This window comes from Cellulomonas sp. EB106-03-03-XG116 (assembly GCF_058792015.1).
Map to the genome: position 1 here is coordinate 1 of NZ_JBYTEP010000029.1, position 50,870 is coordinate 50,870.

44 protein-coding genes and 1 pseudogene are annotated in these 50,870 nt (G+C 74.8%); 18 read left to right on the forward strand and 27 right to left on the reverse strand.

Annotated elements, in window-relative coordinates:
• A partial coding sequence (locus AC3WUG_RS11915) for a DEAD/DEAH box helicase (protein WP_492327845.1) occupies positions 1-1,232 on the reverse strand: 1,232 nt, incomplete at its 3' end.
• Between the two features lie 77 nt (positions 1,233-1,309).
• Positions 1,310-1,996 (reverse strand): PilZ domain-containing protein, encoded by a 687-nt coding sequence (locus AC3WUG_RS11920; RefSeq protein WP_492327846.1) that lies wholly within the window; start codon positions 1,994-1,996, stop codon positions 1,310-1,312.
• 334 nt (positions 1,997-2,330) lie between these two features.
• Between AC3WUG_RS11920 and AC3WUG_RS11925 the strand changes: the two genes are divergently transcribed.
• From AC3WUG_RS11925 to AC3WUG_RS11950, 6 genes are all read left to right on the forward strand, one after another.
• A complete protein-coding gene (locus tag AC3WUG_RS11925) occupies positions 2,331-4,235 on the forward strand; it encodes a putative bifunctional diguanylate cyclase/phosphodiesterase (protein ID WP_492327847.1) in 1,905 nt (634 codons plus the stop codon).
• Positions 4,236-4,318: 83 nt separating this feature from the next.
• The gene (locus tag AC3WUG_RS11930) at positions 4,319-4,960 is read left to right on the forward strand and encodes a hypothetical protein (RefSeq protein WP_492327848.1); all 642 of its coding nucleotides are present in this window, start codon (positions 4,319-4,321) and stop codon (positions 4,958-4,960) included.
• Between the two features lie 25 nt (positions 4,961-4,985).
• On the forward strand, positions 4,986-5,720 hold the full coding sequence (locus AC3WUG_RS11935; RefSeq protein ID WP_492327849.1) for a S24/S26 family peptidase: 735 nt from the start codon (positions 4,986-4,988) through the stop codon (positions 5,718-5,720).
• Positions 5,701-6,018 carry a hypothetical protein gene (locus AC3WUG_RS11940; RefSeq protein WP_492327850.1) on the forward strand — a complete coding sequence of 106 codons (318 nt, stop codon included), beginning with the start codon at positions 5,701-5,703 and terminating at the stop codon, positions 6,016-6,018. The genes AC3WUG_RS11935 and AC3WUG_RS11940 overlap by 20 nt, the downstream gene beginning before the upstream one ends.
• Before the next feature lie 190 nt (positions 6,019-6,208).
• Entirely contained in the window at positions 6,209-6,985 is a 777-nt protein-coding gene (locus AC3WUG_RS11945; RefSeq protein WP_492327851.1) for an SDR family NAD(P)-dependent oxidoreductase, read from the forward strand.
• A 180-nt stretch (positions 6,986-7,165) separates the two neighbouring features.
• The gene (locus AC3WUG_RS11950) at positions 7,166-7,912 is read left to right on the forward strand and encodes a phosphoribosyltransferase (RefSeq protein WP_492327852.1); all 747 of its coding nucleotides are present in this window, start codon (positions 7,166-7,168) and stop codon (positions 7,910-7,912) included.
• Positions 7,913-7,919: 7 nt separating this feature from the next.
• Here AC3WUG_RS11950 and AC3WUG_RS11955 read toward each other — a convergent pair whose 3' ends face one another.
• From AC3WUG_RS11955 to AC3WUG_RS11980, 6 genes are all read right to left on the reverse strand, one after another.
• Positions 7,920-8,939 carry a glycosyltransferase family 2 protein gene (locus AC3WUG_RS11955; protein WP_492327853.1) on the reverse strand — a complete coding sequence of 340 codons (1,020 nt, stop codon included), beginning with the start codon at positions 8,937-8,939 and terminating at the stop codon, positions 7,920-7,922.
• Positions 8,936-9,577, reverse strand: coding sequence for a hypothetical protein (locus AC3WUG_RS11960; protein ID WP_492327854.1), 642 nt, complete (start codon positions 9,575-9,577; stop codon positions 8,936-8,938). The genes AC3WUG_RS11955 and AC3WUG_RS11960 overlap by 4 nt, the downstream gene beginning before the upstream one ends.
• Positions 9,578-9,600: 23 nt before the next feature.
• Positions 9,601-12,003, reverse strand: a complete 2,403-nt coding sequence (locus AC3WUG_RS11965) for a glycoside hydrolase family 3 C-terminal domain-containing protein (protein ID WP_492327855.1) — start codon at positions 12,001-12,003, stop codon at positions 9,601-9,603.
• A 114-nt stretch (positions 12,004-12,117) separates the two neighbouring features.
• Positions 12,118-15,111 carry a glycoside hydrolase family 3 protein gene (locus AC3WUG_RS11970; protein ID WP_492327856.1) on the reverse strand — a complete coding sequence of 998 codons (2,994 nt, stop codon included), beginning with the start codon at positions 15,109-15,111 and terminating at the stop codon, positions 12,118-12,120.
• A gap of 163 nt (positions 15,112-15,274) precedes the next feature.
• Positions 15,275-15,697 carry a hypothetical protein gene (locus AC3WUG_RS11975; protein WP_217616498.1) on the reverse strand — a complete coding sequence of 141 codons (423 nt, stop codon included), beginning with the start codon at positions 15,695-15,697 and terminating at the stop codon, positions 15,275-15,277.
• A gap of 91 nt (positions 15,698-15,788) precedes the next feature.
• Positions 15,789-18,185: a glycoside hydrolase family 3 protein gene (locus AC3WUG_RS11980; protein WP_492327857.1), complete on the reverse strand. Its 2,397-nt coding sequence runs from the start codon at positions 18,183-18,185 to the stop codon at positions 15,789-15,791.
• 503 nt (positions 18,186-18,688) lie between these two features.
• Between AC3WUG_RS11980 and glf the strand changes: the two genes are divergently transcribed.
• Positions 18,689-19,873 carry a UDP-galactopyranose mutase gene (gene glf / locus AC3WUG_RS11985; RefSeq protein WP_492327858.1) on the forward strand — a complete coding sequence of 395 codons (1,185 nt, stop codon included), beginning with the start codon at positions 18,689-18,691 and terminating at the stop codon, positions 19,871-19,873.
• A gap of 19 nt (positions 19,874-19,892) precedes the next feature.
• Here glf and AC3WUG_RS11990 read toward each other — a convergent pair whose 3' ends face one another.
• The 4 genes from AC3WUG_RS11990 to AC3WUG_RS12005 form a co-directional block, all read right to left on the reverse strand.
• Complete coding sequence (locus AC3WUG_RS11990) at positions 19,893-21,236, reverse strand: ATP-binding protein (RefSeq protein WP_492327859.1); 1,344 nt, start codon at positions 21,234-21,236, stop codon at positions 19,893-19,895.
• 2 nt (positions 21,237-21,238) lie between these two features.
• Positions 21,239-21,952, reverse strand: coding sequence for a LytR/AlgR family response regulator transcription factor (locus AC3WUG_RS11995; RefSeq protein ID WP_492327860.1), 714 nt, complete (start codon positions 21,950-21,952; stop codon positions 21,239-21,241).
• Between the two features lie 186 nt (positions 21,953-22,138).
• A complete protein-coding gene (locus AC3WUG_RS12000; protein WP_492327861.1) occupies positions 22,139-23,569 on the reverse strand; it encodes an ATP-binding protein in 1,431 nt (476 codons plus the stop codon).
• Positions 23,570-23,634: 65 nt separating this feature from the next.
• A complete protein-coding gene (locus AC3WUG_RS12005; RefSeq protein WP_492327862.1) occupies positions 23,635-24,369 on the reverse strand; it encodes an alpha/beta fold hydrolase in 735 nt (244 codons plus the stop codon).
• Positions 24,370-24,514: 145 nt separating this feature from the next.
• Between AC3WUG_RS12005 and AC3WUG_RS12010 the strand changes: the two genes are divergently transcribed.
• Positions 24,515-25,546, forward strand: a complete 1,032-nt coding sequence (locus tag AC3WUG_RS12010; protein WP_492327863.1) for an NAD(P)-dependent alcohol dehydrogenase — start codon at positions 24,515-24,517, stop codon at positions 25,544-25,546.
• A gap of 102 nt (positions 25,547-25,648) precedes the next feature.
• Here AC3WUG_RS12010 and AC3WUG_RS12015 read toward each other — a convergent pair whose 3' ends face one another.
• Positions 25,649-25,918 carry an acylphosphatase gene (locus tag AC3WUG_RS12015; protein WP_492327864.1) on the reverse strand — a complete coding sequence of 90 codons (270 nt, stop codon included), beginning with the start codon at positions 25,916-25,918 and terminating at the stop codon, positions 25,649-25,651.
• A 53-nt stretch (positions 25,919-25,971) separates the two neighbouring features.
• Here AC3WUG_RS12015 and AC3WUG_RS12020 point away from each other — a divergent pair, with 53 nt between their 5' ends.
• Positions 25,972-26,391: a DoxX family protein gene (locus AC3WUG_RS12020; protein WP_492327865.1), complete on the forward strand. Its 420-nt coding sequence runs from the start codon at positions 25,972-25,974 to the stop codon at positions 26,389-26,391.
• A gap of 69 nt (positions 26,392-26,460) precedes the next feature.
• Here the strand turns inward: AC3WUG_RS12020 and AC3WUG_RS12025 are convergent, their stop codons facing one another.
• Positions 26,461-27,855 (reverse strand): FAD-binding oxidoreductase, encoded by a 1,395-nt coding sequence (locus AC3WUG_RS12025; protein WP_492327866.1) that lies wholly within the window; start codon positions 27,853-27,855, stop codon positions 26,461-26,463.
• A 137-nt stretch (positions 27,856-27,992) separates the two neighbouring features.
• Between AC3WUG_RS12025 and AC3WUG_RS12030 the strand changes: the two genes are divergently transcribed.
• A complete protein-coding gene (locus AC3WUG_RS12030; protein WP_492327867.1) occupies positions 27,993-29,132 on the forward strand; it encodes a helix-turn-helix transcriptional regulator in 1,140 nt (379 codons plus the stop codon).
• Positions 29,133-29,167: 35 nt separating this feature from the next.
• Here the strand turns inward: AC3WUG_RS12030 and AC3WUG_RS12035 are convergent, their stop codons facing one another.
• The 12 genes from AC3WUG_RS12035 to AC3WUG_RS12090 all read right to left on the reverse strand — a co-directional run bounded on the left by AC3WUG_RS12035 (position 29,168) and on the right by AC3WUG_RS12090 (position 41,095).
• On the reverse strand, positions 29,168-29,596 hold the full coding sequence (locus tag AC3WUG_RS12035; protein WP_492327868.1) for a hypothetical protein: 429 nt from the start codon (positions 29,594-29,596) through the stop codon (positions 29,168-29,170).
• A gap of 41 nt (positions 29,597-29,637) precedes the next feature.
• Positions 29,638-30,783 carry a GNAT family N-acetyltransferase gene (locus AC3WUG_RS12040; RefSeq protein ID WP_492327869.1) on the reverse strand — a complete coding sequence of 382 codons (1,146 nt, stop codon included), beginning with the start codon at positions 30,781-30,783 and terminating at the stop codon, positions 29,638-29,640.
• Positions 30,784-31,057: 274 nt separating this feature from the next.
• Positions 31,058-32,161 (reverse strand): oxidoreductase, encoded by a 1,104-nt coding sequence (locus AC3WUG_RS12045; RefSeq protein WP_492327870.1) that lies wholly within the window; start codon positions 32,159-32,161, stop codon positions 31,058-31,060.
• Positions 32,158-33,570, reverse strand: coding sequence for an MFS transporter (locus AC3WUG_RS12050; protein WP_492327871.1), 1,413 nt, complete (start codon positions 33,568-33,570; stop codon positions 32,158-32,160). Before AC3WUG_RS12050 ends, AC3WUG_RS12045 begins: the two co-directional genes overlap by 4 nt.
• Complete coding sequence (locus AC3WUG_RS12055) at positions 33,567-34,523, reverse strand: polysaccharide deacetylase family protein (RefSeq protein WP_492327872.1); 957 nt, start codon at positions 34,521-34,523, stop codon at positions 33,567-33,569. The genes AC3WUG_RS12050 and AC3WUG_RS12055 overlap by 4 nt, the downstream gene beginning before the upstream one ends.
• Positions 34,520-35,458, reverse strand: coding sequence for a polysaccharide deacetylase family protein (locus AC3WUG_RS12060; RefSeq protein WP_492327873.1), 939 nt, complete (start codon positions 35,456-35,458; stop codon positions 34,520-34,522). Before AC3WUG_RS12060 ends, AC3WUG_RS12055 begins: the two co-directional genes overlap by 4 nt.
• Positions 35,455-36,117, reverse strand: a complete 663-nt coding sequence (locus AC3WUG_RS12065; protein WP_492327874.1) for an isochorismatase family protein — start codon at positions 36,115-36,117, stop codon at positions 35,455-35,457. Before AC3WUG_RS12065 ends, AC3WUG_RS12060 begins: the two co-directional genes overlap by 4 nt.
• Before the next feature lie 129 nt (positions 36,118-36,246).
• Entirely contained in the window at positions 36,247-36,957 is a 711-nt protein-coding gene (locus tag AC3WUG_RS12070) for an ABC transporter ATP-binding protein (protein WP_492327875.1), read from the reverse strand.
• Positions 36,950-37,678, reverse strand: a complete 729-nt coding sequence (locus AC3WUG_RS12075) for an ABC transporter ATP-binding protein (RefSeq protein WP_492327876.1) — start codon at positions 37,676-37,678, stop codon at positions 36,950-36,952. Before AC3WUG_RS12075 ends, AC3WUG_RS12070 begins: the two co-directional genes overlap by 8 nt.
• Complete coding sequence (locus AC3WUG_RS12080; RefSeq protein ID WP_492327877.1) at positions 37,675-38,742, reverse strand: branched-chain amino acid ABC transporter permease; 1,068 nt, start codon at positions 38,740-38,742, stop codon at positions 37,675-37,677. The genes AC3WUG_RS12075 and AC3WUG_RS12080 overlap by 4 nt, the downstream gene beginning before the upstream one ends.
• Entirely contained in the window at positions 38,739-39,743 is a 1,005-nt protein-coding gene (locus tag AC3WUG_RS12085; RefSeq protein ID WP_492327878.1) for a branched-chain amino acid ABC transporter permease, read from the reverse strand. The genes AC3WUG_RS12080 and AC3WUG_RS12085 overlap by 4 nt, the downstream gene beginning before the upstream one ends.
• 89 nt (positions 39,744-39,832) lie before the next feature.
• On the reverse strand, positions 39,833-41,095 hold the full coding sequence (locus AC3WUG_RS12090) for an ABC transporter substrate-binding protein (RefSeq protein WP_492327879.1): 1,263 nt from the start codon (positions 41,093-41,095) through the stop codon (positions 39,833-39,835).
• Between the two features lie 210 nt (positions 41,096-41,305).
• On the opposite strand from AC3WUG_RS12090, the gene AC3WUG_RS12095 reads away from it, so the two are divergent.
• From AC3WUG_RS12095 to AC3WUG_RS12120, 6 genes and pseudogenes are all read left to right on the forward strand, one after another.
• Positions 41,306-42,076: an IclR family transcriptional regulator gene (locus tag AC3WUG_RS12095; RefSeq protein ID WP_492327880.1), complete on the forward strand. Its 771-nt coding sequence runs from the start codon at positions 41,306-41,308 to the stop codon at positions 42,074-42,076.
• 97 nt (positions 42,077-42,173) lie between these two features.
• Positions 42,174-43,571 (forward strand): transcriptional regulator, encoded by a 1,398-nt coding sequence (locus tag AC3WUG_RS12100; protein WP_492327881.1) that lies wholly within the window; start codon positions 42,174-42,176, stop codon positions 43,569-43,571.
• A 147-nt stretch (positions 43,572-43,718) separates the two neighbouring features.
• Positions 43,719-45,242 (forward strand): aldehyde dehydrogenase, encoded by a 1,524-nt coding sequence (gene adh / locus AC3WUG_RS12105; RefSeq protein WP_492327882.1) that lies wholly within the window; start codon positions 43,719-43,721, stop codon positions 45,240-45,242.
• Between the two features lie 53 nt (positions 45,243-45,295).
• Positions 45,296-45,694 carry a DUF779 domain-containing protein gene (locus AC3WUG_RS12110; RefSeq protein WP_492327883.1) on the forward strand — a complete coding sequence of 133 codons (399 nt, stop codon included), beginning with the start codon at positions 45,296-45,298 and terminating at the stop codon, positions 45,692-45,694.
• A gap of 236 nt (positions 45,695-45,930) precedes the next feature.
• A complete protein-coding gene (locus tag AC3WUG_RS12115) occupies positions 45,931-47,532 on the forward strand; it encodes an SPFH domain-containing protein (RefSeq protein WP_492327884.1) in 1,602 nt (533 codons plus the stop codon).
• Between the two features lie 225 nt (positions 47,533-47,757).
• A pseudogene (locus AC3WUG_RS12120) lies at positions 47,758-47,889 on the forward strand (DivIVA domain-containing protein); the annotation flags it as partial.
• Between the two features lie 172 nt (positions 47,890-48,061).
• On the opposite strand, the gene AC3WUG_RS12125 reads toward AC3WUG_RS12120, so the two are convergent.
• The gene (locus AC3WUG_RS12125; RefSeq protein WP_492327885.1) at positions 48,062-48,340 is read right to left on the reverse strand and encodes a PLDc N-terminal domain-containing protein; all 279 of its coding nucleotides are present in this window, start codon (positions 48,338-48,340) and stop codon (positions 48,062-48,064) included.
• A 294-nt stretch (positions 48,341-48,634) separates the two neighbouring features.
• Between AC3WUG_RS12125 and AC3WUG_RS12130 the strand changes: the two genes are divergently transcribed.
• Both AC3WUG_RS12130 and AC3WUG_RS12135 read left to right on the forward strand, forming a co-directional pair.
• Positions 48,635-50,446 carry an Ig-like domain-containing protein gene (locus AC3WUG_RS12130; protein ID WP_492327886.1) on the forward strand — a complete coding sequence of 604 codons (1,812 nt, stop codon included), beginning with the start codon at positions 48,635-48,637 and terminating at the stop codon, positions 50,444-50,446.
• Positions 50,447-50,634: 188 nt separating this feature from the next.
• On the forward strand, positions 50,635-50,870 hold a 236-nt coding region (locus tag AC3WUG_RS12135), incomplete at its 3' end, for a hypothetical protein (protein WP_492327887.1).

Below are 50,870 nucleotides of genomic sequence, written 5' to 3' on the forward strand. Positions count from 1 at the left end.
CCGCCGGACCCCGCGCCCCGCGCCCGGGACGGCTGCGCGGGCGCCGCGGCGGGCGCCGGCGTCACGTGCGCCGCCACCTCGCCGACCAGCGCCGCGACCACCGGCGAGCCCGGCGCGACGCGCTGCGGGGTCGCGGTGATCTTCGCCTTGCGGGTGAGGTCGCGGACGTCGCCGGCCTGCTCGGGGAGCATCACGGTGACGACGTCGCCGCCGGAGCCGGCGCGGGCGGTGCGGCCGGAGCGGTGCAGGTACGCCTTGTGCTCGGCCGGCGGGTCGACGTGCACGACGAGCTCGACGTCGTCGACGTGGATGCCGCGCGCCGCGATGTCGGTCGCGACCAGGACCTTGACCTCGCCGGACGTGAACGCCGCGAGGTTGCGCTCGCGCGCGCCCTGGCCGAGGTTGCCCTGCAGGTCCACGGCGGGGATGCCGTCCTGGGTGAGCTGCTTGGCGAGCTTCTTGGCCTGGTGCTTGGTGCGCGTGAACAGGACGCGGCGGCCGGTCCCGGAGGCGAGCTCCCGGACGACCTCCTTCTTGGCGTCGGCGTCCGCGACCGCGAGCACGTGGTGCGTCATGGTCGACACCGGCGCGACCTCGGGGTCGACCGAGTGCGTCGTCGGCTTGTCGAGGTACCGCTTGACCAGGGTGTCGACCCCGTTGTCGAGCGTCGCCGAGAACAGCAGCCGCTGGCCGCCGCGCGGGGTCTTGTCGAGCAGCCGCTTCACGACCGGCAGGAAGCCGAGGTCGGCCATGTGGTCCGCCTCGTCGAGCACGGTGATCTCCACCGCGTCGAGCGAGCACAGGCCCTGCTTGATGAGGTCCTCGAGCCGGCCGGGGCAGGCGACGAGGATGTCGATGCCGCCGTTCAGCGCGCTGACCTGGCGGCTCTGCGCGACGCCGCCGAACACGGTGGTCGACGACAGGCGGGCCGTGGCCGCGAGCGGCTCGATCGTGGCGTGGATCTGGGTGGCGAGCTCGCGGGTCGGCGCGAGGATCAGCGCGCGCGGGCGGGCCTTCGCGCGCTGGGACTTCGAGTCCGCGAGGCGGGTGACGACCGGCAGCGAGAACGCGATGGTCTTGCCGGAGCCGGTGCGGCCGCGGCCGAGCACGTCGCGCCCGGCGAGCGTGTCGGGCAGCGTGGCGGTCTGGATGGGGAACGGCTCGGTGATGCCGCGCTGCGCGAGGGACTGCGCGAGGGCGGCGGGCACACCGAGGTCGGTGAAGCGAGGCATGAAGGGGCGCCTTTCCGGCGGTGGTCGGGGGTCCGCGGCCGCTGCGCGCGGGGCGGCGACCGGCGCCGGCGGCTCGGTCAGGCGAGCTTCTGCTGGCGGCGCAGGGCGCCCTGCGTGCGCAGGACGTAGGAGAACAGCTCGTCCGTCTCCCGGTCGGAGGTCTCCACGAACCGGCAGCCGTAGTGCGTCCCGGAGCGCGAGGGCTGGGCACGGACGACGACCGCCTGCAGCCAGAACGCGGCGGACAGCTCGGGGAAGACGAACCTCACCTCGCTGCCCACGGGCAGCTCGGTCTGACTCATCATACGCATCCCGTGCGCGGAGACGTCGAGGACGGTGAACACGAACGGGACCTCGTCGGCCCCGCCGTCGACCGCCGCCGCCTCCGGCGCGGGGCCCGCGTCGTGCTCGTGGCCCTGCTCGTGCTCGTGCTCGTGCTCGTCCGGCACCGCCGCGAGCCGCGCGAACCCCTGCACCTCGACGTGCACCGCCACCCGCGCGACCGCGCGCTTCTGCAGCGTCGAGAGCAGCTCGACCCCGACGAACGCGACCGTGTCCGCGGTGATCCGGGCGACCTCGCCCTGGTACACGCACTCGCCGCGCGCGTCGTCGAGCACCCGGAGCAGGTAGACGTCGCCCTCGGCGACCCCGCGCACGATCCCCTCGAAGCCCGCCCAGAGCACGCCGTCCTCGAAGGTGCGGACGTAGCCGCTGAGGACGGCGTGGCCGTCGTGCTCGACCGAGCAGAGCGCGAGCTCGTGCATGCAGGCAGGTCCGTCCAGGGGGGCGTGAACAGGGCGTGGGCGGGGCGACGTTACCCCGAGCCGGGCGCGCGCACGTGCTCCGAACGGGTGGGGATCCGTGTCGCGACAGCTTCTCACCCGCCGTCCCCGCACCCGCCCGCCGCCCGCGGGCAAAACCGGCGAAACGCCACAACGCGGATCTTCTCGCCATTTCCGGCAGCGGCACCTACCCTCGGCCCCAGACCGGTGCGGACCCGCGCCGGCCGCGCCCCTCCGAGCAGACGAGGCTGAGCTGGCTACCCCGACCCGGCGCTGGCCCCTGACCCGGTACTTCGCCGTCGTCAGCGTCCTCGCCATGCTCGCGCTCGGCGTCGCGCTCGTGTGGGTCACCGGCAACGTGATGCGGGACCAGGCCCAGCGCGACGGCATCGCGCTCGCCCGCAGCATCGAGTCCTACGCCTCGGCCTCCGTGCCCGAGGAGGCGTTCACGATCGGCGTGCTCGCGCCCGAGCAGTCCGCGGCCGTCTCCGAGCAGGTCGCCGGGTTCCGCGAGCTGCGCCGGCTGCGGCTGTGGACCGTCGACTCGACGCTGCTCTACGACTCGCAGGCCGACGCCACGGGCTTCCCCGACGGCGACCGCCTGGACGCCGCGGTGCGGCAGGGCGAGCCCGACGCCCAGGTCGTCACCGAGGTGCGCGGCGAGGAGTTCGGCGGCTCGGAGTCGACGCTGCTCGACGTGTACGTCCCGGTGCGGCACGAGGGGGTGGTGGTCGGCGCGGCCGAGGTGATGCTGGACTACCAGGGCACGACCGACGCCGTCGCCAGCGCGACCCGGACGGTGACGCTGGTGGTCGCCGGCGGCCTGGCCCTGCTCTGGGTGCTGCTGTTCCGCACCGTCTGGAACGCCTCGCGCCGGCTGCAGTCCTCGGCGCTGGAGAACGCCCGGCTGGCGCTGCTCGACTCCCTGACCGGCCTGCCGAACCGCCGCATGCTGGGCGACAAGCTCGAGCGGTCCATCGCCGACGCGGAGGCGGCCGGCACGATCGTCGGCCTCGCGCTGCTCGACGTCGACCGGTTCAAGGACATCAACGACTCTCTCGGCCACGACCGCGGGGACGAGCTGCTGGAGCAGGTCGCCCAGCGGCTGCGCGGCGCGCTCCGCGAGCAGGACATGGTGGCGCGGCTCGGGGGCGACGAGTTCGCCATCGTGCTCACCGACGTGCGGTCGGTCGCCGACGCGGACGCCGCCGCCCGCCGGGTGCGCCAGCTGTTCGTGCCGCCGTTCATGCTGGGCGACCTCGCGCTGCACGTGGACACCTCGATCGGCGTCGCCTGCCTGCCCGACCACGCCGACGACGCGTCGTCGCTGATGCGGATGGCGGACGTCGCGATGTACACCGCCAAGACGCACCGGCTCGGCGTCTCGGTGTACTCGCCGGAGGAGGACGACTCCTCCCCCGCCCGGCTCGTCCTGCTCGGCGACCTGCACCGCGCGCTCGGCGTCGACGACGAGCTGGAGCTGCACTACCAGCCGAAGATCGACCTGCGCACCGGCCGCACCGTCGGCCTCGAGGCGCTCATGCGCTGGCGGCACCCCACCCGCGGGATGCTGCCGCCCGACCTGTTCGTGCCGCTCGCCGAGCAGTCCGGCCTCATCCACGACCTCACCCGGTACGCCCTGCGGGTCGCGGTCGCGCAGCTCGCCGCGTGGCGCACGCACGGCGAGCCCGTCCCCGTCGCCGTGAACCTCTCCGCGCACGACGTCACGTCGCACGCGGTCGTCGAGGTGATCGAGGACCTGCTGGCCCGGCACGACGTCCCCGCCGAGCTGCTGGAGGCCGAGATCACCGAGACCGCCCTGGTCAGCGACCCGTCGCGCGTCGTCCCGGTCCTGCAGCGGCTCGGCGACGCCGGCGTCCGGGTGTCGATCGACGACTTCGGCATCGGCAACACCTCGATCTCCCAGCTGCGCGACCTGCCCGTGCACGGCCTCAAGATCGACCGGCTGTTCGTCGCCGACCTCACGACCCGCGGCGGCGAGGGGTCGGAGGTCATCGTCAAGGCGATGGTCGACCTGGCCCACTCGTTCGGCCTGCAGGTGGTCGCGGAGGGCGTCGAGGACACCACGACCGCCGAGCTGCTGCGCCGGCTCACCGTCGACCAGGCGCAGGGCTACCTCTACTCCCCCGCCGTCGCGCCGGACCGGCTGCGACCCGAGGACCTGCCGCGTGACCCCGCCTCGCGACACGCCGTCACGTGACTTCACTCCAGAAACGGGCAGATCGCCTCAAGGTGCGCCACCATTCGTCCGATAGGCCCTGGTAACACCCGTTCCGATCACCCGTGAGGATGACCACCCGGATGGACGAGCTGCTCCGCGAGATGATCACGCCCCCGCCCCCGCGGCGGGACCCGGCGCGGCGACGCCGCCTGGTCGCGACCGTCGGGATCCTCGGCATGGCCGCGCTCGGCATGACCTCCCTGGTGACCTCCGCGATCTTCACGGACAACGACGACGCCGGGCGCTCCGGCATCATCACCGGCTCCGTCGACATCGAGGCCGGCGAGGACGCCGCGTTCGCGCTGCCGCCCGGCAACCTCGCCCCCGGCGACGAGGTCTACAGCCCCGTCACCGTCACCAACGCCGGCTCGCTCGCCCTGGTCTACGGCGTGCAGTACGCCGCCACGAGCGACGCCAAGAACCTCGCGGCGACGCTGTCGCTGGACGTCTTCGCCGTGCCCGCCGCGCAGTGCACCGAGGCCGGGCTCGCCGGCGCCGCGCCGATCGGCTCCTCCGGCGCGGGGCTCGCGACGACCCCCACCGAGATCGTCCCGGTCGACCGGTCGCTGTACTCCTCGGCGGCCGAGGACCTGTGCGTCCGCGTGTCGGTCCCGCAGGAGATCGGCAACGAGTACCAGGAGGCGTCCGCGGACCTGCAGCTGACGTTCGTCGCCGAGCAGGACCCCACCGACCCGCACCGCTGATCCCGCCGGAGGCGCTGAGACGCAGATGAGCAGGAGGCCGGCCCCCGCGGTCGAGCGCCGGGCACCCCACCCGGAGCGACCGCGGCACGCCACCCCCCAGTCGAAGGGCCGCCGCGCGCTGCGCACGGCCCTGTGGACCGTCATCGTCGTCTGCGGCCTCGCGTACGCGACCTCGCTCGCGGTGCCCCTGTGGTTCCAGGCCAACGGCCAGCGCCTGCTCATCGTCACGTCCGGCTCGATGTCCGGCCCCGAGCAGGGGTCGTTCGACGCCGGCGACGCCGTGGTCATGCGCCGGATCGACGACCCGTCGCAGCTGCGCGTCGGCCAGGTCGCGACGTTCTGGCCCGCCGGCGGCGACCAGCTCGTGACGCACCGGATCATCGCCCTGCGCAACCTGCCCGTCCTCCAGCAGGACGCCGCCAGCGGCCGCATGGTCCAGGCCTACGACCCCGAGACCGGCGACGCCCTGACCCGGCCGTACATCTACACCAAGGGCGACGCCAACACCGAGCCCGACCCGAACGCCACCCCGCTCAGCCAGGTCCGCGGCATCATCCTCGACGTCTACCCGCGCTGGGGCTGGGTGCTCGACTGGGCGGGCTCGGCGCGGGGGCGCGCCGTCATGCTGGTGCCGCCGCTCGCGGCGCTGGCGACGCTCGAGGTGCTGTCCCTGCTCGACGACCGGCGCGCGCGGCGCGCCGCCGGCGAGCGCCGGCCGTCCGCGCGCGAGCGGCACGACGATGCGCTCCTCCTCGGCTGACCCGCGCCCCGCGGCGGGGGCGCAGGAGGCGACCGGCGGCGCGGCGGGCGCGGCGCCCGGCGCGGCGGCGCGGGACGCGGGCGAGGCGCCGCTGCTCGGGCGCTGGGGCCGGCTGGTCCTGGCGACGCTCCTGGTCGGAGCCGCGCTCCTCGGCCCGGCGGCGGGGTTCGCGTCGGCGCAGTTCGGCTCGACCGCCACGGTGACGATCACCATCACCATCACCCCGACGGACGGCGCCGCGCCGGCCCCGACGGACGCCCCGACCGCCACGCTGGACGAGCCGACCCCGCTGCCCTGATCCTCCGCGGTCGTGCGCGCGTCGCCGCCGCCGCCGCCGCCGACGCCGCCGAGATTGCAGCAGACGCGGGGTTCACCGCACCGGAACCCCGCATCTTCTGCAACCTCGGCGCGGCCCGGGCGTGGCGCGGCAGACTGGCGCGCAGCGGGGGCGCAGCGGAGCGGCCCCGCCCGGGGCGTCGGGGGTCGGCATGCTGCTCGAGAACAGGATCGCGGTCGTCTACGGGGCGGCCGGCGCGGTCGGCGGCGCGACCGCCCGGACGTTCGCGCGGGAGGGCGCGCACGTCGTGCTGGTCGGCCGCCGGCGCGACCCGCTGGACGCGGTCGCCACCGGGATCCAGCGCGCCGACGGGCGCGCGGAGGTCGCGGTCGTGGACGCGGCGGACCCCGAGGCCGTCGACGCGCACGTCTGCGCCGTGGTCGCCGAGCACGGCCGGCTGGACGTCAGCCTCAACGCGACCAGCCTGCGCGGCGACCTGCAGGGCACTCCGCTGCGCGAGATGCCGGTCGACGACTTCCTGCTGCCCGCGCTGACCGGGCTGCGCTCGCAGTTCTGCACGGCGACCGCCGCGGCCCGGCGGATGACGGAGGCGGGCTCGGGCGCGATCCTCATGCTGTCCACCTCGGCGGCGGCGCTCGCCGGCCGGGACCGCCGGTTCCACGCGACCGGCGGGTTCGGGGTGGCGTGCGCGGCCGTCGAGGAGCTGACCCGGTCGCTCGCGGGCGAGGTCGGCCGGCACGGCGTGCGGGTGGTGTGCCTGCGGCCCGACGCGCTGCCGGAGACGTGGGGCGAGCGGACCCCGGCGGTCCGCGAGGCCGAGCGGTTCATGACCGAGGGCACCGCGCTCGACCGGATGCCGACGCTCCAGCAGGTCGCGGACGCGGCGGCGTTCGCGGCGTCGGACCGCGCGGGCGCGGTCACCGGCGCGATCCTGGACCTGACGTGCGGCTCGGTCATGCAGCGCTGAGCGCGGCGGCCGGACCGCGGGCGGTGCGGCGGTCCGGCCCCGGTGAGGTCGTCACACGCGGGTGAGGTCGTCACTCCTGGGTGACGACCTCACCGCGATGTGACGACCTCACCGGCCGGGGTGCCTCCGCGCCGGGCCACGTGGGCGGAGGCCCGCGGGGCGCGTAGCGTCGGAGGGACCATGGGTCGGGAGCCGTTCGCGGACCGGGCGCAGGCGGGCGCCGCGCTCGCGGGGCGGCTCGCGGCCACCGCCGGGCTCGCGGCCTCCGCCGGGCTCATGCCCGCCCCCGGTCCCCCCGCGTCCGCCGTCGCTCCGCCCGCGTCGCCGTCCGCCCGGCCCGGCGTCGTCGTCCTCGCGCTCCCCCGCGGCGGCGTGCCGGTGGCTGTCCCCGTCGCCGAGGCGCTCGGCGCGCCGCTCGACGTGCTGGTGGTCCGCAAGCTCGGCCTGCCGCAGCAGCCGGAGCTCGCGATGGGCGCGCTCGCCGGGCTGGGCGGCGAGGTGGTGGAGGTGCGGCACGCGCCGGTGCTGCGGGCCGCTCGGGTGCCGTCGGCGGTCCTCGACGCGGTGCGCGCGGCGGAGCTCGCGGAGCTGCGCCGGCGCGAGGCCGCCTTCCGGCGCGACCTGCCCGCGCTGCCGGTGGCGGGGAGAGTGGTGGTCGTGGTGGACGACGGCGCGGCCACCGGGTCGACCGTCCGCGCGGCCGTGGCCGCCCTGCGCCGCGGCGGTGCGCGGCGGGTGGTCGTGGCGCTGCCGGTGTGCCCGCCCGACACGGCCGCCGTGCTGGCCGCGGAGGCCGACGAGCTGGTGTGCCTCCGGTCGCCGGCGCGGTTCCAGGCGGTGGGGCTGGAGTACGCGGACTTCTCCCCGCCGCACGACGAGGAGGTGGCGGGCCTGCTGCGGTCGGCCCGCGCGGCCCGGCCGGTCTAGACCCGCGTCAGCTGAACCCGATCGCCCGCTGCGCGACCCGGTACGCCAGCACCGACACCCGGCGCCCCGCGGGCCCGGGCAGGTTCGAGATCTGCCCCAGCACCGACCAGCGCACCTTGCGGTACAGCCACGGGTCCTGCGCCCGCAGCTCGGACCACAGCCGGTCCTTCTCCGCCAGGTGCCCGCGCGTGCCCGCGCGGATGAGCAGGATCGACGACACGGCGCAGATGATCTCGACGTAGTGCAGCCGGTAGGCCCGCAGCCGCCGGTCGGCGACCCGCACCCGGGACAGGTGCTCGAGCATGAGCCGGTTGACCCGCAGCTGCTGGTCGATTCGCCGGATCATCACGGCCTCCTGCACCGACTGGTCCGACCGCCCGATGAAGTACCGGTACAGGTCGACGTCCAGGTAGTACAGCGTCGAGACGTGCGCCAGCGGCACCAGCGCGTACAGGTTGTCGACGTAGAACGTGTGCTCCGGCAGCACCAGGCCCGCCTCGCGCAGCACGGCCGTGCGGTAGGTCAGCGCGTGCATCATCAGGTACTGCCGCTTGGCGAACCGCCGGGTCTGGCCCCAGTGCAGCACCCGGCCGGCGGGCAGCGCGCCCTGGTAGCGCACGACGGTCTTGGTGCGCTTGCCGACCTTCTCGTACACGAAGTTCGACACCAGCAGGTCGACGGGCCGGCCGGCGTCGAGGAACCCGCGCAGGGTGTCCAGCACCGCCCCGAGCGCCGGGCCGTCCACCCAGTCGTCCGCGTCCACGACCTTGAGGTAGGCGCCGCGCGCCTCGGCCAGCCCGGCGTTGATCGCCGACCCGTGGCCGCCGTTCGGCTTCGAGATCAGCCGGACGACGCCGGGGTGCGCCGCCTCGTAGGTGCGGGCGAGCGCCGCGGTCCCGTCCGTCGAGCCGTCGTCCACGACCAGCACCTCCACGCCGTCGGACCCCACGAGGGAGTCGAGGGCGCGTGCGAGGTACGGCTCCGCGTTGTACGCGGGGACGACGACGGTCAGGACCGGGGTGCTCACGCCGAGCGCACCTCCGTGGCGTCCGCGGCGGCGGCGGCCGGGGCCGCGTCCTCCGGGACCTGCTTGAAGATGACCTTGAAGATCGGGAAGAACACCCAGAACGAGATCGCGGCGTTGATGATCATCGTGACGAAGTCGGCCAGGGTCTCGCCGGTGCCGCCCAGGCCCCAGGTGTCGATGAACAGGTCGTAGATCGGCGCCTTGTACAGGCCCTGGAGGGCGGCCGCGGCGATCGTGATGATGACGTACGCGATGGCGTACCAGGTCGCGGCCTTGACGACCGACGAGTTCGACTTGAACGTGATGCTGCGCTGGGCGAAGAAGTTGATGACCTGCGCGATCAGCAGGGTGATCTGCACGGCCAGGAAGTATGCCAGCCCGCCGCCGCCGGCCGGCAGGGCGCCGGCCGCGTAGTCGAACACGAAGTACTGGGAGCCGTCCGGGTTGGAGCCGACCGGCCAGACCTGGAACGAGGTGTCGACCAGCGACGTCATGCCGAACAGCCACTTGATGAGCGGCATGAGCGCGAGCTGCAGCACGGTGATGCCGTTGCTCAGCACGAGGAACACGACGAACTGGGCGACGCCGGGGCGCTTGGTCGCGAACCGGCCCCAGGCGTCCTTGATGCGGGTGAACATGCGAGCGGGTCTCTCTTCCGAGGTCAGGCGTCGCCGCGCAGCTGGCGCGCGGTGGTGCGGTTGGCGCGGCGGTTGCGGACGAACCCGCGGATCGTGGCGCCGGCGCCGGCGAAGAAGTGGCCGTTGACGATGCGGACGATGCCGTCGACCATCTCGGCGCTGACCATGCCGCCTGTCATCTTCCCGATGGCCCGGAACGGCATGTTGAGCAGGAACAGGATGTTGAGGTCGGGCTTGCCCTTCCGGTCCGCGCGGTCGCGCAGGAGCGCGAGCACCCGGTACGCGAGCCGGGCCAGCGGGCTGCGCGCGGTCTGCATCCGGCCGAGCGCGTCGTTGACGCCGAGCGGCCCGGACCAGGACGCCGGCGGGACCGGCCGGCCGAGCAGGGCGGCGAAGTCGGCGTCGGGCACGTGCCGGACGTCGCCCGTGCGGTACCGCTCGGGGGCGGGGTCCTCCGCCACGGGCGGCACCGTCCCGGCGACCTCGACGGTGGCCTTCTCGGTCAGGTCGGCGACGTTCGCGCCGGCGAGCACGGTCCAGGTGCCGCGCTCGACCTGCCAGGACCCGGTCCCGACGTCGAAGTGCCGGAACGCGGCGTCGCCCAGCGGGACCGTCACGGTGGCGGACTCCCCCGGCGCGAGCTCGACCCGGGCGAACCCGGCGAGCGTGCGGTCCGGGCGGTGGACGCCCGGTGTCTCGCGCCGGACGTAGACCTGCACGACGTCGGCGCCGGCGACGGCGCCCGTGTTGGTCACCGTCACCGTGGCGGCGTCGGCCGTCGCGGTCAGGCCCGAGTAGGCGAAGGTCGTGTACGACAGCCCGAAGCCGAACGGGAACGTCACCGGCACGCCCGCGGTCGTGTAGTACCGGTAGCCGACGAACAGGCCCTCGCGGTACTCGGCGGTGCGCTGCTGCCCCGGGAACGTGTCCGCGGTCGGGGTGTCGGACAGCCGCACCGGCACGGTCTCGGCGAGCCGCCCGGCGGGGTTCGCGGCTCCGGTCAGCACGTCGAGCAGCGCGCCCGCGCCCGCCTGGCCGGACAGGTAGCCGTGCACCAGCGCCTGCGCGGAGCCCAGCCACGGCATCTCGACGACGCCGCCGGCCGAGAGCACCACGACGGTGCGCGGGTTCGCGGCGGCGACGGCCTCGAGCAGCTCGGTCTGCGCGGCGTGCAGCGCGAGGGTGGACCGGTCCAGCCCCTCGGACTCGGCGATCTCGTCCAGGCCGAGGAACAGCAGGGCGACGTCGGCGCCGCGGGCCGCCTCGACGGCCTCGGCGCGCAGCGCGGCGTCGGGGGCGCCGTTGCGCCGGAACCCGGCGGCGAACGACGTCATCTCCAGCCCGGAGTCGCCGATCACGTCCAGCACCGAGTCCAGGCGGGTCGGGTTCACGGCCGAGGAGCCGGCGCCCTGGTAGCGCGGGGTGCGGGCGAAGTCGCCGATCACCGCGACCCGGGTCCCGGCGGCCAGCGGCAGGATCGCGTCCTCGTTCTTCAGCAGCACGGCGGAGCGCGCGGCGACCCGGCGGGCCAGCGCGTGGTGCGCGGCGTCGTCGACGGCCGGGGCCGTCCCCGGCTCCCGGGCCTCGGCCACGAGGCGCAGCACCTCGGCGGCCCGGGCGTCCAGGTCGGCCTCGGCCAGCCGGCCGTCCCGCACCGCGGCGACCAGCTGCCGCGCCGAGTCCAGCCCGGCCGCCGGCATCTCCAGCGTCCCGCCCGCGGCGGCCGCCGCCACGATGTCGTTCGAGCCGCCCCAGTCGGAGACGACCGCGCCGTCGAAGCCCCACTCGTCCCGGAGCACGGTGCCGAGCAGGAACGGGTCCTCGTGGGCGTAGGTGCCGTTCACCAGGTTGTAGGACGACATGATCGTCCGCGGCCGCGCGGTCTCGACGACGATGCCGAACGCGGTCAGGTAGATCTCCCGCAGCGTCCGCTCGTCGACCACGGAGTCCGACGCCATCCGGCGCAGCTCCTGGGAGTTCGCGGCGTAGTGCTTGGGGCAGGCCGCCACGCCGGCGGCCTGGATGCCGCGCACGTACCCGGCGGCCATCCGCCCGGCCAGCAGCGGGTCCTCGGAGAAGTACTCGAAGTTCCGCCCGCCCAGCGGGGAGCGCTTGATGTTCAGGCCCGGGCCCAGCAGCACGTCGACGTCCTGCGCGGCGGCCTCGGCGCCGAGCGCCCGCCCGACCTCCTCGGCGAGCTCGGGGTCCCAGGTGTTCGCGACCGCCGCGGCGGTCGGGAAGCAGGTCGCCGGCTGCGACTCGGCGATGCCGAGGTGGTCCGCGGCACCGGTCTGCTTGCGCACACCGTGCGGCCCGTCCGCCAGCCAGAGCGAGCGCACGCCGTGCCGCGGCAGGTCGTACGTCTCCCAGACCGTCTTGCCGGTGAGCAGGGCGGCCTTCTCCAGCGGGGTCAGGTTCTCGATCATGGCGTCCTCGGCGGTGGTGCGGCGTGGCGGTGGTTCGGGGGGACCGGGGTCGCGGCCCCGGCCGCCGGGCCGGCAGTGGTGGGCACTGCCGGCCCGGCGGGGCGGCTCAGCGGGTCAGTGCCCCGCGGAGACCGGCTCGGCGTCGCCCTGCGGCGCCGCCGGCTCGGCGGTCCTCCGGTGCCGGAGGACCCGCCGGGTCACCATCAGCGCGCCGGCCACGACGAGCAGGCCGACGAGGATGGACGCGCCGATCTGGATGTAGACCCAGGTGGGGGGCGTGTAGGAGACCGTGGCCCCCGGCGCCAGCCCGTTCACCGCGTTGGAGTTGGCGACCGTGAACAGGATGTTGTGGGTCGCCTCGCGGATGTCCGACACCGCCTTGGCCGAGGAGGTGTCCGCGAGAGACTTCGACGGCTGGAAGGTCAGGGTCAGGTCCGTACCCGCGCTGATCGACTGGTTCGGGTTCATGTACGGGTAGAGGTTGAAGTCCGAGATGGCGAAGCCCTCGAAGCCCCACTCCCCGCGCAGCACGTCCGTCATCAGCGCCTCGGAGCCGCCGGCCCAGGTGGCGCCGATGCGGTTGAACGAGCTCATGATCGCGGTGGAGCCGACCGTGGTCGTCTCGATCGTGCCCTCGTCGTCGGCGAGGTACGGGACCTCCATCGAGATGTTCTTGACGGCCATCTCGAACGGCTTGAGGTAGATCTCGCGGATCGTCTGCTCGGTCGCCCAGGTGGCGATGCCGTTGTTGACCCGGTTGGTCTCCTGGTCGTTCAGCGCGAAGTGCTTGAGCGTGGTGTACACGCCCTTCTCCGCCGCGCCGTTGGCGACCGAGGTCATCATCCGGCCGGACAGGAACGGGTCCTCCGAGTAGTACTCGAAGTTGCGGCCCGCGAACGGCGAGCGGTGCAGGTTGGCCGCCGGGGCGTACCAGCCGTTGATGTCCTTGAACATCGCCTCGTTGCCGAGCATCTCGCCCATCGCGCGGCCCAGGTCCACGTCCCACGTCTGCGCGATGAGGAACTCGGACGGGTAGGCCACGCCGTTGATCGACGAGTTGATGAAGGAGGAGAAGCCGGCCGGGCCGTCGGGCTCGGTGGTCTGCGGCTTGCCGATCGAGCCGATGGCGGCGGTCTGGTACGCGCCGTTGAGCAGCATGTCGGTCATGTCGCCGACGCTCAGCGAGTCGAGCAGCTCGTCCCACTGCGGGTCGTCCTTGGGCAGGCCGCGCAGGTCGATCAGCGACAGCTCGGTGCTGGCGCCGGTCGTCGGCATCTCGCCGTCGAAGGCGTCCGCCTCGGCGTCGACGTCCCAGGCCGCGAAGCCCTCGGCGACGGCGTCGCTCGCGACCAGCTGGTCACCGGTCGGCGCGGTCGGGAACGTGCCGGCGAAGTCCGCGCGGGACATCGCCAGGATCTTGCCGTCCTCCGGCTCGGTGCTGAACTGCGCCGAGACGTCGTCGAACTGGTTGGTGACCTCGGCGAGGTCGGTGGAGCGGTGGTTCTCGCCGGAGTACACGACGTCGGAGTCGACGGTGTAGGTGATCGGCTCGGTGCCGGCGGCGACGGTGTGCGAGTCGGTGCGGACCGAGATCGCGTAGTCCCCGGCCTCGAGCACGTAGGCGCCGGCGTCCGCGTAGTCGTAGGACGCCATGTCCTCGACCGGGAGCTCCAGGGTCACGGACTCGCTCGCGCCCGGCTCGATGACGCCGGTCTTGGCGAAGTCGCCGAGGACGACCTCGGACTTCTCGATGCCGCCCGGGGTGTACGGGGCGGTGTAGTACAGCTCGACGACGTCCTTGCCCGCGACGGTCCCGGTGTTGGTGACGTCGACGGTCACGGCGATGGTGCCGTCCACCTCGCCGGCCTCGGTGCCGGTGACGGTCCAGGCGAAGTCGGTGTACGACAGGCCGTAGCCGAACGGGTACACGACGGCCTCGTCGTAGTCGAGGAAGCCCTCGGCCGCGGCGGTCTCGTAGTACCGGTACCCGAAGTAGATGCCCTCGGCGTAGTTCACGAACGGCGCCTCGTCGGTCACGGTCGCGTTCGACGTCGCGGTCTCGACCGCCGACACCGGGTAGGACACCGACAGGTTGTCGTAGAGGAACCCGCCGAAGTTGACGAAGGTCGGGTCGGCGGTGAAGTCCGCGACCCACAGGTCCGAGGTGCGGCCGGACGGGTTGACCTCGCCGGACAGGATGGTGCCGACGGCGTTCAGGCCGGTGGCGCCCGGGGAGCCGGCGAGCAGGATCGCGTCGACCCCGGCGTCCGCCTGCAGGTCGCCCATCTCGATGGTGGTCGAGGAGTTCACGACGACCACGACCGTGTCGAAGCTCGCCTTGGCGAGCTCGATCAGGTCCTTCTCGTCCTTGTTCAGCTCGAGCTGGTGCTGGCCGGGCTCCGCGTTGTCGTCCCAGTCGGACATGTCGCGGGTCAGGTCGCCGCCCTCGCCGCCGGGACGGCCGATGAAGACGACCGCGGCGTCGGAGTACTCGGCGAAGGACGAGGACTGCGCCTCGTAGCCGTCGACCGGCATCTCGCCGATGAAGTAGGTCGAGATGTCGGGGCGGTCCATCTCGATGAAGCCGCGCGGGTTCTCGGCGGCGTACGCCTCGATCGCGCCGTACACGGCGTCGTTCACGGTGAAGCCGGCGTTCTCCAGGCCCTGGCGCGCGTTCACGGCCGAGTTGGTGTCCACCGAGCCGGAGCCGGAGCCGCCGAACACGGGGTCCGCGGCCGCGCGGCCGAGCATGGTCACGCTGGACCCGGCCGCCAGGGGCAGCGCGGCGCCCTCGTTCTTCGCCAGGACGATGCCGGCGCCGGAGATCTCCTCGACGAGCTCCTTCGCGGCGGCGTCGACCTCGTCGATGCTGTCGAAGTCGGCGCTGTAGTACTCGGTGTCCCAGTCGGCCGACTCCTCGGCGTTCGTGAACTCGTACGTGCCCGAGCCGAACTGGGAGGCGACCCAGCCGCCGGCGACGACGAGCGCGACGTTCGCGACCACCGCGATCACGGTGACCAGCGAGAGCACCGGCACCCAGATCCACAGGTACTTCTTGTTCGACATCGGCCTCTTCGCGCGATCGGCGTTCTTCGCCCTGGCGTTCACTGCATTCCTCCTCGAGTGCTGACCGGCGATCAGGCTAGGTGTGCCGATCGGGGCCGTCCGGCGCGGCAGCACGATCAGTCGGTTTCGCGGCACGGACTGTCACGCGCCGCGTGCCCTGTCCGGCCGGCCCGCGACGGGGCCGGCCGGACGGGCGGGCGGAGGACTACTCCGTCACCTCGGTGATGGTGCCGTCCTGGTCGATCTGCCAGGTCTGGCCGGTCTCGGCCGAGTCGCCGTCGATCGTGTACTTGCCGCCGTCGATGTTGACGGTCCCCTGGATGCGGGACGCCGCCTCCGAGAAGGTGTAGGGCACCACGAGCAGGCCGTACTTGACGGTCGGCGCCGAGACGTCGCTCGCGAGCATGATCTGGGCCCAGGAGTCGTCCTCGGCCAGCGCGTCGGCGACGGCGGTGCGGGCGTTCTCCAGGTCCTCCGCGATGTCCGACTCGGACGCCGCCTGCTCGCCCGAGGACGAGTCGTTGCTGCTGCTGCCGCCGTCGTCGCTGCCGCAGGCGGTGAGGCCGAAGACACCGGTGAGGGCGACGACGACGCCGAGGGCGGAGGTCAGGGCCTTGTTGCGCTTCACTTCTGTGCTCCTTGGTGGGTGCTGGCCGCGGGCCCACCCCGCGGCCCGGGTCCGCCTGACGGCGGCTCCGCCTGCGCGGGCGGTGGGTGCGTCAGCCCTCGATCGGGCCCGCGTAGTTCAGGCCGAAGCCGAACAGGTAGGAGTTGCCGGCCGCGTCGACGTACGGCTCGGTGTCCTCCTGGACGTCCTCCAGCTGCTTCTCGACCGCGTCCATGGAGGCCGGGAAGCCGATCGGCAGGCGGCCCTGGGGCTCGTTGAGGCCGATCGCGGTCTCGATGAGCGCCTGGTCGCTGACCCCGAAGCCGACGAGGATCGCGTCGGACTTCGCCTCGAACTCGGCCGGGACGGTCGGGTTCTTGGCCTTGAGGACCGTGATGACCGGGATGTCCTTGCCGGACGCCTCGACGGCGGCCACGGCGCGCTCGAACGCGTCGAGGTCCGACTCGTTCGACGTGCGCGAGGTGTTGCCGAAGTAGGACCGGTTCTCCTGCGTGCCGTCGGCCAGGAGGTCGCCCGAGATCGAGACCTTCCGGACGTTCTCGCCGTCGGCGGTGTACGGGCGGTACTGCAGGGAGAGCGGGTACCACTCACCGGTGGTCTCGTCGTGGCCGGAGTTGGCGAACACGGCGCCCGAGCTCGGGCTGTCCATGCCGACCAGCACGAGGTCCACGTCGGACAGGTCCGGGGCGGTGTAGCTCGTGACCTTGCCGTCCGCGTCCTCGACGGCCTCGTCGGTGACGACCTTCGCGAAGTAGTCCTCCGCGATCTCGACCGTCAGGCCGGGGCCCTCGGAGTACTCGCCGGGGCCGAACAGACCGGCCTGGCCGGTGTCGTAGCTGCGCGGGATGTACACGGTCTTGTCGGCCCAGTCGCCGGCCTCGGCGGCGGCGACGGTGTCGGCGTCGTTCTTCAGCATCACGACCGAGTCGAGCTGCGCCTGGTAGCCGGCGTCCATCTTGTCCTGGCTCGCGACGACGTCCTTCGACTCGTCGAGGTCGAGGTAGGCGTTCTCGTACAGGCCCGGCTGGAACAGCATGGTCAGGATCCGGGTGCCCGACTCCTCGAAGCGGGTCTGCGCGTCGACGTCGTTCTCGCCGGCCTCGAAGTCCGCCTGCCACATGTCGTACGCCGCGAGCACCGGCTCGACCGCGTTGTTGCCGCCGAACATGTCGACGCCGTTCTTCAGGATGGCGTAGTGCCGCTCCTCGACCGTCAGGTCGTCGGCGCCCCACGAGGTGCCGATGAACGCCTCGGGGTCGGTGTTCCCGCCCGCGGTGACGCCCCAGTCGGTCACGACCACGCCGGTGAAGTTCTCCCGCAGCAGGCCGGTGCGGTACGAGTCGTAGGCGGAGCCCATGCGGTCACCGCCGCCGAGCGGCTGGCCGTCGCCGTCCAGGGCGATGGAGTAGGCGGTCATGACCGCGGCGGAGTCCATCGCGCCCAGGAATACCTCGGCGTGCGCGTCGAAGTTGTCGCCCGGGTAGACGCCGTACTTGCCGGCCTCGGTGTGCGACTCGCGGCCGCCCTCGCCCGGGCCGTCGCCGGCCCAGTGCTTGATCATCGCGTTGACCGACTCGTCGCCCCAGCCGTCCGTGCCCGGCGTCGTCTGGAAGCCGTCGACGTAGGCGGTCGCCATGGCCGAGGCCAGCTCGACGTTCTCGCCGAACGTGCCGTCGACCCGCAGCCAGCGCGGCTCGGTCGCCAGGTCGATCTGCGGGCTCAGCGCCGTGCCGATGCCCAGCGCGCGGTACTCCGCGGAGACCGCCTGCGCGAACGTCGTCATCGTCTCGGTGTCGAACGTCGCGGCCAGGCCGAGGTTCGACGGCCACCGCGAGATGTCGCCGGACGCGTTGTAGTCGCCGCCGGACTCCGCGGTGGACCGCGGGTCGGAGGAGAAGTTCACCGGGACGTAGGGCTCGTCCTCGGTCGCCAGCTCCTCGGCGTACTCCTGGAGCTGGTTCGACCAGGTCACGTTGGCCTCGACCTCGTTCGGGCCCGCGTTGAGCACGTTCCGGAGCCGCGACTCCGCCATGTACTCCTTCTGCGCGTCCGTCAGGCCGTCCGCGGGCGAGCGCTCGTGCGAGCTGAACAGCATGAGGCCGGCGATCTGCTCCTTGGACAGGTGCTGCGCCAGGTCCGCCGCGCGGTCCTGAGACGCCTCCCGCCAGTCCTCCCAGAGGTCGAGCTCGCCGTTGCCGTTCATGTCCTTGAACGCGTACTCCTGGCCGTCGATCTCCTCGGTGAGGAGCTCGACGCCGCTGTCCTTGCCGTAGGACAGCACGGGTCCGTCGCCCGGGTTCGTGACGACGACGAACTCGGTCTTGCCGTCGGTCACCTCGCGGGTGGTGAAAGAGTCGCCCGCCCGGGTGTCCTCGTCCGACGAGGAGGGGGAGCACGCCGTGAGGGCGAACAGGGCGAGACCCGCCACCGCCGCCGCACCCTTGACGTACCCGCCGTTGCGCCGTCGCACCGTGATGGTTGTCTTCATCGACCTTCCCTTGTCATCTCGCGGCTCTGCTCGCGCGCCGCCGGCGCCGCGCCCTCGTCGGGCGGTGCCGGCGTCCCGTGTGCGCGCCACAGCGCACCTGGAGAACCGATCGCGACCCGTGACTCGACGTCCTCGTCCTGCGGTCGCGGGGCCCAGTCGACCAGCGCGGCAGCGGCCTGGGAGCGGGGCGTCGAAAGACTGTCGGTTCGGGAGCACAAACGGTCGGCAAGGTCACGGCGGGGTCACGGCGCGGTCTCGGGACGGGGTGCACCGGGGGCCCCCGGAGTGCGCCGTCCGGCGTGCCGGAGGGGCCGGCGACGGCGGGATCCCGCGGTCCCCCGTCGGTGCCGCTGAGGCTCCCGCCTGCACGAACTGTCGTTTTCGGTGCACAACCTGCACGGGTCGTCGGCCGTCGCCACGGGGCCCTGGCGGGCGCCCTACACTCGGGGCGCTCGCCCCGCCACCCGGCCGCCCCGGCGGCCCCGTCCTCCCGAGGAACCCGCATGGACCTGCTCGTCGTCGGCGCCGGGCTGTTCGGCCTGACGGTCGCCGAGCGCGCGGCCGAGGCCGGCCTGTCGGTCACCGTCATCGACCGGCGCGACCACCTCGGCGGGAACGCCTGGAGCAGCGTCGACGCCGAGACGGGCATCGAGGTGCACCGGTACGGGTCGCACATCTTCCACACGTCGAACGAGCGGGTCTGGGACTACGTCCGGCGGTTCACCGCGTTCACGGGCTACCGGCACCGGGTCTACTCCACGCACGCGGGGACGGTGTACCCGCTGCCGATCAACCTCGGCACGCTCAACCAGTTCTTCGGCACGGCCATGGGCCCCGAGGCCGCGCGGGCGCTGGTCGCCGAGCAGGCGGCGGAGGGCCTGCGGGGCGGCGAGCCCACGAACCTCGAGGACAAGGCGATCTCGCTGATCGGGCGGCCGCTGTACGAGGCGTTCATCCGCGACTACACCGCGAAGCAGTGGCAGACCGACCCCCGCGAGCTGCCCGCGTCCGTGATCGCCCGGCTGCCCGTCCGGTACACCTACGAGAACCGGTACTTCGCCGACACCCACGAGGGGCTGCCCGCCCGCGGCTACGGCCCCTGGTTCGAGGCGATGGCCGCGCACCCGCGGATCGACGTCCGGCTCGGCACCGACTTCTTCGACGCGTCCCAGCCGTTCAGCCGCGCGGCGGTGCGCGGCCAGGTGCCCGTGGTCTACACGGGCCCGGTCGACCGGTACTTCGACGAGCACGCCGGGCCGCTCGGCTGGCGCACGCTCGACCTGGAGACCGAGGTGCTGCCGGTCCGCGACTTCCAGGGCACCAGCGTCATGAACTACGCCGACCTCGACGTCCCGCACACCCGGGTGCACGAGTTCCGGCACTACCACCCGGAGCGCGAGGACCGGCACGCGCAGGACCGCACGGTGATCATGCGCGAGCGGTCCCGGTTCGCCCTGCCCGGCGACGAGCCGTACTACCCCGTCGCGACCCCGCAGGACCGGGAGCGGCTGCGGGAGTACCGCGCGCTCGCCGAGGACGAGCCGGACGTGCACTTCGGCGGGCGGCTCGGGTCGTACCTGTACCTGGACATGCACATGGCGATCGCCTCGGCGCTGTCGCTGTGGACGAGCGGGGCCGTGCTGGAGCGGTCGGCGCCGGCGCTGGCGGCGCGGGTGGCGCTCGGCTGATCGCTCGGCGCGGCGCGGCTCAGCGCGCGAGCGCGCCGGGGTCGTCGGTGCGGCTGGTCGCCGGGACCGGCAGCAGGATCCGCAGCGCGAACCAGCTGTCCTCGGCGCTCACGGTCATCGACCCGCCGTACTTCTCCGCCGTGTGCCGGATCGACTTCAGCCCGTACCCGTGCCGGTCGCGGTCCGCGCGCCGGGTCACGATCGCGCCGTCCTCGGTCTTCAGCGTGCCGTCGAAGTAGTTCTCGAACGTCGCGAGCACGAAGCCGCCCGTCGCGTACAGCGCGACCTTGATCAGCCGCTTCTCCGGCTCCGGCACGGCCATCACCGCGTCGATCGCGTTGTCCAGGGCGTTGCCGAACACCGCGGAGACGTCCATCGCCGACATGAAGTCGATGGTCGCGCCGTCCGCGACGTAGGTGAGGTCGACGCCCTTCTCGGCGCACTCCAGGCTCTTGGACGTGAGGATGACGTCGAGGACGCCGTTGCCGGTGCGCGCCTGCGCGGCGTACCCGGACACGCTCGCCTCCAGGTCGTCCAGGTAGGACGCCCGCTTCCCCTCGTCGCGCTCCGCGCGCAGGACCGCGATCTGGTGCTTGAGGTCGTGGTACTTCCGGTCGACGACCTCGATGCTGCGCTTCGACTGCAGGTACTGCTCGTGCTGCCGGCGGAGCATCTCGTCGACGGCCTTGACGTCCGCGCGGGCCCGGAGCTGGAGCCGCTGGCCCTGCTGCGCGTACAGCGCGACGAACCCGCACAGGTCCACGAGCGTGCGGATGTAGAAGATCTCCAGCCCCAGCCGGCCGCTGAACGGCGTGTTCGCGTTGAGGAAGCTGATGTTGCTCATGAAGAACGTGACCAGCGCGATCGCCACGGCCGAGGCGAGCTCGCCGGACGTCACCTCCAGCGGCTGGGCCGGGCGGAAGTGCCGGGTCTCGATCAGGTACACGAGCACGAACGACGCCACGTACATGACCGCGCCGAACGCCACCTGCCACGCCACCCCGGGCCGGCCCTCGGGCAGGAAGAAGAAGCAGTGCATCTGCCAGTGCAGCGCCGCGACCAGCTCCGCGAGCACCAGCGCACGGGCGGCGAAGTACCCCGCGTCCCGCGCCGACACCCGCGCCGCCGTGACGATGAACGTGTACATCGCCGCCACCGCGGCGGCCATGCCGAGCGACCACAGCGCCAGCGGCAGCCGGTCCGCGAGCTCCTGGACCGCGACGAGCACCCCGAGCGCGAGCGCGGCGACCAGCACCAGCCGGCGGACCGGCAGCCGCTGGCGGCGCAGCAGCACGTACAGCAGGCACGCCGCCCACTCCGCGATGCCCGTGAGGACCCGCGGGATGTCCGGCAGCGTCTCCATGATCACGCGTGCCGCGCCCCGAGGTAGTCGGTGAGCGCCGCGAGGAACGCCTTCTTGCGCGGGCGGCTGATCAGCAGGTCGTGCCCGCCGACCATGAGCGCGCTGCTGCCCTGGACGCCGAGCACGTGCCGCAGGTTCACCAGGTAGCCGCTGTTGCTCCGGAAGAAGCTCTTGCCCTCGAGCTCCGCCTCCAGCGCCTTCAGCGGTCCCACCACGGAGTACCGGCCGTCGACGGTGTGCACGGTCGTCCGGTGCTTGGCCGACTCCAGGAACACGATGTCGTCGGTCGCGACCCGCACCAGGCCGCCGTCGACGGTCAGCAGCAGGTAGTCGGCCGACCGGCGGCGCAGCCGCGCGATCGAGCGCTTGATCTCCTGGGAGAACGCGAAGTACGGCACGGGCTTGAGGACGTAGCTCAGCGCGTCGACCTCGTAGCCCCGGATCGCGTACTGCGTCATGTTCGTGATGAACACGATGACGACGTCCCGGTCGACCTGGCGGATCTTCTCGGCGGCGCTGAACCCGTCGAGCTCCGGCATCTCGACGTCGAGCAGGAGGATGTCGAACACCGGCCGGTAGCCCGCGACGACCTGGGCCCCGTCGGCGAACCGGGTGACGTCGAACTGCTCGCCGTGGTCGCGCTCGTACCGTCGCAGGTGGTCGAGGAGGAGCGCGGCGCTCGCCGCGTCGTCCTCGACGATGCCGATCCTGATCACGGTGCCGTTCTCCGGGGTCCGCCTGCCTCGCCCGCCGCGACGCGGGCCCTTGCGCCCGCCGCGGAGCGGCGTGGCGCGCCGCGGTCCCCTGTCGCGGCCCGCGGCTCCGGCGGGTCGCGGCCGATGGTAGGTGACGCGCGCCTGACGTGTCATCCACGCTGGCAGGAGGGTGAGACGACCGGAGCGTCAGGCCGGCCAGGCGCCGAGCAGGTCGTCGGCGGTCCAGCAGGCGGCCAGGGGCATCCCCGGCTCGGCGCCCGCGGGGCACACGCCGACGAGCGGCGTCGCGGCCGTCACCCCGGGCACCGCGACGGCGTCGGCGGCGAGGGCGTCCACCTCGGACCCACGGAGCGGGGTGTCGGCCCGCCACTTCACGGTCCCGACGAGCCGCACCGGCCCGGGCGCGCCCGCCGCGCCCACGAGGTCGATCTCCGGCACGTTGCTCCTCGGCCACCAGCCGCCGACCGCCGACACGTCGGGGAAGCCCGCGTCGGGGAGCAGCCGGTGCAGCGCGGCCCGCACCACCGGCTCCACCGCGCGGCCTCGCCAGGCCGCGAAGCCCCGGTCGATCCGGGACAGCGCGAGGTCGGGCCGCGCGCGGTCCACCTCGCCGAGCGCGGGCTCGACGAACGCGAGCCAGAACCGGAGAGCCGGGTCGGCGATCCGGTACCGGCGGTTCTTCGGCGCGGCCGCGGAGGAGAGCGGCTCGTCGACCGCCACCACGCGCTTGTCGACGAGCGCGCGCAGCGTGGCGGTGAGGCTGGCGGCGTTCATCGGGCCACCCCGGGCGGCGCCCTGGATGCCGCTGAAGGTGCGCTCGCCGCGCCCGCCGATCGCCGTGAGGACCTGCCGCGCCAGGGAGACCTCGCCGAACTCGGCGTCCAGCACGCGGGTCCCGGACACCACCAGCGCACTGGTGGACGAGGCCAGCGACGCGTGCAGGAAGGCCGCCGCCTGCTCCCCGGGCTCCCACTCCTGGGCGACGAGCGGCAGACCACCTGTGATCAGGTAGGCGTCGAACGCGGCTCCGCCGCCGAGACCGGTCATCGCCGCGACCTCTGCCGGGCTGAGCGGGTCGACGACCAGCTCCGTGCCGCGGGCGTAGAACGGCTGATCGGGTGCGGTGAGCCGCTCCATCATCGTCAGGTCGGACCCCACGAGGAGGAGCAGGACGGGCTTGCGGGACAGGCGCGCGTCCCAGACACGCTGCAGCTCCCCGGCGCCGCCGTCGACCTGCTCGAGGAGCCACGGGAGCTCGTCGAGCACCACGACGGCGGGCGCGTCGTCGGGCAGGGCGGCCGCGAGCAGCGTGAGGGCGGCGGTGAGCGTCGTCGGCGTGGACCCACGAGCGACGTCGGCACCCGGGAGGTCCGAGTCGGCGACGGCCTCGGCGAGCAGCGCGAGCTCCTGCGCCACGGGCGCTCCGCGCGCCGCCTGGAACGTCACCGACGGCAGCCCCGAGCGCTCCACGAGCTCCGCCACGAGCCGGGACTTGCCGACGCGCCGACGCCCGCGCACGAGGACGGCCACGCCGGCGTCGGCGCGGGTGCCCGACCGGACGACCGCGAGCTGTCGCTCGAGCTCGTCCAGCTCACGAGCCCGACCGACGAAACCCACCGCCTGCCTCCTGACTATGGGTCAGTTTACTATGGCTGACTTTACTAAAGTCGACCATAGCAAACTCAGGTCGGGACGGCCATGGCCTCCTCGGCGTCGGCCTCGCCCTGGACCGCCGCGACCACGGCCGCCGCGAGGTCGTCGGGGCGGCTCAGCTGCGGCCAGTGGCCGGTCGGCAGCTCGACGACCGTCACGTCCCGGATGCGCGCGAGCTCGCGCACGTACGGGTGGTCCTTCGCCATGAGGTCGCGCAGCACCGCCTCGGGCATGGTCGACGTGATGACCGTGACGGGGACCTCGTACCGGCGCTCGTCGTGCAGGCGCTGGGGCCCGTTGGCCACGAGCGGCGGGACGGAGACGGCGCGGGCGCGGAAGTCGGCGCGGATCTCGTCCGTCAGGCCCACCAGCTCCTCCTCCTCGAACACGCCCCAGTCCGGCAGCGGGACGACGCCGTCGACCACCGGCAGCTCGTCGTTGACGACACCGCCCTCGCCGAGCGGGCCGCTGTCGACGTAGACCACCTGCTCGACGCGGTCGGGGCGCAGGTCGGCCACGGCGTGGGCGACGGCGCCCCCGCCGCTGTGGCCGACGACCACGAACGGGCCGTCCATGCCGTCGATCAGCTCGGCGACCGCGCGCGCCTGGTCGGCGATCGTGATGCCCGCGACCTCGTCCGCCGCGCCGCCGGCGCCCAGCGGCGTGACGGGGTGCGGGGTGTGCCCGGCGGCCTCCAGGGCCGCGGAGACCGGCGCCCAGGAGGACGCGTCGAGCCAGAAACCCGGGATCAGGACGACGTTCATGCTCCGACCGTAGACGTGACCCCCGACACACGCGACGCCGCCCGCCGCGGCGCCGGATGCCGACCGATTGGTAGTTGACACTTCAAGCGTATGGTGGGTGCATCTACCAGACACCGGGGTCGCCCCGGAGGAAGAAGTCGCAGCCATGAAGGCCCTGCAGTACCGCGAGATCGGCGCCCGCCCCGAGCTGGTCGAGGTCGACAAGCCCACCCCCGGCCCGTCGGAGGTGCTCCTGCGCGTGACCGCCGCGGGCGCCTGCCACTCGGACGAGTTCATCATGGGCGCCTCCGCGGAGGACTACTCCTTCAAGCCGCTGCCCCTGACCCTGGGCCACGAGGTCGCCGGCGTCGTCGAGGAGGTCGGCGCGGGCGTGCACGGCGTCGAGGTCGGCGAGAGCGTCCTGGTCTACGGCCCGTGGGGCTGCGGCCGGTGCTACGCCTGCGCCTCGGGCGAGGAGCAGAACTGCGAGCAGGGCATGCGCGCACCCGGCATCTTCACCGACGGCGGCATGGCCGAGTACATGATCGTGGACGACGCCCGGCACCTCGTGCCGCTGGGCGACCTCGACCCGGTGCGGAACGTCTCGCTCACCGACGCCGGGCTCACCCCGTACCGCGCCGTGAAGTCCGCGCTCCCCCGGCTGACGCCGGGCACGACCGCCGTCGTCATCGGCTCCGGCGGCCTGGGCCACGTCGCGATCCAGATCCTCAAGGCACTCACCCAGAGCACCGTCGTGGTGCTCGACGTCGCCGAGGACAAGCTCGCGTTCGCCCGCGAGGTGGGCGCGGACCACGCGTTCCTGTCGAACCCCGACGCGATCGAGTCGGTCAAGGGCCTGACCCGCGGGCTCGGCGCGGACGTCGTGCTCGACTTCGTCGGCATCCAGCCGACCGCCGACCTGGCCGGCGGCATGGTGCGCGTCGGCGGCGACGTCGTGGTCGTGGGCGTCGCGTCCGGCGCGGTGCGCATCGGCCAGACGACCGTGCCGCTCGACGTCAACGGCCGGGCGATCAACTGGGGCTCCCGCACGGAGCTGATGGAGGTCGTCGAGCTCGCGAGGCGCGGCGCGATCACGATCCACGTCGAGGAGTTCACGCTCGACCAGGCGCCGGAGGCGTACGACCGGCTGCACGCCGGCCAGGTCCGCGGGCGCGCGGTGATCGTCCCGGGCGCCTGACGGCCCCGCTCGTCCGGGCCGCCGCCGGGTTCGGTGGTCCCCGCCCGGTTCGGTGCTCGTGGGCACCGAACCCGGCGGGAGGCACCGAACCGGCGGGGCCGGTCAGCCCGCGATCGTGAAGTCCCCCGACCCCTCCGGGGCCGCGTCGTGCTCCTCCACGCGCGTGACGTCGGCGAACCGCGGACCCCGGCGCGCCCAGGCCGCGAGCGCCGCCACCGCGCTCTCCGGGCCCTCGGCCAGCGCCTCGACGGTGCCGTCGGCGCGGTTGCGCACCCAGCCGGCGACGCCGAGCCGCCGGGCCTCCGCGGCCATCGACGCCCGGTAGCCGACCCCCTGCACCTGTCCGTGCACCACCCAGCGCCGCGCGGTCATCGCCCCAGTGTGGCCCGGGTGCCCGCCGACGCGCACCCGGCGAGGATGGGCCCGTGACCCGCAGCCTGCCGACCGCCGCGCCGACCGCCGCCCGCCCGCTCACCCGCGGCGCCGCCGTCGTGGCCGCCGCCTTCCTGGTCTCGGGCGTGGTCCACCTGGTCCGGCCCCGGGTGTTCGAGCCGGCCGTGCCGCGCGCGCTCCCCCGCCCGCGCGACCTCGTCGTCGTCTCCGGGGTGGCCGAGCTGGTATGCGCCGCCGGGCTGGCCCTCCCCGGCACCCGGCGCGTCGCGGGGCCCGCGAGCGCGGCGCTCCTGGCCGCCGTGTTCCCGGCGAACGTGCAGATGGCCCTCGACGGCGTGCGTGGGCTGGCCCGGCACCGGAGCCGCCGCGCCGTCGTGCGGGCGGGCGTGACGCTCGCCCGGCTGCCGCTGCAGTGGCCGCTGATCCGCTGGGCGGCGTCGGCGGGCCGCTGACCCCCCGGACGCGCGGGCGCGCGGGCCGGTCCACCCCCCTGCCGGGGACCGGCCCGCGCGCCGCGCGCGTCAGGCGTCGACCGGTCGGTTGCCCCGGAAGATCCCCGCGGGGTCGACCGCGGCCTTGACCGCCCGCAGCCGGTCGACCGTCGCGGCCGGGTACGCCCGCCGGATCGACTCGTCCCGGTCGAGGAACGTGAGCGGCGCCGTGCCCGTGCTCCACGGGGCGAACGTGGTGAACAGCTGGTCCAGCGCCGCGGACACCAGCGGTGCGACGTCCGGGCTCGGCACGATCGTCAGGCCGGTGAGCAGGTACGGCTCGTCGGCGGTGCCGGCCGCGGCGGGCACCCGCTCCCGGGCGAGCGCGCCGCCGACGTGCCGGAGCTGCACCTGGAGCAGCGGGGTGCCGCTGCCCGCCCCGGCGACGCGCAGCAGCTCGGCGGCCGCGTCGTCGTCGAAGCCGTGCAGCCGGGTGCCGGCGAGCACGGCCGGGACCGGGTCGACGGGCTCCTCGGCGAGCAGCCCCACCTCCCCGGGCGCCACCACCCGGAACGTGTCCCGCAGCACCGGCCCGGCGGCGCGCAGCGGCGCGAGCAGCCGCTCGGCGGTCTCGGCGTCACCCAGGTGCGTGGCCGTGACGACGGCGAGCGACTGCCCCCGCAGCTCCACCGGGATGAACGGGGCGTCCGGCAGGTGCATGAGCGTGAACCACGCGGTCAGCTCCTCCGGCGCGGACCGCGTGACCTCCAGGAACGCGCGGAGCACCGGTCCCGCGGCCTCGGCCGGGTAGCCGAGCAGGCCGCCGTAGATCCGCGGCGCCGGGTGCAGGTCCAGCTCGAGCGCCGTGACGAGGGCGAACTCGCCGCCGCCCCCGCGCAGGGCCCAGAGCAGGTCCGCGTCCGCGGGGTCGCCCGACCGCACCCAGCGCAGCGCGCCCGTGGCGTCGACGACCTCGGCCGCGCGGATCGACGCGGCGCCCGGGCCGTACGCGCGGCTGAACCAGGACAGCCCGCCGCTCAGGCTGTAGCCGACGACCGTGACGTCCGGGTTGGAGCCGATGAGCGCGGTCAGCCCGGTGCCGTCGAGCGCGACCTGCAGGTCCCCCCACCTCACCCCGGCGCCGACCCGGGCGACGCGGGCGTCCGCGTCGACCCAGATGTCGCCGAGGGCGGCGGTCCGGACGACGACGGTGCCGTCGAGGGCCGCGCTCGCGCCGTGGCCGTTCGGCTGCGCGCTGACCGTGACGCCGTGGCGCGCGGCCCAGCGCACGGTGGCCGCGACGTCCGACGCGTCCGCGGCGACCACGAGAGCGAGCGGCTGCTGGTCGACCAGCCGGTTCCACGGCAGTCGTGCGACGTCCCACTCCGGGTCGCCGGGATCGAGCACGGCGCCGGTGACGGCGGCGCGGAGCTCGTCGAGGAGCGTGGTGCTGAGCGGCTCGGGGGCCGTGATCTCCGTGACCATGCCGACGAGCGTCCCGGCGCGGGACCGGCCGCGGTATCCCAGGAACCTGGGTGGTCGCGACCCGCTCCTCCCACGCCCGGCTGTCGCCGGGGAAATGGGGCTTTCCGGACGAACCGGACAGGAGCACCATCGAGAGCATGACGACGCTCCGCACGGAGCCCGTGCAGCGCGGGCTCGAGACGCTGGCCCGCTCCGGGCTGGGGTGGCGCGCGTTCGCGGAGGAGGCGAGCGAGCTGCTCGGTGCGGCCGTGCCGTTCGACGCCGCGTGCCTCGGCCCCGTCGACCCGGACACCGGCCTGCTGACCGGTTCGGTGAAGCGGAACCTCGGCGACGAGATGGACGCGGAGTTCCTCCGGCACGAGTACGTGACGGACGAGGTCAACCTGTTCCTCGCCCTCGCCCGGCGGGAGCGCCCCGTGGGCATCCTCGCGGACGACACCGGCGGCGACCCGCGCCGCAGCAGCCGGCACCGCGACGTCTTCGTGCCGCACTGGGCCCTCGACCACGAGATGCGGGCCGCCGCGCTGGCCGAGGGGACCCCGTGGGCCGCCGTCGCCCTGTACCGCAGCGGCGGCACGGGCGGGTTCAGCCCGGCGGAGGCGGCGTTCCTCGGCCGGGTGTCGCCGACGATCGCGCTCGGCGTACGCGCCGGCCTGGTGACGGCCGTGGCGAGCGGCGCCGCCGACGAGCGCCCCGCCGCCGGGCCCGGCCCCGTCCTCGGGCCCGCGGTGCTCGTGGTCGAGGCGGACGACACCGTGAGCCGGCTCAGCCCCGCGGCGGAGGTGCGGCTGGCGGAGCTCGGCGGGACCGGCTGGGGCGCGCTGCCCAACCCCGTCGCCGCGATCACCGCCGCGGCGCGCGCCCTCGGGGCCGGACGGCTCGGCACGGTGCCGCGCCTGCGGGTGCGCACCCCCGCCGGCGAGTGGCTCGTGGTGCACGCCGCGCCGCTCACGGGACCGGACGGCCGCCCGCGGCAGGTCGTCGTGACGATCGAGGAGGCCCGGCCGCCCGAGATCGTGCCGCTCGTCGTCGCCGCGCTCGGGCTGACCGGGCGGGAGCAGGAGGTCGTGGCGGCGGTGCTCCAGGGCGAGAGCACGCAGGAGATCAGCCGCGCGCTGCACCTGTCGCCGTGGACCGTGCAGGACCACCTCAAGGCGGTGTTCGAGAAGGCGGGCGTCGGCAGCCGGCGGGAGCTCGTCGCGCGGGTGTTCTTCGACCACTACGCGCCCCGGCTCAGCGACCGGATCGCGCCGGGCGGGTTCTTCGCCGGGGCGTGAGGCCGGCGCGCTGCGCGGCGGGGGCGGGGCCTCCGTCAGAGCCCGTCGCGGCGCAGCGGGACCCCCAGGATCGTCGGCTGCGGCTCGGGCAGCGTGTCGAGCCCGTCGGGCGCCGGCGGCAGCCCGCCCTCGGGCTCGGGGCCGACCCACACCCGCCACAGCCCCCCGTCCCGGACGACCCGCCCCGGCGCCACGAGGTGCGCGCGCCGGCCGGCCGCCGCCACCTGCGCCCGCAGCCCGTCGGCGTGGGCGTCGGGCACGAAGCCGACCACCCGGTTCCGGCACAGCACGACGACCGCGGCGTCCCGGCCCGCCTCGAACGCGACGTCGACCGGGACCGGCGCGTCGGCGGCGCGCTCGACGGCCGACAGCACGCCCACGAGCGCGACCTGGAGCGCGCGGGCCTCGGCGGCGTGGAAGCCGGTGGGCACGTCGGCGGCGACCGTGGGGCGGCGGAGTCTCACCCGCCCAGCGTCCCACGCGCGCTCCCGCGGTCGGGCGCGTGTCAGTCCGGGACCAGCCCCAGGCGGCGCGCCGCCGGGACCGCCCGCAGCACCCCACGCGCCGCCGGCCCGCCGGTCGCGACGAGCAGATCGACGTGCGTGCGGGTGGCCGGGAAGATCCGGGCGCCGGTCGCGTACCGGGCGTCGAACGCCGGGTCGAAGAACGGGGCGTCGGTGGTGGCGAGCAGGTAGGTCATGTTCGCCACCCGCCCGATGGACCCCGGGCTGTACCGCCGGTGCGCCTCGGCGTACGCGTCGAGGAACCCGAACCACCCGGACCCGGACCGCAGCGCGTACCCGGTCCACAGCGTCGTCCCGCCCGCGGCCAGCCGGACGACCCGGAGATCCTTGTCCCGCCGGAACCCGCCGACCACGGCGCGGAACCACCGCTCGGCGACGGGGTCGAGGGCGAGTGCGGCGCCGCCCCGGCCGGCGTCCCCCTTCCAGCCGGCCGCCTGCAGCGCGATGAAGTCGTCGTCCGCACGCGGGTCGTCGGTCACGTCGTGCAGCTCCAGCGGGCCGCCGGTCTCGCGGGCGAGCCCGCGGATGCCGCGGCGCATGTTCCGGCGCTCGTCGGTCGCCATGTGGTCCCAGGCGAGCGGCGGGTCGACGAGCGGCCCGGGGCCCTCGGGCACCTCGGGCACCGCGACCTCGGCCCGTGGCGCGAACGCCGCGACCTGCCGCCGTCGCTCCAGCACCGCGGTGCCGCCGGTGGCGGCGATCTCCGCCAGCGCGCGCTCGACCGGCCCGCCGAGCGGCAGGTGCTGGAGCTGCAGCAGCCCCGGGAGCCCCGTCGGCCGCGCCCCGCGGAGCAGCGCGCGGAGCGCCTCGACCTCGCGCCCGGCGCGGAGCAGCGGGTGGTGCCGGTCGGCGTGCCCGGTCATGAAGGACCCGCCCGTCGTGGCCGCGCGCAGCGGGAGGCGCGGGGCGAGCGGCTTGGTCGTCACCGCGAGCGCCGCCAGCCACTCGGCGCCGTCGTCGACGACGAGCAGGCGGAGGTCCGCCGCGGCCCGCCCGCGGTCGCGCGCCGGGAGCAGGAACCGCGGGTCGAGGTAGACGTTCGGCTCGGCGGCGTGGTCGGCCAGCCGGTGCCATGCCTCCTCGTCGGCGTCCGTCACGTCGGCGAGCGCGAGCAGCCGGGTCCGCACGATGTCCTCCCCCTGGCACGCCCGGTCCCGGCGTGTCCGAGCGCGAGCGTAGGGGTGACTTTGTGCCGATTTGGGCGGATTCGCGGGTGATCCGAATGACGACCGGGCGGACGGGATCCCGGGCCCGCCCAGGGCGTCGGCGCCCGCCGCGGCGACGGTCCTGCTCAGCCGCGCGCGCGCCCGACCGCCGCGGGCGCGGGCGCGCTGCGGACTCCGCCACGTTCGCCCGTCCGGAGGTCACCCGGACGGCCCAGCGCCTCGTGCGGGCCGGGCCTCAGCCCGCGAGCACCGTGCGCCGCCACGCCCGGTAGTACCGCGGCTCCCGCGGCCCGGCCGGGTCGGCCAGCGCGACCGCGGCGTGCCGCGCCCAGTGCGGGTCCCGCAGCATCGCCCGGCCCAGCAGCACCGCGTCCGCCTCGCCCCGGCGGAGGACGTCCTCCGCGTGCCACGGCTCCTCGATCAGCCCGACGGCGGCGGTCGGCACCCCGGCACGCCGGACCGCGGCGGACCCCGGCACCTGGTACCCCGGCGCCGGGCGGTACTCGGCGCCCGGGACGAGGCCGCCCGACGAGCAGTCGACGAGGTCCACCCCCGCCGCGCGCAGCCGCCCCGCGAGCGCCGCCGAGTCCTCCGCCGCCAGCCCGCCGGGCGCCACGTCGGACACCGACAGCCGGACCAGCAGCGGCATCCCGTCGGGCAGCACGGCGCGCACCGCACGCGCGGACTCCAGCAGCAGCCGCTCCCGCGCCTCGCGCGACCCGCCCCAGCCGTCGGCGCGGGTGTTGGTCACCGGCGACAGCAGCTCGTGCAGCAGGTAGCCGTGGGCGCCGTGCAGCTCGACGGCGTCGAACCCCGCGGCGACGGCACGTCGGGCGGCGTCCGCGAACGCGGCCACGACGTCGCGCAGGTCGGCGTCGGTGGCGGCGCGCGGCGCGGCGTAGTCGCCGAACGGCTCGCCGGCCGCGCCCACGGTCACCCAGCCGCCGTCCGCGACCGGCACGGAGCCGACCGGGTCGGCGTCGCCCGGCAGGTTCCGGTAGTGGCCCGCCTTGCGACCCGCGTGCGCCAGCTGCACCGCGACGAGCCCGCCCGCGGCGTGCACCGCGTCGGTGACCAGGCGCCACGGCGCGACGTGGTCGTCGGACCACAGCCCGGCGTCCTGCGGCGTGACGCGCCCCTCGGGCAGCACCGCGGTCGCCTCGGTGAGCACGAGCCCCGCGCCCCCGAGCGCGAACTGCGCGTAGTGCGCCGCGTGCCACGGGCCGACAACGCCCGGCGCGGCCGGGTCCTCGCAGGCGTACATGCACATCGGCGACACCCAGGCGCGGTTGGCGACCGTGAGCGCGCGCAGGGGCAGGGGGGTGAACAGGTGGCTCATGCGCGCCGCCTCTCTCGGACCAGGACGACCAGGGACCCCAGCAGCAGGACGGCGCCGAGGCCGGCGATCCACGCGCCGAGCGCGTGGATCCCGCCGTCCCCGGCCTCGCCGCCCGCGCCCGCACCGCCCGCCGGGGCCACCGCGGCCGCGACGACGACGGACGCCAGCGCGGCGCCGATGTACTGGGCGGTGCGGTACAGGCCGCTGGCGACCCCCGCGTGCTGCTCGGCGACCGACGCGTGCAGCACGAGCTGGTTGCCGAGGTTGTTGAAGCCGTTCGGCACCCCCAGCAGCGCGCCGAGCAGCACGAGCAGCCAGACCGGCGCGTCCGCGTCGACCGCGGTCGCCGCGAGCACCCCGGCGACGACCATCGCGAGCGACCCGAGCACCAGCAGCACCCGCGGCCGGACGCGCGCGCCGAGCCGGGACGCGACGAGCGTGGACAGCACGCCGACGCCGAACACCGGGAACATCAGCAGCCCGGCCTGCGCCGGAGACAGCCCACGGGCGACCTCCAGCCACTGCGGCAGGCCGTAGAAGATCGCGTAGAACGACACGAATGTGACGACCGCGCGGACGCAGGTGCGCCAGACCCCGGGGCTGCGCGCGAGCAGCCGCACGTCGAGGAACGGCCGCGGGGACCGCGCCGACCAGGACACCAGCAGCGCGAGCAGCGCCGCGGTCACCACGAACCACCACCAGCGCGGCGAGGAGTCCAGCGACAGCAGCCCGAGCATCAGCGGCACCAGCGTGCCCACGAACAGCAGCAGGCCGACGGGGTCGAGCGACCGCAGGGTCTCCCGGGCGCCGGCGCGCGGCAGCGGCGGGTCGGCCGGCACGACGCGGAGCACCCAGAACGCGGCGTTCGCGACGATCGGCACGTTGACCCAGAAGATCCCCTGCCAGCCCCACAGCGCGACGATCGGCCCGCCGATGGTGGGGCCGAGCGCCGCGGTCGTCTGCCCGCACAGGGCGATCACGCCGAGCGCGGACGCCGGCTGCGCGCCGAGGACCCGCGCCTGCCGCCGGACGACCGCCATCGCCGTGGGGAACTGCAGCGCCGTGCCGACGCCGAGCAGGACCCGGTCGGCGATCAGCCAGCCGACGGACGGCACGAACGGCCCCGCCACCGACGCGGCCAGCGCGATCACGAGCCCGACCAGGTAGACCCGGCGCGGGCCGAACAGGTCGGCCAGCCGCCCGCCGGTCGGGGACGCCACCGCCGCCGACAGGTACAGCGCGGTGACCACCCACGCGAGCGCGCCCGCGTCGTCGACCGCGAGGTCGCGGCCGATCGACACCAGCGCGACCGCGAGCACGGCCGAGTTGAGGCCCTGCAGGATCGTGCCGGAGCCGAGCGCCCAGCCGAGCGACGCGGGCAGCGGCCGCGCGGCCTCCGTGGTGGTCACAGGCCGGCGCCCGCCCCGGCGTCGCCCGCCCCGCCCCCGCCCACCAGCGCCGGCACGTCGCCCGGCAGCACGAGCAGCACGTCGGGGTGCGCCGCCAGCCGCGCGAGCACCCGCTCCGCCACGTCGGCGAAGCACGCCTGCCCGAGCACCCACCCGAACCAGCTCAGCCCGAGGTACCGGGCGCCGAGCAGGTCGGCGTCGGCGACGAGCTGGTCCACGGTGTCGAGCAGCACCCGCTCGTAGTCGCTGAACGGCAGCCCGCGCGCGTAGAGCGCGAACACGTCCTCGGTCTCCAGGGAGAACGGCACCGCGGTCAGCCCGGCGGCCTCGTCCACCAGGGCGAGCGGCCGCTCGTCGACCGGCCAGTCGCCGAACCAGGTCAGGCCCGCGTCCCGCAGCACGGCGGTCGTTCGCGGGGTGGTGGCGCGCTCGGGCGAGAACCAGCCGGTCACCGGCCGGCCCGTGGCCTCGGCCACCGCGGAGACCGAGGACGCGACGTACGCCGCCTCCTCGTCCGCCGTCATGGCCGGGTCGAGCACGATGTTCGCGGCCCGCCCGCGCGCGACGACCTCGCCCGCGCGCTCGGCCACCAGCGCGGCCAGGCCCGGCTTGGTCCGGACGCCCTCGGCGTCGAGCGCCACCGCGACCGGCACGCCGGCCTCCGCCGCGATGTCGAGCAGCCGCCACAGCCCGACGGTCAGGCCGAAGTCCCACTGGGACAGCCGGGCGACCTGGCCGTGCCGGGGCTCGCCGGTCTCGCGGCCGACCCCGCCCTGCATCGCCAGCGGCTTGTGCGCGCCGGCGGGGACGACGTCGACGTACGCCGGCGCGTGCAGCAGCACGCTGACCGCGAGCTTCTTCCCGCCCGGCAGCGCCCAAGGCGCCCGCAGCCGGTCGCTGGTCCGTTCCAGCGTCGGCGCGAACACCGTCGCGCCCGCGTCGTCGACCGTCATCGCGGACCCTCCCCCGCCAGCGCCCGGGCGTGCGCCAGCTGCGCGTCGTAGTGGTGCTCCAGGTAGTGGTCGGCGATGTCGCCGGCGCGGGTCACCCAGAGCCGGTCGTCGCCCCGCACGAGCTCGAAGATCTCGGACAGCGCGCGCAGCATGTGCGGCTGGCCGGACAGGAAGGGGTGGGTGGCGATGCAGGCGACCCGCGCCTGGCCGTCGCGCTCGGCGTCCCGGACCAGCCGGCCGATCTGCGCCCGCACCATGTCGACGAAGTACGACGGCGGGTAGTGCTTCGCGTGCAGCAGCGGCACGTCGTTGAGCATGTACGAGTACGGCATCGACACCAGCCGCCCGCCGGAGCGGGTGCGCAGCGGGCGGGGCTGCTCGTCGTGGATCCAGTCGGCGTGGTACGTCATCCCGTGCTCGACCATCAGGTCCGCGGTGAGGTCGGTGCCGGAGATCTTCGGGCCGAGCATCCCCTGGAGCGACGCGCCGTAGTGCGTGCGGGTCAGCTCCTGGGACTGCGCGAGGAACGCCGACTCGGCCGCCTCGTCCAGGTCGTAGATCGGCCGCAGGTTCGAGATGCCGTGGCTCATGACCTCCCAGTCGCGCTCCCGGATGGCGTCCCGGATCTCCGGGTCGTCGCGGAGCAGCGTGAGGCTGAGCGACACGGTCGACGGGATCGCGTACGCGTCCACCGCGCGGAGCATCCGCCAGAACGCGACCCGGTTGCCGTAGTCCCGGTGCATGTAGTGCTGGACGTCGGGCGCGGCCACCCGGCCGGCGGGGCTGCCACCACCCGGGGGCACGTAGTCGTAGTGCTCGACGTTCGGCGCGTGCCAGACCGCGACGAGCTTCCCGTCCGGCCAGGTGACCTGCGGGCGGCCCGGCATCGGCGAGTAGACCAGGCGCCCGTCGGTGCCGAGCGGCGTGGACGTCACCGCACCACCTCGGCGTCCCGGGCCGCACCGAGCTCGGCGAACCGGCCGAGCATGTGCTCCAGCGAGACGACGTCGCCGAACCGGTCCTGCATGTCCCACAGGCTCGCCTCGCGGGACAGCACCCGGAAGTCGTCGCAGCACTCCTCGACCACGCTCACGTGGAACGACCGGTACGCGGCGTCCACGACGGTCGCGCGCACGCAGCCGCTGGTGGAGGTGCCGATGACCACGAGCTCGTCGACGCCGAGGTCGGCGAGGAGCGCGTCGAGCTCCGTCCTGTAGAAGCCCGAGGCCACGGTCTTCTCGACGATGTGGTCGCCCGGGGCCGCGGGGACCGCGCTGCTGATCTCCGTCCACGGGTCGCCGCGGCGGCAGCGCTCCGTGAGCGAGGAGCGCACCCGCTGGGCGAGCATCCGGTCGTCGAGGTCGTCCAGGATCATCACCAGGTAGATCACGGGGACGCCGGCGGCGCGCGCCGCCTCCAGCAGCGTCTGCGCGTGCCCGAGGGTCACGGCGGTCTCCGGGCCGATGTGCTCGTGCTCGGTGAACGCGCGCTGGAAGTCCACCACCACGACCGCGGGGCGCTCGCCGTGCCCGACCTTCGTCCGGTCGGCCCGCAGCCGGCGGACCCGCTCGACCTCGTCGTTCCAGTCGGTCATGTCATTCCTCTCGTGCAGCCGGGCGGGGCGGCGGCGGGCGCCGCGGTCCGCCGGCGCCGTGGCGGTGCGCCGCGGCGGTGGGTCGGGATCGGGGGTGGTGCGGGGTGCGCGCGCCGGGCGCCGGCGTCGTCAGCCGCCGAGGTACGCCGCCTGGACGCGGGTGTCGGCCGCGAGCTCGGCGCCGGTGCCGTCGAGCACGACGGAGCCGGACTCCAGGACGTAGGCGCGGTCGGCGAACGCCAGCACGTGCGAGGCGTTCTGCTCGACGATGAGGATGCTGACGCCGCGCTCGCGGATCGCCTCGACGGCGCCGAACACGTCGGCGGTGAGCTTCGGGGACAGGCCGGTGGACGGCTCGTCGAGCATCAGCAGCTCCGGGGCGCCCATCAGCGCCCGGGCGATCGCGAGCATCTGCTGCTGACCGCCGGACATGGTCTCGGCGAGCTGGGTGCGCCGCTCCCGCAGGATCGGGAACAGGTCGAGCACCCACTCCTTGTCGAACCCGGGCCGGCCCAGCCGGGCGCGGGCGCCCATCGCGAGGTTCTCCTCCACGGTCAGCGAGCCGAACAGCGCGCGGTGCTCGGGCACGAGCATCAGGCCGCGGCGGGCCAGCTCGTGCGAGCGGCCGTAGCCGACCTTCTCGCCGCGGAACGTGACGGACCCGCCCTGGAGCTTGATCTCGCCGACGGCGCTCTTGAGGGTGGTGGACTTGCCGGCGCCGTTGGCGCCCACGAGCGCGACGACCTCCGCGACGCCGACCGTGAGGTCGACCCCGTGCAGGATCTCCAGGCCGTGGTAGCCGCTGCGGACCCCGGTCAGCTCGAGCATCGGTTCAGGCACTGCGCGTCTCCTTCCCCAGGTACGCCTCGACGACCTTCGGGTCGGACAGCACCGACTCCGCGTCCCCGCGGGCCAGCACGGCGCCCTGGTCCATCATCACGACGTGGTCGGACAGCCGGCGGACGGCGGCCATGATGTGCTCGATGAACACCATCGTGGTGCCCTCCTGCCGGCGGAGGTCCTCGAGCAGGTCCAGCACGGGCGCCCGCTCGGCGGGCACCAGCCCGGCGAGCACCTCGTCCAGCAGCAGCACCCGCGGGCGCATCGCCACGGCGCGGGCCAGCTCGAGCCGCTTCTGCATCCCGGCCGGGAGCGAGCCCGACCGGCGCCCGGCCCACTCGGCGAGGCCGGTGCGCTCGACCGCGCGGGCCGCCTCCCGGCGGACGTCGGCCCCGCGGGCGCCGCGGCTCATGGCCGCGATCTCGACGTTCTCCAGGACGGACATCGTGGCGAACGGCCGCATGAGCTGGAACGTCCGGACCATCCCGCGGCGCGCCAGCTGGTGCGCCGGCAGGCCGGTGACGTCCTGGCCGTCGAGCGTCACGCGCCCCGACGTGGGGGCGAACGACCCGGTGATGCAGTTGAACAGCGTGGTCTTGCCGGCGCCGTTGGCGCCGATGATGCCGAGGATCTGCCCCTCCTCGACGCTGATGTCGACGCCGCGCAGGGCCTGCAGCCCGCGGAACGACTTGGTGACGGCCGTGGCCTCGAGGACGGTCACTGCTTCCTCCTGCGGGCGGCGATCGTCCCGACGATGCCCTTGGGCAGCAGCGTGACGACGAGGATCAGGATGACGGCGTAGACGATGATGTCGAGCCCGCTCTGGCCGGCCAGCCAGTCGAGCGCCGGCGGCGGGTTGCGCAGGAACCCGGCGACCAGGTCGGACAGCGGCGCCATGATGACCGCGCCCACGACCGGGCCCCAGATCGTGCCGGTGCCGCCGACGACCGCGGTGATGATCGCGTCGTTCGAGGTGTGCGCCCCGAACGCGATCGAGGGGTCGACGAACATGTAGTACTGCACGTAGAACATGCCGGCGACCGACGTGATGGCCGCGGAGAGCGCGACTGCGACGAGCTTGTGCCGCAGCACGTCGATGCCGAGGGCGGCCGCGGCTGCGTCGTCGTCGCGGACCGCGAGCGTGAACCGGCCGGTGCGGCTGTGCACGAACGCGATGGTGGCGAGCAGGCAGATGGCCAGCAGCACGACGCCGATCCACCAGTACCAGGGCGACCCGGCCGGGAACTGGAACCCGGCGAACGAGCTGCCCTGCTGCACCGGGATCGAGAACCCGACGGTGCGGCGCAGCGGCTCCGAGCCCTGCACGAACAGGCGCAGGGCCTCGGCGAACGCGAAGGTCGACATCGTGTAGTACGCGCCGGTCAGCTTGTACCGCAGCGCCAGGTAGGAGATGCCGACCCCGGCCGCGGCGGCGAGCACCATGCCGGCCAGCAGGCCGACCCACGGGCTCAGGCCCAGGTGCACGACCGAGTAGGCGGTGGCGTAGGCCCCGATGCCGAAGTACGCGGCGTGCCCGAACGAGAACATCCCGCCGAACCCGGCCATGACGTTCCAGCCGACGCCCATGATGGCGAACACCAGCACCCGGTTGGCGATCGCCATCTGGGACGTCGTCATGAAGAACGGGAGCGCCGCCCCGAGGACGAGCACGCCGAGGACCAGCGCGTAGTCGAACCGGCCGCGGACGCGGGGCGTCGAGGTGAGCTGCCCGGTCAGGGGGGCGGACGCGGGGGCCGAGCGGGTCGAGGGCGCGGTGGCGGTCATGCGGACCTCCCGAAGACGCCTCGCGGCCGGACGAACAGCACGACGAGGAACACGACGAACACGGCGAGCAGCGGGCTCTGGCTCGGCAGGATCAGGCCGGCCAGCTGCTCGGTCAGCCCGACGACCAGGCCGCCGACCAGCGCGCCGGGCACGTTGCCCATGCCGCCGAGCACCACCACGACGAACGCGGTCAGGTTGAACACGGCGCCGGTGGTCGGCTCGATCGTGGTGAACGGCGACACGAGCACGCCCGCGGCGCCCGCGGCCATCGCGCCGAGGCCGAACGTGAGGACGTAGATCCACCGGATGTCGATGCCGACCAGGCGGGCGCCCTCCGGGTTGGCGGCGACCGCGCGGATCTCGGTGCCGACCCGGGTGCGCTGGAGCAGCAGGGCGAGCAGGGCGACGATCACCAGCGCGCCGACGAACGCCCAGATCCGGGAGAGCTCGACGGTCGCCCCGAGGACCCGCACGCCGGTGTTGCCGGGCAGCGCCACCGAGCGCGGGTTGGGCCCGAACGCCAGCAGCAGCCCGTTCTCGATCGCCAGGGCCAGGCCGATCGTGATGAGCAGCTGGATCTGGATCGGCGCCTTCATCACGGGGTTCAGCAGCGTCGCCTGCAGCAGCGCGCCGAGCAGGAACATCGCCGGCATGACGACGACCAGCGCGACATACGGGTGCATCCCGAGGTCCTGGACGCAGACCAGCGTCAGATAGAGCGCGAGGGCGACCAGCGAGCCGTTGGCGAAGTTGATGATGTGCAGCACGCCGTAGATCAGCGTGAGGCCCATCGCGACCAGGCTGTAGATGCCGCCGGTCAGCACGCCGGTGACCAGCGCCTGGGTGAGCACGGCGCCCGACCCGGCGCGCAGACCGGCGACCACGGCGACGACCAGCAGGACGCCGCCGGTGACGAGCAGGACGCGGGACTTCTCGGACAGCCGGGCGGTGGTGCGCGCGCCCGGGGGCGACGTGTCCGTCGCGGGCAGCGTGGTGGTCATGGGGCTCCCTCGGTCGGGGGTGGTCCAGCGGGTTCGGCGGGGCCCGGGGCGCGGGGTGCGGGGTGCGCGCCCCGGGGCCGCCGTGCCGGTCAGGAGGCGCCGGGCGCGGCCGGGAACCGGTACGCGGCCTCGGCGAGCTCGTTCGGGAACACCTGCGTGACCGCGGCGTCCTGCACCTGCATCACGACGATCCCGGCGTTCGTGTTCTGGCCGGTCTCGTCGAAGGACACCGGGCCCTGCGAGACGACGAGCGGCTCGTAGTCCGTGTCGGCGATCGCGTCGCGGATCGCGGTGGGGTCGGTCGACCCGGCCTCCTCGATCGCCCCGGCGACCACCATCACGGCGTCGTACGTCAGCACGGCGGAGGTCCGGATCGGCTCGCCGTAGGTCTCCTCGTACAGCTCGGCGAGGGCGACCGCGTCCGGGTTCGTGACGTCCCAGTGGTAGTTGGCGTCGAAGTAGCCCTCGCCGCCGCTCGGGGCGTCCGCGACGAACGCCGGCTGGTCGTACGCGCCGTTCGCGACGCCGAACACGGCCTGCAGGTCGGGCTTCACCGTGTCGACCGCCTGCGCGGCCAGCAGGCTGTCGCGGTAGTAGCCGGCGACGGCCAGCACGTCGGCGCCGGACGCCGCGACCTGGCTGATCTGGGTGGTCATGTCGCTGACCGCGGTGGCGTCGTAGGAGATCACCGGGTCGACCGTGATGCCGGCCTCGTCGGCCGCGGCCTGGAAGCCCTCGTACACCGCCGCGCCGTAGTTGCCCTGCTCGTACAGGAACGCGACCTGGTCGACCGGCGTGCCGGAGTCCTCGGCGAGGGCCGCGAGCGCCGCGGCGCCCTGCTCGCCCATGAGGCTCGCGTTCGGCTGCAGCCGGAAGGAGTACTGGTAGCCCTGCTCGAGGATCTCGTCGAGCGCGGACACGTCCATGACGAACGGCACCTGGTTGCGCTCGGCCACCGAGGCGACGTTGGCGCTCGTGCCGGACTGGAAGGTGCCGACCAGCGCGACGGCGCCGTCCTCGATGAGGCGGGTCGCCTCGCTCTGGCCGGTCTCCGGGGTGCCCTGCGTGTCGCCGGTCTCGAGCACCAGGTCGGCGCCGCCGAGCGACGCGATGCCGCCGGCCTCGTTCACCGCGTCGACCGCGAGCTGCGCGGCGTTCGCCATCTGCTGGCCGTCGGCGGCGTTCGACCCGGTGAGCGGGTGCAGCGCGCCGATGAGGACCTCGTCGACGGACTCGCCGGTCGAGGACTCGCCGCCGCCGGCGGCGCTGACCGCCGAGCCGGAGCACGCGGCGAGGGTGAGGGCGAGACCGGCGATCCCGGCGCCGGACCAGGCGCGCATCCTGTGGTTCACGTCGACTCCCGAGACTTGGGTTCCGTTCACCGGAACGAGGGGGGCGACAGCCTGTACCGGCCGTCGATGCGACGAAACTAGGCACCGAGCGGTCCTCGGGGGTTGCAGGCCGGTTAACTCTGTGTTGCGGCGACATCGGCGCAGGTGAGAAGGTTCCGTTCAGCGGAACATCGTGGCTACGCTGGCCGGACCCGAGGGAGAGGACCCGCCGTGGACCCGCAGGAGGACGCCCCGTCGTCGACGACCCGCCGCGTGGCGGAGGTGCTGCTCGCCCTCGGGGGCGACGAGCCCTGGCTCGGCGTGACCGACCTCGCCCGCCGGCTCGGGCTCGGCAAGGCGGTGGTGCACCGGATCCTGCAGCAGCTGCTCGGCACCGGGCTGGTCCGGCACGACGAGGCGAGCCGACGGTACGCGCTCGGCCCGGCGGCCGTGGCGCTCGGCCGCTCCGCGGGACGCCGGTCCGAGCTCGTCGCCGCGGCGGCGCCCGAGCTCGCCCACCTCGCGCAGGTCACCGGGGAGACGACCACCGTCGCCGCGCGGGTCGGCCACGGCCGCGTCTACGTCGACCAGGTGGAGTCCTCGCAGCACATCCGCATCGCCATCCGGATCGGCGAGCACCAGGCGCTCACCAACGGCGCGAGCGGGCTCAGCATCCTCGCGTTCCTGCCGCCCGCCGACGTCGACCTCGCGCTCTCCGTCCCTCTGCCGCAGTTCACGCCGCGCACCGTCGTCGACCCCGCGGCCATCCGGGACCGGCTGGCGGCGATCCGCGAGCGCGGCTGGGCGTCCACCTCGTCGGAGCGGGTGCCGCACTCGTCGAGCATCGCCGCGCCCGTGCTCGACGCCGCGGGCGTCGCCGTGGGCTCGCTGTCGGTGGCCTACCTCGACTCGCGGTTCCCCGAGGAGGACGTGCCCGCGGTCGCGGGGCTGGTCACCGACGCGGCGCGGCGGGCGGGCGAGCGGCTGGCGGCGGCGGGCTGACGGCGCTCGCCCGGGCGGCCGCTGGGCAGCCCCTGGCGCGCGCGGCTCCCGGCGCGCGAGACTGACCGCGCGACAGCGACGTCGAGGGAGGTGGGCCGTGCCCGACGGAGAGCGCGACCTGCTCCGTCCGGTCGCGCGCGCCCTGCCGTTCGGCCGGGCCCTGCTCGCGGCGCACGAGCGCTTCCTCTCCGCCGGGACGACCGCCGGCGTGCGCGACGTCGTCGCCGACTCGTGGCGGCGGAGCCTGCGCAGCGGGGTCGACCCCGACCGGCCCGCGCCCCCGGTCGCGCTCACGGACGCCGACCTGCGCGCCTACCGCTGCGAGCACCCGCTGCGGCACGCGCTGCCGGTCGTGCGCGGGCTCCTGCTCGACGCCGCCGTCACCGAAGGGTTCCTGGTCGCGCTGACCGACGCGGACGGGCGGCTGCTCTGGCTCGCCGGGGACGCCGACGTGCGCCGGGCGGTCGAGACCGTCGGGTTCGTCGAGGGCGCGGCGTGGGACGAGGCGCACGCCGGGACGAACGCGCCGGGCACGGCGCTGGCGACGGGGCACGACGTCCAGGTGCACGGCGCGGAGCACTTCACCCGGTCCGTCCAGCCGTGGAGCTGCACCGCCGCGGTGCTGCGGGACCCGGGCGGGCGCGCGCTCGGGGCGCTCGACGTGACCGGGCGGGACGCGGCCGCGTCGGCCCTCATGCTGTCGCTGGTGCGGGCCACCGCCGCGGCGGTCGAGGCGGACCTGCGGGCCCGGGTGCTGGCGCGCGGCCCCGGACCGGCGGGCGGGGCCGGGTGGCCGGCGGCGTCGGTGAGCGGCGGGTGGCCCCTCACCCGCGGGTCGGGCGACGACCCGGCCCTCGCCGTCCCGGAGGGACGTGACGCACCCACTACCGCCCGGCTGGAGGTGCTCCGCCCCGGCTCCGGCGTGCTGCACACCCGCGGCGCCCCGGCGCTCGCCCTGTCGCTGCGGCACGCCGAGCTCCTGCTCCTGCTCGCCGAGCACCCGCGCGGGCTGCACGCCGACGAGCTCGCCGTCCTGCTGCACCCCGAGGCGATGTCGGACGTCGCCGTGCGCGCCGAGGTGTCCCGGCTCCGCCGCGCCGCCGGGCCGCTCGTCGACCGGTCGCGGCCGTACCGGCTCGCCGACCCGCTCGGCACCGACGTCGCGGGCGTCCGGGAGGCGCTGGCCGCGGGCGACCTGCGGGCCGCCCTCGACCGGTACGCCGGGCCGGTGCTGCCGCGGTCGCGCGCGCCGGGCGTCGAGCAGGTGCGGGACGCCCTCGCCTCCGACGTCCGGGCCGCCGTGCTGCACGCGACCGACCCGGTCGTCCTGGAGCGCTGGCTCGACCGCGAGGAGGGCGCCGAGGACTGGCAGGCGTGGGAGCGGCTCGTCGCCGTGACGCCGCCCGGCTCCGCGGCGCACGCCCGTGCGGTCGGGCGCCTCGACCTGCTGGTGCGCCGGCTGGGCACGGGGCCGGCGGCGCACCCCTGGCGGTGAGCGGCCGCCCGGGCACCGGCGCCACCTGCGGTGCAACGCACCTGCAACCGTCGCCGACCTAGCGTCCGGGGCACGCGCCGCAACGAGGCGGCGCGCCCGGCCGCACCGCACCCCGGGACGGCCGGTCAGCCTGCACGGAGGGCGCACATGACCGTCTACGCAGCGCCGGGGCAGCCCGGCAGCCCCGCCACCTACCGCGAGCGCTACGACCACTGGATCGGCGGCGAGTTCGTCGCCCCCGCGTCCGGCCGCTACTTCGAGAACCCGTCGCCGGTGACGGGCCGCACGTTCACCGAGGTCGCCCGCGGCGACGCCGCCGACATCGACCGGGCGCTGGACGCCGCGCACGGCGCCGCGCGGTCCTGGGGGCGGACGTCCGCGACGGAGCGGGCCGTCATCCTCAACAAGATCGCCGACCGCATCGAGCAGAACCTCGAGATGCTGGCCGTCGCGGAGACCTGGGAGAACGGCAAGCCGGTCCGCGAGACGCTCGCCGCCGACCTGCCGCTGGCCGTGGACCACTTCCGGTACTTCGCCGGGGCGGTCCGCGCGCAGGAGGGCTCGATCTCCGAGATCGACGCCGACACCATCGCGTACCACTTCCACGAGCCGCTGGGCGTCGTCGGGCAGATCATCCCGTGGAACTTCCCGCTGCTCATGGCCACCTGGAAGCTCGCCCCGGCGCTGGCCGCGGGGAACGCCGTCGTGATGAAGCCGGCCGAGCAGACGCCGGCGTCCATCCTGCTGCTGATGGAGCTCATCGCGGACCTGCTGCCCCCGGGCGTGGTCAACGTGGTCAACGGGTTCGGGGTCGAGGCGGGCAAGCCGCTCGCGTCCAGCCCGCGGATCCGGAAGATCGCCTTCACCGGCGAGACCACCACCGGGCGGCTGATCATGCAGTACGCCAGCCAGAACATCATCCCGGTGACCCTGGAGCTCGGCGGCAAGAGCCCGAACATCTTCTTCGAGGACGTCGCCCGCGAGAAGGACGACTACTACGACAAGGCGCTCGAGGGGTTCACGATGTTCGCCCTCAACCAGGGCGAGGTGTGCACCTGCCCGTCGCGCGCGCTGATCCAGGAGTCGATCTACGACGGCTTCCTCGCCGACGCCATCGCCCGCACCGAGGCGGTCAAGCAGGGCAACCCGCTCGACACCGAGACGATGATCGGCGCGCAGGCGTCGAACGACCAGCTCGAGAAGATCCTGTCCTACATCGACATCGGCAAGGCCGAGGGCGCCAAGGTGCTCACCGGCGGGACGCGGGCCGAGCTCGACGGCGACCTCGCGGGCGGGTACTACGTGACCCCGACGATCTTCGAGGGCAAGAACTCCATGCGGATCTTCCAGGAGGAGATCTTCGGCCCGGTCGTCGCGGTGACGTCGTTCTCCGACTACTCGGACGCGATCCACACCGCCAACGACACCCTCTACGGGCTGGGCGCCGGCGTGTGGTCCCGCGAGTCGGCGATCGCCTACCGCGCGGGCCGCGACATCGAGGCCGGGCGGGTGTGGACGAACTGCTACCACGCCTACCCCGCGGCGGCGGCGTTCGGCGGCTACAAGGGCTCGGGCGTCGGCCGCGAGAACCACAAGATGATGCTCGACCACTACCAGCAGACCAAGAACCTGCTGGTGTCCTACTCGGGCCAGAAGCTCGGGTTCTTCTGACCGGCAGCCCGTGGGGCCCCGCACTCCCGGGGCCCCACGGGCAGGGAGGCACGATGAGCAGGGTCGACCACACCCCGGCCGCCGCCGACATGCTGCGCCGGCTCCGGGACCAGCACGGGGAGCTGATGTTCCACCAGTCCGGGGGCTGCTGCGACGGGTCGTCGCCCATGTGCTACCCGGCGGGCGAGCTCCTCACGGGCGACGCCGACGTCCACCTCGGCGACCTCGCGGTCGACGACGGCTTCACGGTGCCCGTGTGGATGAGCCGCAGCCAGTTCGCCTACTGGCGGCACACGCACCTGACGATCGACGTCGTGCCCGGCCGCGGCGCGGGGTTCAGCCTGGAGGCGCCGGAGGGCGTCCGCTTCCTGATCCGCAGCCGCCTCCTGACGGACGAGGAGTGGGCGGCCGACGGCGACGCCGGCGCGGGGCTCCGCGTCGGGCAGGCCTGACCTCCGGCCCGGCTCGACGAGGTCGTCACCACGCGGTGAGGTCGTCACGAACGTGTGACGACCTCACCGTCGTGTGACGACCCCACCCGGGACGTCGGGCCGCCGCGCGTCCGGCGGCGGCGAGAACGGGCGGGGTGATGCGTCAGCGAAACGGCTGACCGCGGGCTGTGCGTCCCCTTAGGGTCGAGGCAGCCCACCCGACCGACCGGCCCACCGGGCCGCGCCCGAGGAGTCCCATGGAGCTCGCAGGAACTGCCCTGATCGTCGTGCTGGCGGTCGTCGCCCTGATCGCGGTCGCGGTCGTCGGCGCGATCTACGCCAAGGTCCGGTTCAAGATCGCCACGCCTGACGAGGCGCTGATCATCACCGGCCGCAAGAGCGGCAAGCCGGTGATCAACCCGGAGACGGGCGACGAGACCACCGACCTGTCCGGCCAGCGCGTCGTGATCGGCGGCGGCACGTTCGTGAAGCCGATCTTCGAGCAGGTCGTCCGCCTCTCGCTCGCGTCGCAGAGCTTCCCGGTCGCGGCCGAGGACGCCACCACGAAGTCCGGCGTCGGCGTGACCCTGCGGTCGATCGCGGTCGTCAAGGTGGGCGGCACCGAGCGGATGGTGCGCGCCGCCGCGCAGCGGTTCGCGGGCCGCAGCCAGGAGCAGGTCATCGAGCAGCAGACCTCCGAGGTCCTCGTCGGCGTGCTCCGCACGATCGCCGGCACGCTGACCGTCGAGTCGATCCTCTACGAGCGCCAGGAGTTCTCGAAGGAGGTCAAGGACATCGCCGTGCCGATGCTGGCCGAGCGCGGCCTGATCCTGGAGAACTTCGAGATCCAGACCGTCGAGGACACCGGCGAGTACATCCGCAACCTCGGTCGCCCGCGCGCCGCCGCCGTCGCCCGCGACGCCGAGATCGCCGAGGCGCAGGCGCGGCAGGAGAGCACCGAGCGGTCGAACGAGGCCGCCGTGCAGATCGCCGAGTCGAACAAGGCGCTCGCCCTGCGCAACGCGACCATCGCCCAGGAGACCGCCACCGCCCAGGCCGACGCCGCCGCCGCGCAGGAGCGCGCGCAGGCCGAGGCGCAGCAGGAGGTCCTGATCCAGCAGGAGCAGGTGGCCCTGCGCCGCGCGGCCCTCCGCGAGCAGGAGCTGCAGACCGAGGTCCGCAAGCCCGCCGAGGCCCGCAAGTACGAGGCGGCCCAGGAGGCCGACGCCCGCAAGTACGCCGCGGAGCAGGAGGCCGAGGCGTTCAAGACCTCGGCGATCCGCAAGGCCGAGGCCGAGGCCCAGCGCACGACCGCCCAGGCCGACGCCGAGGCGTCCGCCGCCCGCGCCCGCGCCGAGGCCGCGCTGATCGAGCAGCAGCGCCGCGCCGAGGGCGCCCTGGCCATCGCCCGCGCCGAGGCCGACGGCATCCAGGCGCGCGGTGAGGCCGAGGCCGCCGCCGAGCGCGCGCAGGGCGAGGCCCGCGCCGCCGCGATCAAGGCCGAGTCCGACGCCTACCAGGCGTTCCCCGAGTCGGCGCGGCTGCAGATGGTGCTCGACGCGCTGCCGAAGGTCGCCCAGCCGTACGCCGACGCGCTCGGGACGATCGACGACATCACGATCATCGACAAGGACGGTGCCTCGCGGCTGCCCGGCCAGGTGTCGACGGGCGTGCAGGAGCTCGCGGCGATGCTCAAGGCGCAGACCGGGATCGACCTGCTCGACCTGCTCCGCGGCCTGGGCGGCGGCTCGGGCTCCGCGGCCGCGCACACCGTCCCGGCGCAGAGCCACGCGGCAGTCGCCCCGGTGCACGCCCCGGCCGACCGGCCCGCGGCCGGCGCCGACGGCACCGCGGGCTGAGCGGGCGCACTGGTGTCCTGGCTGACGAAGCTGCTCCGCGGCCCCGACGCGCCGATGCTCTCGGCGACGTCGGGGACGGCGGCCGGTGCCCGGGGTGGCGCCCGCGGGTCCGGGCTCACCGGTGCGCAGCTGCGCGCCCGGCTCGCGGCCGCCCCGGTGACGAAGTTCCGCGAGGGCTACGACCAGACCGAGGTCGAGGAGTTCACCGAGCGCGCGGCGGCCGCGCTGGACGGGGTCGACGGGTCGCTCGCGCCGGAGGACGTGCTGAACCAGCGGTTCCAGGCGACGAAGTTCCGCGAGGGCTACGACCAGGACGCGATCGACGACCTGCTCGACGAGGTCGTGGTCGCGCTCCGCGCCCGCGGCTGACCGGCCCCGCACGGCACCGACCGCCCGTCCCCGGCACCCCCGGGGGCGGGCGGTTCGTCGTCGCGCGCCGGCACCGGGGTCGGTGGAGGGTTCTGCCGGACACGCCCCGGGCGTGTCGGGCGGAACCTTCCACTCGAGGCGGGTCGACGGATCCCGGAGCTCAGCCGCGCCCGGGCCGAGGGGTCCGCGCCGCGGCCCGGCCGCCCGAGCGACGGTCCAGCGCCGCGCCCGCGAGGTAGGCCGCCGGGCCGAGCACCGGGACCAGGAGGATCAGCGCGAGGTGCGCCAGGGCGTTCGACGCCGACTCCCGACGGCGTGCCCAGACGAGCAGCGCGCCCACCGTCAGCGCGACGAGCAGCACGACGGTCGCGGCCCACAGCACGTCGTACGGGGCGGGGATCGTCAGCCGCCAGCCCTCGACCGCGTCGCGCGTCCTCATCGGTCCCCCTCCGCCGCGGGACGGACGCCCCGCCCCCGTCCGGGACGCTACCGGGGCTCGCACCGCGGCGAGGCGGGTTCAGCGGCCCGGTGCCGACCGGGCTCCAGCGGCAGGTCGTGCCGGGCACACCCGGGGTGGGTGTCGTGGTCGCGGCTGAACCCGGCGCGCCTGGGTGCTGGCACCCAGGCGCGCCCGGCAGCTCCTCACCCGGGGCCAGGAGCCGCCGATCGGCAGGACGCGCCGGTCGACGGCGCCGTCGCTCCCCCGGGCGACGCCCCGACCTGGAGCCTCCCTGTGGCAGACCTCTTCCGGCGACCCCTGGCCACCGAGCCGGCCGCCCCGTCCACGGCCCGCCGTCGGCGCCGCAGCCGCCGCGCGTCCGTGGCGCTCGCGCTGGTGGCCCTGCTCGCCGGGGCCGGCGCCGGGACGGCGTCCGCGGCCCCCTACGACCCGGCGTCCGAGATCGTCGTGCCGTCGACCGTCACGGTCGGCGAGACCGCCGCCTTCCTGGTGACCTGCCCCGACCCGTCCGCGACGGCCATCGAGTGGTTCACGTCCCAGAACCCCTCCCCGCGTGTCCGGGTCGAGGACGGCGTGCCGGTCGACGGCGGCGTGCAGTTCCGGGCCGACGTCGTGTTCCCCCACGCCCAGGCGGCCTGGTTCCAGGTCGCCTGCTTCTACGGCGAGCAGCCGGCCGGCCAGTGGCCGTACGTCGAGCTCCAGGTGCAGGGGCACGCCACCACCACCGGGCTGCGGGTCGTGGGCCCGGCACAGGGCGGTCGCGTCTCCGGCGACGTGACCGTGACCAGCGCCGGCGGGGTCCCGCAGGGACAGGTCGAGCTCCTCGTGGGCGGCTCGTCCGCGCGCACGGTGACCTTGGTGGACGGCGCGGCGCCGTTCACGCTCGACGGCCTCACGGGGTCGTCCGCCACCCTCGAGGCCCGGTTCCTGCCCGCGGACTCCACCTACCGCACGTCCACGTCGAGCCCGGCCGTCGTCCCGCTCGTGGTCCGCCCGACGGTGACGCTCACCGCGCCGGCGTCCGTGTACGCGTCGGTGCCGTTCGAGCTGTCCGCGCGGGTCGTGGCACCCGACGGCGGCGCCACCCCGACGGGCACGGTCGACTTCCTGTACTCCGAGGGAGCCCGCCTCGGCAGCGCCACCCTCGTCGGCGGCGTCGCCACCGCCTCGGTCGTGGCCCCGTCGACCGGCGTCCTCGACGACGTCGTCGCCGTCTACCGCGGCGACGCGACGTACGGCAACGCGGGCTCGGCGTACGCCGACGTGCTCGTCGCCCCGGTCCCCGTCCCGGTCGTGACCGTCACCGCGCCGACGACGGCCGGCACCGGCGGACTCACCGCCACGGTGCGGGTCGCCGCTCCGACCGACCTACTGCCCACGCCCGGCGGCGGCGTCCAGCTGATCATCCACGTGCCCGGCTCCGGCCCGGTGTCCGTGACGAACGGCGTCCTGGTGGACGGCGCGGTGACGATCTCGACCGGCGCGCTCCCGGCCGGCACCTACCGCCTACTCGCGCACTACTCGGGTGGCGGCGGCGCCCCGTACGCCCAGACCGACTCCCCGGAGCAGGACCTGGTCGTCACGGCCGCGCCGACGCCGGCCCCCGAGCCCGCTCCCACCCCGGTCACGCCGGGACCGGTCACCCCGGCCCCGGCCACCCCCGCCCCGGCCGCGCCCAGCGCGACCGGTTCCGACGCCACCCCGCAGATCACCTCCTCGAAGACCCTCATGCGCGCGGGCGCCGAGGTGACCCTCGTGGCCCGCGGCTTCGTGCCGGGCGAGCGCGTGACGTTCGTGCTGCACTCCGACCCCGTCGTCCTGGGCACCGCGGTGGCGGACGCGGACGGCGTCGCGACGCTGACAGTGGAGCTGCCCACCGGCGCCCCCGCAGGCGCGCACACCGTCGTCGCCACCGGCGTCGACTCCGGCCGCTCCGCCGACGTCGGCGTCACGCTGACCGGCGCCGCCGACGAGCTCGCCGTCACCGGCACCGACCCGGGCGCGCTCGGCGGCCTGGTCGCCGCGCTGCTCGTGACCGGCGGTGCGCTCGTGACGGGGGCACGGCTGCAGCGCCGCCGCGCCTGACCGGATCCGCACCACCACGACCGCCCGTCCCCGGCACGGGGGGCGGGCGGTCGTCCGTCTCCGGGCGCCGGGGACGGGTCGGGTGGAGCGTTCCGCCGGACACGCGTCGGCGTGCCGGGCAGGGCGCTCCACCGTCAGCCGCTCCAGGGAAATGCTCAGCATGCTGAGGACCGCCTAGACTGGCGGGCATGACCCGACGGACGACCTGGCTCACCCTCCGCGCGCTCGTGGGGCTCGCCCTGCTCGCCGCCCCCGCGTGGGTGCTGGCGACCGCCGGCGGGACCGTGCCGCACCAGCACTGGACGCTCGGCGCGCTGCTCGCGGTGAGCGCGCTCGCCGGGGTGGCCCTGCTGGTCGCGACGGCGCTGGCGTGGCGCCGCGACCGGCGGCGCGGGGGGGGGGCTCCCGGGACGCCGCCAACCGG

Coding starts and splice junctions, on each gene's coding strand:
- AC3WUG_RS11920 (WP_492327846.1), bottom strand. CDS start 1,996: ATGCACGAGCTCGCGCTCTGCTCGGTCGAGCACGACGGCCACGCCGTC.
- AC3WUG_RS11925 (WP_492327847.1), top strand. CDS start 2,331: ATGCTCGCGCTCGGCGTCGCGCTCGTGTGGGTCACCGGCAACGTGATG.
- AC3WUG_RS11935 (WP_492327849.1), top strand. CDS start 4,986: ATGAGCAGGAGGCCGGCCCCCGCGGTCGAGCGCCGGGCACCCCACCCG.
- AC3WUG_RS11940 (WP_492327850.1), top strand. CDS start 5,701: ATGCGCTCCTCCTCGGCTGACCCGCGCCCCGCGGCGGGGGCGCAGGAG.
- AC3WUG_RS11945 (WP_492327851.1), top strand. CDS start 6,209: ATGCTGCTCGAGAACAGGATCGCGGTCGTCTACGGGGCGGCCGGCGCG.
- AC3WUG_RS11950 (WP_492327852.1), top strand. CDS start 7,166: ATGGGTCGGGAGCCGTTCGCGGACCGGGCGCAGGCGGGCGCCGCGCTC.
- AC3WUG_RS11960 (WP_492327854.1), bottom strand. CDS start 9,577: ATGTTCACCCGCATCAAGGACGCCTGGGGCCGGTTCGCGACCAAGCGC.
- AC3WUG_RS11965 (WP_492327855.1), bottom strand. CDS start 12,003: ATGATCGAGAACCTGACCCCGCTGGAGAAGGCCGCCCTGCTCACCGGC.
- AC3WUG_RS11980 (WP_492327857.1), bottom strand. CDS start 18,185: ATGAAGACAACCATCACGGTGCGACGGCGCAACGGCGGGTACGTCAAG.
- glf (WP_492327858.1), top strand. CDS start 18,689: ATGGACCTGCTCGTCGTCGGCGCCGGGCTGTTCGGCCTGACGGTCGCC.
- AC3WUG_RS11990 (WP_492327859.1), bottom strand. CDS start 21,236: ATGGAGACGCTGCCGGACATCCCGCGGGTCCTCACGGGCATCGCGGAG.
- AC3WUG_RS12005 (WP_492327862.1), bottom strand. CDS start 24,369: ATGAACGTCGTCCTGATCCCGGGTTTCTGGCTCGACGCGTCCTCCTGG.
- AC3WUG_RS12010 (WP_492327863.1), top strand. CDS start 24,515: ATGAAGGCCCTGCAGTACCGCGAGATCGGCGCCCGCCCCGAGCTGGTC.
- AC3WUG_RS12015 (WP_492327864.1), bottom strand. CDS start 25,918: ATGACCGCGCGGCGCTGGGTGGTGCACGGACAGGTGCAGGGGGTCGGC.
- AC3WUG_RS12025 (WP_492327866.1), bottom strand. CDS start 27,855: ATGGTCACGGAGATCACGGCCCCCGAGCCGCTCAGCACCACGCTCCTC.
- AC3WUG_RS12030 (WP_492327867.1), top strand. CDS start 27,993: ATGACGACGCTCCGCACGGAGCCCGTGCAGCGCGGGCTCGAGACGCTG.
- AC3WUG_RS12045 (WP_492327870.1), bottom strand. CDS start 32,161: ATGAGCCACCTGTTCACCCCCCTGCCCCTGCGCGCGCTCACGGTCGCC.
- AC3WUG_RS12055 (WP_492327872.1), bottom strand. CDS start 34,523: ATGACGGTCGACGACGCGGGCGCGACGGTGTTCGCGCCGACGCTGGAA.
- AC3WUG_RS12065 (WP_492327874.1), bottom strand. CDS start 36,117: ATGACCGACTGGAACGACGAGGTCGAGCGGGTCCGCCGGCTGCGGGCC.
- AC3WUG_RS12080 (WP_492327877.1), bottom strand. CDS start 38,742: ATGACCGCCACCGCGCCCTCGACCCGCTCGGCCCCCGCGTCCGCCCCC.
- AC3WUG_RS12085 (WP_492327878.1), bottom strand. CDS start 39,743: ATGACCACCACGCTGCCCGCGACGGACACGTCGCCCCCGGGCGCGCGC.
- adh (WP_492327882.1), top strand. CDS start 43,719: ATGACCGTCTACGCAGCGCCGGGGCAGCCCGGCAGCCCCGCCACCTAC.
- AC3WUG_RS12110 (WP_492327883.1), top strand. CDS start 45,296: ATGAGCAGGGTCGACCACACCCCGGCCGCCGCCGACATGCTGCGCCGG.
- AC3WUG_RS12115 (WP_492327884.1), top strand. CDS start 45,931: ATGGAGCTCGCAGGAACTGCCCTGATCGTCGTGCTGGCGGTCGTCGCC.
- AC3WUG_RS12125 (WP_492327885.1), bottom strand. CDS start 48,340: ATGAGGACGCGCGACGCGGTCGAGGGCTGGCGGCTGACGATCCCCGCC.